Source organism: Streptomyces sp. NPDC048496 (assembly GCF_043200055.1).
GTDB lineage: Bacteria > Actinomycetota > Actinomycetes > Streptomycetales > Streptomycetaceae > Streptomyces.
Genome location: NZ_JBICXB010000007.1, coordinates 1 through 54,651 on the forward strand (window position 1 = coordinate 1; position 54,651 = coordinate 54,651).

Genomic DNA, 54,651 nt, shown 5'->3' on the forward strand with positions numbered 1-54,651 from the left:
GTTGATAGGCCAGATGTGGAAGCCCGGCAACGGGTGGAGCTGACTGGTACTAATAGGCCGAGGGCTTGTCCTCAGTTGCTCGCGTCCACTGTGTTAGTTCTGAAATAACGAACGGCCGTGTTGTTGCCCGGTGTTGGTTAATTTCATAGTGTTTCGGTGGTCATTGCGTTAGGGAAACGCCCGGTTACATTCCGAACCCGGAAGCTAAGCCTTTCAGCGCCGATGGTACTGCAGGGGGGACCCTGTGGGAGAGTAGGACGCCGCCGAACAATTATTCCGGGAAAGCCCCGCACCTCTGGTGCGGGGCTTTTCTGCGTTCACGGACCGAATTCGATTGCTCGCGGCGGAACGGTCGGAGAGGATCGGTGTATGGACTATGTGATTCGCTCTGTACGCGCCGAGGAATGGGCGCTGGTCAAGGACATACGGCTCGCTGCCCTGCAGGATCCTGTGGCGCCGGTGGCGTTCCTGGAGACGTACGAGCAGGGCGTGGCTCGGCCCGACGAGTTCTGGCAGGAGCGCGCGGCCGGTGGGGCGGAGCCCAGTGGCGACGAGGTACGCCAGTTCATCGCCGAGGCAACCGACGGGAGTTGGGCCGGCACGATCAGCGTGCTCATCGAGCGACCGGACGGGGACGTGCGGTTCGGTGAGCCCGCCAAGGTGCACCAGGCCCATGTGGTCGGGGTCTATGTGCGGTCCGAGGCGCGGGGCAGCGGGCTGGCCGAGCAGTTGTTCCGCGCCGGGACCGAATGGGCGTGGTCACTGGGCGAGCCGCGGATCGAGCGGGTGCGGCTTTACGTGCACGAGAACAATCCGCGGGCCTCTGCCTTCTACCGGCGGTTCGGTTTCGCACCGACCGGGGAGACCCTTGCCGTACCGGACGATCCGACGGCGCTGGAGGTGGAGTACGAGATCGTCCGCCCCGTCTGACGTCTTCCGTACCGATCCGGCCCGTTTCCGCCCCGGACCGGATTCGGCCGGTTCAGGGGCTGCTGCCTTGAAGTCCCGGTCCTGGCCACCGCTCCGGCCACCGAGTTACGGCTGGAGCGGGGACGACCAGCGGGCCCGGGCCTGTTCCTTCGAGCGGAGCAGGACGAGCGTCGGCAGGCCCTGGTCCTGGCCGGTCGACAGCAGGTCAGGGAGTTGGGGGAGTGGTGCCACAGCCGCGACGTCGTCGAGGACCAAGGCCATTGGTGGGTCGAGCCGACCGTCGGTTGACCGTGCGGCCATGCGGCGGCCGTGCTCGACCACGTGTGAGGCGAGGGCGGTGAGCAGGGGCATCGCACCGGGTGCGGAGCGAGGATCCTCGATGGGTTCACCGACCACATAGAGCGTGCCCCCTTCGCCCGTAAAAGATTCCAGCACCAGCGAATCGGCCCGGTTCGGTGTGCAGGCCTCGCGGATGTGGACCGAGGAGAGTGCGGCGAACGCCCGTACCGTCAGCTCCTGGGCCATCTCCCGGCGTTCGGGGTGACCGGTGAGCGCGGACTCCAGCAGGCCGGCGAGTCCGGAGGCCGCCTTGGGGTGGGTACGGAGCAGGCGCACGGGTTCATGGGCGTTGCCGCCGAGGGCCCAGCGGTGGACCTGGCGGAACGGGCGACCGTCTATGGCGGCGGCGTGCAGCCAGCACTGGAGCAGGGTCTCCGCGGTCTCGGCCGTCATCGCGTCGATACGGGCCTGCGGCCGGACCGGGGCGAGGAGCGCGGCGGCGCGGGCGGCTGCCGTATCGGGCTGTTCGCATCCGGCGGTCGGGGACCAGTGGAGGCGGGCCGGGGTGTCGCAGAGGTGGCCGGGGTCGTAGACGAGGACCGGGCCGAGCTTGGCGCGGGCGTCCTTCGTCTCCGCCCAGACGGTGGGGTCCGAGGTGATGACGAGGGCGGGCCCGTCCGCCTCCCGGATGGCCTGGACGACCGTGGGGCGGCGGGTGGCGGCCGGGCCGTAGACGACGAGAGGTGTGCGGGGGGAGGGGACGGCCGGGGCGAGGAGAGGGGGCGCGAGCTCCTCGACGGATTCGGCCGGTGCCGGGGTGGGCGTGGGCGTGGGCGTGGGCATGGGCGTAGGCATGGCTGCGGGAGCGGGTGCGGGTGCGGGGAGCGGTGCGGGGGCGGAGACGTCCACTTCGGTGGACTCCTCGCGCCGCAGGTGCGCCGTGTGTCTCGCGTAACGCTCCTCGGAGCGCTCCGTATAACGTTCCTCGCGATGGTCTTCCCGTCGACGTGCTCGTCCCGCGCGCCAGCGTGCCACCACGCCCATCACGAACACTGTCAGCACCATGAGCACCATGAGTTCGCCTATGAACAGGCCCCAGAACAGCCCGTACCCGGAGAGCTCGTCCGCCGGTGTGTCGGGCCAGGCCGCCGGGATGTCGTGCGGGGACGCCGCCAGCCGGCGCATGGCGAGCGGCGTCTCGGTGAAGGTGACGCCCGTCGGCCACGCGCCGTGCGCGAACAGCCCGGACAGACCGGTGGCCGTCCAGGCCAGGAGGGCCAGCCCGAGCAGGAAGCCCAGCAGGCCGACCAGCAGACCGTCCGGGATGCCGCCGGTGCTCGGACCGGTCTGCTGCTCTGTACGCCCCGCCATGTCATGCCACCGTTGACTCGGACGACTCGTTCAGCCGTTGTTGGTGCTCGATGCGTGCCGCGCGCTGTTCGGTCTCCAGTTCCGCGGCCCGTACGTCCTCCGGCAGCAGATCGGCCGCGGACGACTCGGTCATCGCACGGTCGGTGAAGACCAGTGGTCGTTCCGCCTCGGTGATCAGGTGTTTGACGACCTGTACGTTCCCGTTGACATCCCATACCGCGATGCCGGGGGTGAGGGTGGGGATGATCTCGACCGCCCAGCGGGGCAGGCCGAGGACGCGCCCGGTCGCTCTGGCCTCGTCGGCCTTCTGCGCGTAGATCGTCCGGGTCGACGCCATCTTGAGGATCGCCGCCGCCTCGCGTGCCGCGGCCCCGTCGACCACGTCGCTGAGGTGGTGGACGACCGCGACGAACGACAGGCCCAGCCGTCGGCCGAACTTCAGCAGCCGTTGGAAGAGCTGGGCGACGAACGGTGAATTGATGATGTGCCAGGCCTCTTCGACCAGGAAGATGCGCTTCTTCCGGTCGGGCCTGATCCAGGTGTGTTCCAGCCAGACGCCGACGATCGCCATCAGGATCGGCATCGCGATCGAGTTCCGGTCGATGTGCGAGAGGTCGAAGACGATCAGGGGCGCGTCCAGGTCGATGCCGGCGGAGGTCGGGCCGTCGAACATGCCGCGCAGGTCACCGTCGACGAGCCGGTCCAGGACGAGGGCGACGTCGAGGCCCCAGGCGCGCACGTCGTCTATGTCGACGTTCATCGCCTCGGCGGAGTCGGGTTCCGGGTGGCGCAGTTGCTCGACGATGTCGGTCAGTACGGGTTGCCGGTCGGTGATCGTCTGGTTGACGTAGGCGTGCGCGACCTTCAGCGCGAAGCCGGACCGTTCGTCGAGGCCGTGGCCCATCGCGACTTCGATGATCGTACGGAGCAGGGCGAGCTGGCCCGTCGTGGTGATCGACGGGTCCAGCGGGTTGAGCCGGATGCCGCCGTTCAGGGCTGCGGTCGGGTCGAGGCGGATGGGGGTGAGGCCGAGCTCCTGGGCGATGAGGTTCCACTCGCCGACGCCGTCCTCGCCCTGGGCGTCGAGGACGACGACCTGGCGGTCGCGGAAGCGGAGCTGGCGGAGCACGTACGTCTTCTCCAGCGCGGACTTGCCGTTGCCCGACTCGCCGAGCACCAGCCAGTGCGGGGCGGGGAGCTGCTGACCGTACAGCTGGAAGGGGTCGTAGATGTACCCCTTGCCGGAGTACACCTCGCGGCCGATGATCACGCCGGAGTCGCCGAGACCGGGCGCGGCGGTGGGCAGGTACACCGCCTGGGCCTGGCCGGTCGAGGTACGCACGGGCAGTCTGGTCGTCTCCACCTTCCCGAAGAGGAAGGAGGTGAAGGCATCCGACAACGCGGACAGCGGATCTCGCATGGCGTGACTGCCCTCTCGGTTAGCGACGGATGCCGGTGGCGAACGGCAGGGTGTTCACAAAGGCGCGGTGGTGCTCGCGGTCGCACCACTCCAGCTTCAGATACGACTTGCCGGCCGAGGCCCGGATCGTCCGCTTGTCACGGGCGAGGGACTCGGGTGATCGCGACGACACGGTGATGTACCCCACGAGGTTCACTCCGGCCGCGCCGCTCGCGAGATCTTCACCCCGCTGGTCGAGCCTGCCGTGGGCGGCGATGTCGCGCGGGTCGACGGTCCGGTTCATCTTGGCCTGGCGGCTCGCCTCGGCCTCGTCGTTCGTCTTCTCCGTGAGCATCCGCTCGATGGCGATCTCGGTCGGTTCGAGGTCCATGCAGACCGCGACCGTACGGATGACGTCCGGGGTGTGGACGAGGAGCGGGGCGAGGAAGTTGACGCCGACGGGCGTCATCGGCCATTCCTTCACCCACGCCGTGGCGTGGCACCAGGGCGCACGTGTCGTCGACTCGCGGGTCTTGGCCTGCAGGTACGTCGGCTCGACCGCATCCAGTTCGGCGGGCCAGGCGTTGCGCTTCGTCATCGCCTGGATGTGGTCGATGGGGTGGTCGGGGTCGTACATCGAGTGCACGAGGGAGGCGAGCCGGCTCTGGCCGAGCGGCTGGCGCACCCGGATGTCGGCCTCGGCGAGGCGGGCGCAGATGTCGGTCAGTTCGCGCGCCATGACGACGGCGAGCCCGGCGTCCCGGTCGAGCTTGCGGCCTGCCTGGGGGCGGGCGGCGCGGGCCATGGCGTTTGCCTCGGCGGCCAGTTCGCGGTTGTAGTGCATGCACGCGACGAGGTAGGCGCGGTGCTGTTCGCTGGAGGTGGAGACCATCGACTGGAGCTGGTCGTACGACTCCTGCAGCCAGCCCGGGGCCGCCTTGTCGCCGCGTTGGGCGACGTCCTTCGCGTGCGCGTCGGGGTCGGCGGGCAGGGTGCGGGCGAGCATCTGAATACGGGTCACGAAGCCGTCACCGTTGGCCACATGCTTCAGCAGGGTGCCGAACCGGTCGACCAGCGCCTCCTGGTCCTCGCTGTCGCGGAGTCCGACGCCGGGGCCCTCGATCTCGATCGCCGCGGTGACGGTGCGGCGGTCGGCGTGCAGCAGTACGGCGATCTCGTCCGGGCCGAAGGGGGCGGCGAGCCAGTTGATCCGGCCGATGCCCGGGGGCGGTCCGACCTCGACCTCACGGCCGTCGCCCCGCACGCCCGCTTCCATGGCGGTGGAACGGTAGGTGGCGCCACGGCGCACGGACCGCTTGAAGCTGCGGTTGATTTCGAACCATTTGTAGAAGGTGCGGTGCTTGTACGGGACGTACACGATCGCCAGTGCCAGCAGCGGGAAGCCCGTGAGCAGCACGATCCGCAGGGACAGGACGGGGACGATCAGCCCGCTCATCATGCCGAGGAACGCGCCGACGATGATCAGCGCGATCTCGCCGGTCTCGCGGTTCTTGCCGACGATCGCGTTCGGCCGGGCCCGGCCGATGAGATACGTACGGCGGGGCGCGACCGGATGGGACTGGGTCGTCAACGCCCTCCACCTCCTGTGCTGTTGTTACCTGAATTGCCTGTACCGCCGCCCCGGTTGATGCGGCTGCTGTGCGGGGTGCCGGACGTGGGTCCCGACCCGCTGCGGGGCGGAGGTGCGGCGGAGGGGACAGATCCGCCGCCGACCCCGCTCCCGCCGGTATTGCGGGAGCTGTGCGCGGCCACACCGCCGCTGACCGGGTTCGCGGGCCTGCCGCCGCCGCTGTTGCCGCCGCCCTGTCCGCCGTTGTCGCCGCCGCTCCGGCTGCTGTGGGTCTTGATGCCCTGGGAGACGAGGGCGGCAGGGGAACTGATCAGGGCTGCGGCCTGGGCGCCGTCGGTGGCCTGCTTGCGGTTGGTGCGGGCACCCTGGATCTCGTCGCCGAAGCCGGGGACGAAGCGGTAGATCATCGCCGAGGCGAAGATCGCCAGGAGGATGATGGCGAGCCCGGAGACGACGGCGGAGAACGCGTTCGGTCCCCCGTCGGAGGAGAGCGCGCCGGCCAGCCCGAGCACGATGACGATCACCGGCTTCACCATGATCACCGCGATCATGATGCCCGCCCAGCGGCGGACATGGCCCCACATGTTCTTGTCGACGAGCCCCGAGTAGACGACGACGCCGAGAAGCGCGCCGACGTAGAGCAGGGCGGCCCGGATCACGAGCTCCAGCCAGAGCACGCCCGCGGCGAGGATCGACACGAGCGAGACGACGATCAGCATGATCGGCCCGCCGCCGATGTCGGAGCCCTTGCTCAGCGCCTCGGCGAACGAACCGAAGAAGACATCGGTCTGCCCGCCGGAGGACGACGCGATGACGTCCGTGACCCCGTCGGTCGCCGACACGACCGTGTAGAGGATGAGCGGCGTGAACGCGGACGCGAGGACGGTCAGCCAGAGGAACCCGACAGCTTCGGAGATCGCGGTGGCCACCGGAACGCCACGGATGGCGCGCTTGGCGACGGCGAGCAGCCAAAGGACGAGAGTGAGCACGGTGGAGGCGGCGAAGATGACCGCGTACTGCTGGAGGAACTTGGGGTTGGTGAAGTCGACGTTCGCGGTGCCCTTGACTGCCTCGCTGAGCTTGCCGACGATCCAGGCCGCGGCGTCGGCGCAGCCGCGGGCGAGGGAGGAGAGGGGGTCTAGGGCGTTGGTGGCGGAGTCGGGCGAGGTGGTTTTGGGGTTCCCTGCGTCGCCGTTTTCGCAGTAGTCCTTGGCCGGGCCGACGATGAGGCTGCAGTTGTCCTTGGAGGGCGAGGCCGACGGCGTGGGCGAGGGGGAAGGTGCCGCGGCAACACGGGTTGCCAGGATCACCATCGTTGCCTGGACGCTCGCCAGGACCGCACCGATCTTGACTAGGTGGCGTGAACTAGCGGGCATAGGTGAACCCTCCGTACTCCTCGGCAGCCTTGGCGATCTCGTCGGCGTTGGAGGCCGTACGGTCGGTGTTGACCGGTGCCGGTCCCTCCTTCTGGGAGAAGCTGTCGACCTTCCAGTCGTTGGCTTCCCACTGGAGTTTCAGCGTCATGGTGAACCAGTCGTTGCTGACCGGGTTGGTCGAGCTGACACCGGCTGTGCCGAATACCCCTGTGCACCACACCTCCACGGTGGTGGAGGTAGCCGAAGACTGGGTCACTTTGGTTCCGACAGGAGCAGTCCGTGAAACGTAGGTCATGCCTGCGGCGGCGTTGCCGTTCTCGTCGAGGCCGACCTTGTCGAGGAAGTTCTTGTTGTACGCCTCATTGAACTTGGCTTCGAGTTCGTCGACTTTGCTCGCGACGAAGACCTGCCGCACGATCGCGGCACGCTGGACCGGCTTGAGGATGTCGGCGGAGACGAGCGCCACCGAGTAATTTGCCGCAGCGCTCTGCGCACCCTGAGCATCGTGCGCGAACCCCGACGCGATCGAGCCGTTCTTCCCCGTCACCGGCTTCGTGCCCGTCGCAGCGGTGGGCGCCGAGCGCGCCTTGTCGCCGTCGTTCCCGCCGGACGAGGTGCCGTTGTCGCCGCCCCCGCCCAGGTTCGCGAACGCGATAGCCGTGATGAGCAGGACGACCACGCCGACCACGATGATCAGGGACCGTGAACTGCGGGCCGGCCGACGGGATCCGCCGTAGCCGTCGCCGCCCTCGCCGTCGGGGAATCGTGTACGGGTCTGGCGCGTTCCGCCGATGGTGCTGTATCCATCGTCCGTACGGCCTGAGCCCGAGTCGCTGCCGTAGCCGTGGTCGTCGCCGGCACTCATGCTGCGTAGGCCCCCTCAACCGTGTGCGATTCCGCGTAGTACGACGGTAGCCGTGCTGGTTCCCGCGCGGGCGCGGTGTGGTGACTCGACATCAGAGAGACGCAACCTCTGCCGGTGGGCACGACGGACGGATGGGGTGGAAGGGGAACGGGGCGGCGCCAGCCTCCCCGAGCAGGCTGACAGGCAGTTAGATGGCCATCCCGTAGACGATGGTGAACAGGGTTCCCAGCGATCCGATGATGAACACACCGGTCAGGCCGGCGACGATCAAGCCCTTGCCCTGTTCTGCACTGAACGTGTCGCGCAACGCCGTCGCGCCGATACGCTGCTTGGCTGCTCCCCAGATGGCGATGCCGAAGCAGAGCAGGATGGCAACGGCCATGACGACCTCGATCATCACCTTGGCTTCGTTGCCCAGGGCTCCGAACGGCCCCCACTTGGGAGCGATGCCGTTGATGATGGTGCTGATACCGCCCTTATCAGTGTCAGCTGCCAGGACCATGTAAGTCACCGCCCCTGTTGGGTAGTTCACTGCCCCTTGCCACATGGCATGGGTCACCCTCTATCTTCGCTGATGAATGCGCCCCGATACGACGCCTTGGCGCCCTCTCTTTCATGGGATCTCGCACGTTTGACCGGTCCGACCGCCCTGACCTGCGGATCGAATCGGTGTGTGACCACATGCATATGATTACTCTGTGTATCACGTAGGGTGACTCTGGGCAATCATTGCCATTTCGCCGCCCTGGCCGAGACCCGCCTCCGGTCCCTCCTCGCACCCATCGGGACAGGCAGATTGAGGGGCAGTCAGAGGACGGGGCGGCGGGGGCCCGGCGGGCGGGGCGGTGTCGTCCAGGTTTTCGGCGGCCGGAAGTCGCACCAGGATCCGTCGAAGGGAAAGGTTCCGGCCTCGGCGAGCCGAGCGACTCTGGTGCCTTCGGCGCGAATGGCCGCCGCTTCCTCGGCCGACCAGTAGACGGGGTGGCCGGTCTTCTCGGCGAAGGACTCCTCGTCCTTCCACCGCCAGGACCGGTCCGGCGCGACGTTGATGTCGAGCTCGTGGTCGGCGATGTCGATGTCGTCGCCGTGGTGGACGCGACGCTCCAGATTCACGTACCAACCGCGGAACTTTCCCCTGCGGCCGAAGAGCCAGAGCACGGAGTGTGCGGCGTCGGTGGGCTGATAGAAGAGGGCGCTGCCCATCGGCCACCGGTCGGGGACCACCGGATATCCGGTGGCAGGTCGGTCGTCCGGGGCGATGTCGCGGAGGTGTGCGCCTCCGGGGAGCTCCGTGCGCCACATGGGCGCGCCTGTCTCCATCCATACCAGCTGGCCTTCGTCCGTGCGGTCGACGAGACGTACGGGCACCGAGGCGCTCAAGTGGCCGCCTATGAAGAAGTTCCAGTGCAGAATCCGGCCCGGTACGTCGTCCGTGGTGTTGATCACGTGGGCGAGTCGGTTCATGAATCACTCCCTGCGGTCGGAGTCAGTGGTGGGGATGTGCCCGGTTTAGCCTGATCAGGAACCCGTTCAGGTGCGGGTGCCGTCGCGGGGTCATCGCGCGCACCATGTCCCGTCTCGCCGGATGTCGTGACCTGCACCGTCGCTACGAGCCGGCTCAGCGGGCCGTATCGAACTCGCGCACCACCTGTGGCAGGGCCTTGAGGACCGTCGTCGAGTGGTCGACCTCCCCGACATCGCTGAGCTGTTGGTCCGCCCCGTGGGCAATCAGCTGACGTCGGCAGTGCAGGGAGTTCGCAAAGGACACGTCCTTGTCGCCCTTGGCGTGAAAGAGGTGCACCGGGACTTCGGGCCGCCAGTCGCAGGTGGTGTCCATCACCTGCAGTCTCCGTTGCAGATTCCCCGTGGGGTTGCGCACCTGCTGGAGGAACTCCTCGGTGAACAGTTCCTTCGAGGTCGCGGGCAGCGCGGCCGCGATCTCCGACGCCTGGTGGTCGCCGTCGAACAGCGTGTCCACCGTCTTGTCGTAAGGGGCACGGAACGCCTGGTCCGGCGTGTCGTACAAGCCGTACATCCGGTTCCACGCGGTGGCGAAATAGGCGAGGTAGAGCGATGACCGGGCGACCTTGTCGTCTGCTGAGGCGGCCTCGAAACCACTCAGATCGAACGGGCCGGCGATCGGGGCCAGGACACCCAGACGAAAGTACGGGTCGACGCCCTGTTGCAGGGCCCGCCCGACCATCATCGTGGCGGGTCCACCCTGGGAGAACCCACTGACCAGTACACGCCGGTCGAGGCTGCGACCGTCCCGGCGGGCGAGGGAACGAGCCGCCCGCAACGCGTCCACCGAAGCGCTGACTGTCGCCTCCGGGTTCCCGTACGGATGGGTCCCAGGGCCCTTTCCCAGGCCGAGGTAGTCCGGTGCGGACACCGCGCGGCCCGTGATCCTCGGCCGGGCTGAACGGCCCCGTTGGTACTGCTGAAGGAGGGCAGGCTCGGGCCCTGGCCTACCATCGCCTCCATGCCCTCCGCGCTGATCCTCATCGACCTGATGCCACGCATCATCGCCCTGCCCCTTGCTCCGCACTCCGGCGAAGAGGTACTGACGCGCTGCCGTCGGTTGGCTGAGGCATTCAGGGCGAGCGATCACCCAGTGGTGCTGGTTCGAGTGGAGAGGCCGAACACAACCGAGCAGCCGCCAGGCAGCGGCTTCGCTGACGGCCTGGTCCAGCCCAGCGATGTTGTGGTCGTCAAGCGCACCGTCGGGGCATTCCATGGCACCGACCTGCACGACCAGTTGCGCAATCTGGGCGTGGACACGCTGGTGCTCGCTGGGCTGGTTACCACGATGGGGGTCGAGTCCACTGCGCGGGCCGCGAGCGACCACGGCTATGAGTTGGAGTTCGTCGCCGACGCGATGTCCGGTTTCGCTGCCGACGAGCACGACTTCACCGTGGAAAAGATCTTTCCCCGGTTCGGTGAAGTGCGTAACACGGCGGCCTACACCTGAATCAGTGGTCGTAGGCGGGGCCCGATGGGTGGGTGATCAGTGCATGGCAACAAGTCGGCGCTGATAACGCGTACCGGGGCGCTCGCCGATGCGCACGTCCCCCACCGCAGTGAACCCGTTGCGTCTGAGCACGGCCATGGACGCCAGATTGTCGAGGGTGGTGACTGCGGTGAGCGCGGAGAGCCGGTATGCCGCGGCAGCCAGGCGGCACACTTCCTCGACCGCGGCCGTTGCCACGCCGCGTCCAGCGGCGCGCTCGCCGATCCGGTAGCCGAGTTCAGCGGCCCCTTCCTCGACGTCCACAAGATTGACGCGGCCGACCAGCTCTCCCCGGTCGTCCACGACGACATGGAACTGACACACACCGGCGTCCTGTTCGGCGAGCAGTGCACGGTGACGGGCGGCGAACTCAACGAAGTACAGGTCGCCGCGATCCGGTATGGACCGTGCGAAGTACTCGCGGTTCTCCCGCTCGAAAGCCAGCAAGGCGTGTGCATGGTCGGCCCGGAGCCGCTCCAACGTCAGCATGTTCGACAGCGTACGTACTGTCGATCGCGCCCGCCCCGCAGTTCGGGTGTGGAAGACAAAGATCAAGCTGAGCGGGCACCGCAGTGGCCGGGCTGGGTACCGGCACGGAATGGGCGGGGCCCCGGACCGTCATGCCCGGGCAGCCGGGCTGTCTTCGCCACCGCGCTCCGCGAAGTGGTCGAACTCGCCGGCCATGACGCCTTTGGTGAAGGCGTCCCATTTCGTCCTCGTGGTCGTGACGATGTTGGCGGGGTCGCTTGTCTCACGGAGGTGGACGAGTTCGCCCTCGCCGAAGGCGATCTCGATCCAGGGACCGGGGCCTTCTTCGCCCTCGGGAGCGGCGCGGACCCAGGTGAGGTCGGCCCGTGCGCGCTGGTCAGCCATGGTTGGTGCCGTCCTTGACACTTCGGAGGAGGGCGGCCCAGGCAGTGGGGGTGGTGCGGAGTATGGCTCCGGTGGGGTCGCTGCTTTCGGTGACGTTGACGGTGCGGTCGCGGGCGGCGACGTGTACGCAGGAGTTCCCCTGGGCGCAGTAGGAGGACTTCTGCCAGGCGAGATCGGCCATCTTGGGTTCCTTCACAGGCTGCGGGCGATGTTGTGGATGAAGTCTCGGGACTCGTCGCTGTCGAGCGCAGTGGTTTCCATGCGGCCGAGGAGTACGCGGTACTTCTCCAGTTGAGCCTCGGCATCGAGGAAGACGGGCCCGTGCGACTGGTCGAGATTTACGGTGTCGAGCTCTGGCACCGGCCCAAGGAAGTAATAGATCGACTGTCCGGACCCGGCGTAGGTTCCTGCGGAGAACGGGATCACCTGGAGGGTGATGTGCTCGCGCTCGCTCATGTCGAGCAGGTGCCGGAGCTGATGGCGGGTCACCCCTGGGCCGCCGAACTGCATCCGCAGCGCGGCCTCATGGACGACCGCTTGGTGCGGTGTCGGCGATTTCCGGAACAGGACTGTCTGCCGCTTGATGCGGAATGAGATGCGGTGCTCGATGTCGGGCGGCGACAGCTCCGGTACGTCCTGGCGGAAGACTTCGCGCGCGTATTCCGCGGTCTGCAGAAGGCCGGGGATGTGGACGGTAACGGCTGTACGGAGTCGATGAGCATGGTGCTCGATCTCGGCCAGATCGAGCAGTGGGGCAGGCAGGATCTCCCTGTACTCCTCCCACCAGCCGCGCGTACGGTCGCCGGTCATGTCGCTCAGAGCCGCGACGAGGTCCTTGTCCGGGCAGTCGTAGTGGCAGGCCAGGGTGCGAACCCGTTCCGGGCTCACGCCGACGCGGCCCGCTTCCATGTTGCTGATCTGGTTCTGCTTCACGCCCAGTAGCTGACCGGCCTGCGTAGCGGTGAGTCCTGCGCGCTCGCGGAGTTTGCGCAGCTCACCACCGAACCGGAGTTGACGACCCGTCGGCCTTGATCTCACGGGTGTGTTCGCCTCCTTGAGCGGCTGGTCACCCACACGGGTGTCAGTTTATGGATTCCCCGGGAATCGGTTAACACATTAGCCGTTGGTCGCTACGTTAGTGCTCAGGCCTCCGCCCGGAAGTACCCCGCTCGACGGAGCGGTCTCGTCACCGGGCAATCAGAAACGCGCGATCCAACGTCCCTCCGTGATCGGAGACTTCCATGGTCCTGGCCACCGTAACGCCGCCCTGGGCGTACACCCTCCAACTTCCGCAAGATCCCCGGGCCCCGGGCATCGCCCGCGCCACCCTCCGCTCCGTACTGCGCGTGCACGGCATGGGTGATCTCATCGACACCGCCGAGCTGTTGGCGAGCGAGCTCGTCACCAACGCGTACCGCTACTCCTCGGGGCCGTACTCACTCCGGCTGCGCGACGCAGGCCGGCACCGGATCAGGCTCAGCGTCTGGGACACCAACCCGGACATCCCGCCGCCGTTCCAGGGCGGCGCAAAGGCTCCGGCGCCGCTCGCCGAGTGCGGGCGTGGGCTGCATCTCGTCACCCTGTGGGCGGACAGCTGGGGCGCGTATCCGCTGCATGGCGGGCTGCCGGGGCACGGCGGGAAACTGCTCTGGGTGGAGTGCGTGTGGAAGCCGGACTGTCAGTGGAGTGACCTGTCGTGACCGTGTGCGGCGACGTTGCTGGAGCGGCCGAGAGGGAGCCGGTCGCCCCTCCATCACCGGACGGGCATGAGGGCGACCCCCGGGCCTCAGGCTGCAGACAGCGCCTGAGGCCCGGGGGCCGGGGTCGGTGTGGTTGCGGGCTTCCCGTTCAGGTTGCCCTGCGCGCGCACCGTGCGGATGCGTGCTTCACGTCCTTGCCTCGGGCTCCGAGGTCCACGTTCCGAGGGAGATCTCGGCGGTGATGCCCGGCCCGAAGCCGGCCATGATGCCGCGCTGGCCGTGGAGGGTGGACGCCTCGTCGAACATGCGGGCCAGGGCGTCGAGTACCACCGCGCTGGCTATGTTGCCGTACTCGGTGAGCGTGGCCCGGCTGAAGCGGAACGCTTCGGGCGGCACGTCGAGGAAGCGGCTCAGGTCGTCCAGGATGCGCGGACCGCCGGCGTGGATGATGTAGAAGTCCAGCTTGCTGGCGTTCCACTGGTGCTGTTCCGCGAGGGCGCTCAGGGCCGGGGCAAGTGGCTCCATGGTTCCGGGCACGCGCTTGTCGAGCTGGAAGTGGAAGCCCGTGGACCGGACCGCGTAGGAGATCCATTCCTCGGTGTCCGGGATGATGTACGACCCGTTGCGTTCCAGATGGACTCCGGTGCCGCCCTGGCCCCGTACCACGACGGCGGCGATCCCGTCGCCGAACAAGCCGTTGGACAGCAGGGACCCCACGCCCAGATCGGTGGGCTGGTAGCAGAGCGAGCAGAACTCGCAAGCGATGACAAGCACGTTGCGGTCGGGGTACGCCGTGCAGAAGTCGTGGGCCCGGTTGACGGCTGCGCCACCCGCCGCACAGCCCAGTTGGGCGATCGGCATCTGCCGTGTCTCCGGCCGGAAGCCCATCGTGTTGATGAGCCACGCGGTCGGCGGAGGCATCATGAAGCCGGTGCAGGAGACGTAGATGATCAAGTCGATCTGCGACGGTTCGAGTTTGGCATGGTCCAGTGCCTGGCGGACGACAGCCGGGACGCGGGCCTTGGTCTGTGCCTCGTAGATTTCGCTGCGCGCATCGAACCCCGGGTGTTGCAGCACCTTTTCGATCGGCTGGATCAGATGCCGTTTCTGAACCCCGGTGTGTTCGATCAGACGGAGGACCAGATCGAGCTGCGGATGGTCGCCGTGCAGCCGTTGTGCCAGTTCGAGGGTTTCGTCGTTGGTGATGACGTACTCGGGAACTGCGATTGCGGGCTTGCAGAGTACCGCCATGGATCTCCTCCTAGCGGACGATGAACCACACGGCCGAGCCTGACCGGATGCGGGGGCAGGTATCGGCCGACGGTAGCCACTGCGGCACCGTGCGTGGAGCGGCGCGGGACACACCTTTTGGTTGCGGCGCCGAATTCGATGCCCCTGGGATGGGCATGGACGAGCCGATCGACGAATGCGCTGAAATCTCACCGTATGGGCAGATGAATTTCGGCCACACCCTGATCGGCCCTGGAAATCACGCTACGGCAGGCGGGTGAGGGTCGCACGTCGGACGGAACGCACTGTCCGGGAGCCCCGGAATCTTCCGGGTTTCCGCCCTCCGAGGGCCGATGCGGCACCACTCTGACCATGTTGTTGTCCTTGGCCACGGCGGGCGGACCGCCCGTGCCCAGCGGGTGCACGGCCGGCCCGCCCGAGGGGCCGCCCCACGGTGGGAGACGCACCGCTGCGGGGCGGCGGTCACCCCTCCCGCGGACCGGTGATCACCGGCCGGAGCGGGCCGCCCCCGCTCCGGCCGGTGCGAGCCACGAAGCCGGACACGGGGGCCGCCCTGCCGCCGGTCATCGATTCACCTGCTCTGCGGCGCCCGGGCTGCGCGCGGCAGTCCGGGCGTTCCCGCGCCATGGCCGGACCCGGGCCGCAGCGCGGTGGGTCTTCACGGGTGTCGCCCCATCGGTGGCCCGGATCGCGTGCTGCGGTCGCACGAAGAGCCTGGTGCCCTGATGGGGTATCGGCCTCACCAGGCGACGGGCAGTGCGAGCGGATAACGCCAGATCGATGTCTTGTTCCAGGTCACTTCTTCGGCCGGCTTTGCCAGCCGGAGGTCAGGGAAGCGTTTCAGGAGGGTTCCGAGTGCGACGTGGAGCTCCGTGGCGGCGAGCGGGGCGCCAAGACAGTGGTGGCCACCCCAGCCGAAGGTCATGTGGGACGGACCGGTGCGTTCCAGGTCCAGCTCGTCGGGCCGGTCGAACTTCCGGCCGTCCCGGTTGGCCGTCAGGTAGGAGACGTGCACGATGTCTCCCGCTCGGATCTTCACCCCGCTCAGTTCCACGTCCTCGGTGGCGACGCGGGGAATGCCGACGCCCTTGCGGAAGGGGATGAAGCGCAGCAGTTCCTCGATGGCCTGCGGCAGCATCTCGGGGCGGGCACGCAGCATGGCCAGCTCCTTGGGCCGCGTGAGCAGGGTGTATGCGATGTTCCCGATCTCGTATGTGGTGGTGTCCTGGCCGGTGATGAGCAGGACCATGGCCATGACGGTCAGCTCTTGATCGTCGAGGAGCTCGTCTCCGTCACGGGCGGTGGCCAGCGCGCTGATCAGGTCGTCGCCCGGGTTCTCCCGCCGCTGCGCCGTCAGCTTGGCGAAGTAGGCGCGGAGCTCGGCCTTGGCGCGTACCGCGTTGTCCCGGTTGTCGATGCCGACGTCCATCATGGTGCGCGCGTGGGCGCGCAGCTGAGCGTGGTCGCCCTCGGGAATGTCGAGGACCTCGCAAATGGTGGTCAGGGGCAGGGGAGCCGCGAGGTGCTCGAAGAGGTCGGCGGGGGAACCGTGCTCCTCCATCCGGTCCAGCAGCTCATCCACGACATGCTGGGTACGGACCCGCATGCGCTCCATGTGGCGCGGCGCGAAACCCTTGGAGATCAGGCTGCGCAGGCGGCTGCTGGCCGGTGGGTCCATCACATTGATCGCCTCGTCCTGAACGATGGGTTCAGGGGTCATCCGCGGGAAGTTCCGGCCGATGATGGCGCTGCGGCTGAAACGCCGGTCGGTGGTCACCGTGCGTACGTCGTCGTAGCCGGTGACGAGCCATGCTTCCCCGTCGCCGTGGGGCAGCCGGATGCGGGAAACGGGCGCGTCGTTCTGTAGTTGCTTGAGCAGCGGATCGAATTCGAGGGCCTCGGCGTAGTCGAATGGACAGTTCCGCGGCGTGGGGGCTGGTTCCATACGGAGCTCCAGATATCGGATCTGACGGATGGTTCATTCCCTACCGGGATGAACGGGACATAAGTGCCCGTTCGTCTTCCGTGGCACGCACCGCGCCGGGGCAATTAGTCCATTGGAATTGACCATCCCGCTGATGTGGAAGGTTCTGGCCCGTGGAAGGGGCGGGGCAGGCCGGCGTCGCGTACGCACGCCTGCGAAACGTGCCGCGTCGGTGCCCGAGGGTGCCCAGGGGCCTGGGAGCGGGTACCCGAGAGCAACCCGCTCCTCATCCCTCTTTCTCAGCCGGCCGGCACGACGTTGGTGGCGTCCACCGCGGGGCGCAGCCCTCGGGCTAGTTCGACGGCGTCGCCCACGGCCCAGAAATGGGTGAAGAACAGGCGGGGGTTTTCCGTCAGGTGGTGGTTGTGCAGCTCGACGAGCTTGATCCCGCCGCGGCGCAGGGCCCCCAGTACGTTCTGGACCTCCTCGGCGAGCATGACGCAGTCGCCGCTGAGCGCGGCCCGGCCGCCCCCCAGCGGCTGGAAGATGAACGCGCTGGTCGATCCCAGGCCGGGAGGCAGTACCAGATGGCCGTCGCAGATCGTCTCCCGACGGGCGAAGACGACCTTGTAGACCACGCCATCGGGGGAACCCTTGGCGCCCAGCGCAGCCTCGATTCCGGCAATGTCCAGGTCGTTGGGGATCGGCGGGCCGGTCGGAACCGCCGGCGGGGTCCCTGTGAGGTCGAATCCCGCGCGCAAGCCGCGCGCCAGGGCCACTTCGTCGTAGCCGTGTCCGTGGACGTGGGTCCACCAGATGTCGGGTGTCTGGGCGAGCAGATGCTTGTGGAGCGCGGTCAGGGCGATTCCGTGCGACTGAAAGGCGTCGCTCACCTGCTGCAGTTCGTCCTCGGTGACCGCTACATCGCCCATCACCATCGTGCTGCCGTCGGCGTAACGGACGAAGGACACGTGCGTGCCCAGCGCGAGCGCCGGTGTGATGACGATGCCGTCAGAGACCACGTGAAGATCCCCGCGGGGGAAGGGCGTGTGGTAGATCGTTCCCCGCAGCATGTTGCCTCCGCGGCCCAGCGTGCGTGCGACGTCCGTCCAGTCCGACTCGGTGGTGGTCACCGGCTTGACCCGCCGGTGACTCCGGTCTCCGGGCATCCCGGGCATCCCGGGCGTTCCGGGGGGCAGGGGATGAGCGGCGGCCGCCTCTGCCCCAGCTCCGGCGAGGATCGGCGCCAGCGCCGCTGCGGCCAGCACGCGCCGTCGTGACGTAGTCGCCCGTGTGTACGTGTCCTGCTGTCGATCTTCAGCCATCATCTGATCGCCTCCATGGCGAGATGAAACCATGCGAAACCGGCTGAAAGTGGATGCTCCGTCATGAGGTGGGTCCGGATGGGCCAAGCGTGTGGCACACGCTCCGGCCAACGAGGCGCAGGAGCGTCCGAAGTGGGCGACCTGTGCGGGGCCGTCGTCGCCCTCGCGGCCAAGCCCCCGCCCGGCGCTACGGCCAGCACGCAGGTCAGCCGACAGTCGCTGCTGGCCGACGTCGCGAACCTCACGGCCCGCAACAGCCGCCTGTCCGCGCACATCACCCGGCTCGAACGACGACTCTCCGAGGCCCCTGGGCCAAGCGGCTTGGGAAGCCTCCGGCCTCGGCGCCCCGGCAGACGTCGAGACACTCACCCGCCGGGTCACCGAGCTGGAACAGCAAATCCTCGACCTCCGCGCGGAACTCGACGAACGGGACGAGGAGCTCAATGCGGCACTGGCGGCCAACCGAGAGCTGATGGCCCAGGTCAACCACTGACCGCGGAAACGGCAGACTCAACTCCCATTCGGCGACGGCGAGATCCCTCGCAGCCCCTTGTAAGGAACGGGTTGGCCAGTGCGCGCGTCGAGCAGGACGCGGTCGTGCAGGGGACGTTCCAGTTTCACCGTCAGCTGCTGCATCCTCGCCTGCTTGGTGCAGATGCTGCCGTCCTCGTGGTCTTTGACGGTGGCCGACAGCACGACGCTGCCGCTCGTTTCCAGCGCGTCCACCTTCGGGCCGTCGTCGCAGGCGCCATGGAGGGCGACCACGGTCACCGAGCGCCCGTCGGAGGCGATCCGGACGAGCCGGTCGAGCGGATAGCCGGGGATGTCGCGGGCCGCCTCGATCGGAGCCAGGGGAAGTTTCGGCGGGACGACCGCTGCCTGCTTAAGAGGGGTGGCATAGCCGTCCAGGGTGAAGAGCCAGGCCGGGACCGTCGCCGGTCCACGGCTGGTGGCCAGAGTCATCTCGCCCAGCTCCACCCTGGTCACCGTGAGGTGCGGTTCTCCGCCGACGTGGGTGCCGGCCAAGGTCTTGTACGACTCGTCCGCACCCACCAGCGGCCGGGTGAGCGAGTCGCCCCCGGCCCACGTCGCTTGGCCGTCCTTGGGCCCGGTGCCGGGCAACTCGCCCCTCAGGGCGAAGTTCTGGTTCTCGTAGGCCTGCTTGTCAGCCTGGCTGCGCAGGCCGCCCCGCGGCAGCTGGACCGTTTCCCCCATGGGGTAGTAGCCGGCACGCCATGCGGCAGCTGCGGTTGAGCCGTCCCAGGCCGCGGCGACCTGCCGGGCACGGTCTGTGAGTACCTCCGCGTCACCGCCTGCCGCCGCCTGCCGGCTGCCGCAACCGGAGACGGCCGCCAGGCCGACAGCGGACAAGATGACCCCAGCAAGCAGACTGGCGGAGCGCGATGCCCTGATGCGCATGTGTCCTCCCAGACGAACGGAGCAGCAGCAAGCTGTTCTGGCCTTGTGACGTGGCCGGGCCAAAACGGGTTTCACCGGTTGCGGCAGCGGGATGGGACAACGCCGTCAGAGTGTCTACGCGGCCTGGGCCGACAATGACGCGGACGCTTTCGCCGCGCTGTACACGCAGGACGCGACCTCGGTGCTGCCCGGTTCGTACAGCGACGTAAAAGAAGCGATCCGTGCCCGGATGGCAGCCGGATTCGCGGGACCGCTCAAGGGCTCGACCGTTGTCGACGAGGTGCGGAGCGTTCGGTTCATCGGCGAGGACGCCGCCGTGGTGATCAGCCGCAGCGGAATCCTGCCGACGGGCGAGTCCACGGTCCCCGCCGACCGCTTCGTACTCGCCACATGGGTCCTGGCAAGGGCGGCCGGGCAGGGGGCGGGGGAGGGCTGGCTGGTCGCCGGATACCACAACTGCCCGGCCGGCAACGCCTGATCGCACGCCCTCCGGCGGCCCACCGATCGGGTGAAATCCCGCTGGGGTCGGGGCGGGGCTTCGGCCTTGCAATTCAGGGCCGAACGCCCACCCCGAGGGCCGACGCGCATGGCATGTCGGGTGCGCCGCCTTTGGGACAGTGCCGCTCCACGATCAAGGAGCGGGGTGAGCGGCATGGCCGCGGTGGGCCGGCAGAGGCTGAGCGATCTGGGCGGGGCGGGCGGGGCTGGTGACGGTGCGGGTGGTGGTGGCAGGGATGTGCTGAAGCACAGCGACGGCCCCTGGCTGCGGGCCGCCGGGGGAGCCGAGTCGCTGCATACGCTGCTGGGGCCGGTGAAGACCGAGCTGGATCGCGCGCACGAGGGGGTCGTGGCGGGGACCGTCGGGTTGGAGGCGCTGGCCGAACTCGGCTCCGTACGCGAGTCGTGGCAGCGGCGGATCGAAGCCGCGCGCGGCGAGTGCGGGAGCCTTGCCGGGAAACTCCGCGCCGTCGTACGGGTCCAGGGCGTCACGGACGAGACCGTGAAGTCGTCCTTCGCGCGGGCTGCGTCGCGGACCGGTGGGCAATGACCTCGAAGATCACGTGGGCCCAACTGCGCGACGTGAACTGCGCCGAACTGGAAGGCGCGGCCGACGGGTGGGGCCGGGCCAGCAACCTGGCCGACGCCAGCCGGGACCGCATCGACAAGCAGATGCTGAACGAGTTGCGCGGGACGCAACGGGGCGAGGCGGCCGACGCTGCCGTCGGGCGGCTGAGACAACTCAGCCGGAACTTCCAGTACGTGTACACGGAGTGCGGTCTGCTCCGCACCACGCTGAACAGCATGGCCCACGAAATCAGGTGCCAGCAAAGGGCGTTGCAGGAAGCGCTGGACGACGCAGAAGCACTGAAGTTCACCGTGCACCCGGACGGGTCGGTGACCTACCCGGAGGCCGGCGAGGGGCTGATCGACGGCAAGCCGATGCCGGGCGGGACGGCGACCGGGGGAGGAGTACCGGGACTGCTGCCGCCCTCGGGTCTCGTCGCCCCCAACCCGAACGTGGCCAAGGCGCAGGACATCGCCGACCGGGTGGCCAAGGTCGTGCGGACAGCGGCCGACATCGACTGGCGGTACACCCGGATCCTGCGGAATCTGAAGGCCGAGGAGGGCCTGAAGGTCCCCGACTCGACCTGGACGGACGCGGCGACGGACGCGGCAGCGGTGAGGAACGCTGCGGGCGCCTACCTGAACGAAGCCATCCCGCACGACGCGAGCCCGGCCGAACGCAAGGCGTGGTGGGCCGGGCTGACACAGGAACAGCGGGAGGAGTACCTCGCGGTGTACCCGGACCAGATCGGCAACCTGGACGGAATCCCGGCGGTCGTACGGGACGCCGCCAACCGGGACAACCTGCAGCTGCTCATCGGGAAGCTGGAAGGGCAGGAGGGGGACAAGGCGGAGACGCAGTTGGCGGGGTTGCGGGAGATTGACCGGCAGCTGCACGACGGCCGGAAGCCGCCGATGTTCCTCCTTGGGATTGGCGACGAGGGGAATGGGCGGGCGATTGTTTCTTACGGGAATCCGGATACGGCTCGCAATGTGTCAGCTTATGTGCCGGGGCTGAGCACGGCGCTGGACGAGGAGTTCGCGAAAAGCGACCTCAAGCGTGCTCGTGATACCGCAATTGGGACTCAGCGTCACGATTCTTCCAGTGCTGCCATCGTCTGGCTTGGTTATGACGCACCACAAACGCCTATGGATGATCCCCTGGGAAGCCTGGCCGTCATGGGCGATGGCAGGGCTGAAAAAGGTGGTGCAGCGTTCAATGGTTTTATGGGTGGTCTGGCAGCCACGAATGAAAACGAGAACCCGCATCTTACGGCTATCGGGCACTCCTATGGCTCACGCACCGTGGGTGCTGCTACTCAGCAAGGTGGAGGGATTCCTGGTGTGGACGACATTGTGCTAGTCGGAAGTCCTGGGGTCGGTGTGGACCATGCGGAGGATCTCGGAGTTGGGAAGGAGCACGTCTTCGTCGGAGCGGCTGAGAACGACGTGGTGACCATGCTTCCCTCCAAGCAGCAGAGCGCTGTCGGTGTCCTGGGGCTGATTGCCGGAGGGCCCTCCACTGCGTATATGGCCGGGGGTCTCGCGGATCCTGGAGATGATGACCTCTGGTTCGGCAAGGATCCGGCGAGCAAGGAATTCGGTGCTAGGCGTTTTCGTGTAGAGGAGGGTCCACAGCTGATCAGTCGCGAGGGGATCTCCATCGATGCGCATTCCCAGTATTTCGACCCAGAACGAAACGCCGTATCGGCGGACAGTATTGCACTGGTTGCCGCAGGAAAGTCCCGTGAACTCAAGATGGAGGAGCCGCGGTGAGGTGCCAGTTCAGGATCGTGACAGCAGTGGTGCTGTCGTGTGTGCCACTGTTCGGCTGCATGGCTAGTGAGAAGAGGACCGACATGAATATGCAGGGAGCGGCAGAACACGCAGACAGAATGCTCGATGCCGTATTGAACGCTATCGAGCCTGAGGTCCAGTGGGCCCATGGGCCGACGACTACGGGGAGCTGTGATATCTCCCGTAGGCGCACAGTGATGACCATTGTGTCTGCAGAGCGGCGAGGAAGTTTTCTGGGTGTCGTGGACCGCTTCTGGCGTAAGAGTGGCTACCGAATCAAGGCGATTAACAATAGTACGGAAGTGCCAGCGATCTATGCGCAGACGAATGCTGGCTTTGGGATCAGTCTCGTCTTCGGCGGCAAGGGGCAGGCCTTCTTCGAAGTCGACAGTCCCTGCGTGAAGGAATCAGACGTGGCCGAGTCCACCACCCGGCCCAACGGTCCTGCGTACGAGGACGTCTATCCCCTTCCCCGCCCCAACGTGCACTCCGACTTCTGGTCCGCCGGAGCAATCTGACGCCACATCAGGACAACGTGACCCGAACCCCCAGATGTATCGCGCACTTTGAGTCTCGCATTGGGCCCTGGGGCCCATGCCCCGCCCGGTGCCCGTGTGGTCGCATACGTGGAGTGGCGGCTCTGTCACTGCTCACTGCACCCACTCACCAGGTAGGGGACTCGCCGTGTCTGGCATACGAGGATTAGCGGTTCCGGGTGGCGTCGACGCGGATGCTGTCGTGGCCCATCCGGGCAGGCAGCCCCTGCCGAGCGCGCTGCAAGCAGTGCTGATCCTCGTCCGGGTGCTCTTCGTGGTCACCGTCGTCGGAGCGATCGACGTGTTGTCGGTGGCGACTTCGGTCGATGCGGTGGACGGTCGGCTGCTGGGCATGCTGCTGTACGCGGCTTTACCGGGCGTCACCGGGTTCGTCCTCTCGCTGTATCTGTGGACCGGTGGCGTCCGGATCCGCCGCGGACTCGTTGCCGTACACGTCTGGCTCGTCCTCGGTGCGCTGGCCACCTTGAGTGGGGACGGCGGCGTCCAAGGTGTCTTCCAGTTGGTGATACCTGCCGCCGTCGTCGTTCTTTTGTTCCTGGGGAGTTCCCGCGCCTGGTTCAGGCTCAGTCCTGAACAGCGCGTCGCGCAGAGGCCGTTCGTTCTCACGCGGGTGATCAGGGCCCGTCGTGACCGTGGCCAGACCGCGATGGAGTACCTCGGTGCGGTCCTGGTGGTCGTGGCCCTTGTGGGTGCGCTCATGGCGACGCAGGTCGGCGGGCAGCTGACCGGTGAGATCCAGAGTGCGATCTGCCGGCTGACCGGTAGTGCCTGCCCGGCGGCGGGCAGTGGGGTGGTGGCCGGCCATGGCACCGATGGCGGTGGTGGTGCCTCTGGCGGTGGCGGTACGGAGTCCGACGGTGTGGACTCCGGGGGGTCGACCGTCGCCGGAGGGACTTCTTCGCCCGGTGGGTTGGGGGCATCCGGGGGTACGGACTCCGGAGGGTCCGCAGCATCCGGGGGTACGGACTCCGGGGGATCGGGAGCCGGCGGTTCAGCGGCGTCGGGTGGTGCGGACTCGGGTGGCACGGATGCCTCGGGCGGGTCCACCGCTTCCGGCGGAGACGGCGGCAGCGCCACCCAGGCCGCCAAGGGTGGCGGCGGTTCGAGCGCCGCCGGTCACGCATCGGACGGCGGCTTCTTCACCGGGCTCGTCGGCGACGGCCTCTGGGGCGATGTCAGCGGTGCCGCGGACGCCGTTTTCCACCCCGTCACGAACGGCAGGAACCTCGGCGACCAGGTCGCCCAGTACGCGCAGAGCGCGAGCGACAAGTGGTCTCAGGGCGACCGCGCCGGTGCGGCGGGGGAGCTGATCAAGGGGGTCACCGGGGTCGGTGGCGTCGGCGCCGGGCTGCCCGGTTCAGGCTCCCGTGTCGGGGCGGCCGTGCAGGCGGACCAGCGCGACTATCTGAACGCCCGCATCCCGCGCAACGGCACTGCTGCCGGGCGCAAGGCGTGGTGGGACGGGCTCACGCAGGACCAGCGTGACCAGTACCTCGCCCTTTCCCCGGATCAGATCGGCAACCTCGACGGGATCCCGGCGGCGACCAGGGACGCGGCCAACCGGAAGAATCTGACTCAGCTGATCGGGAAGCTGTCGGGGCAGAATGACGCGAAGTCGCAGAAGCAGCTCGCCGGACTGCGGGAGATCGAGCGGCAGTTGAAGGAGAACGGGAAGCAGCCGCCGATGTACCTGCTCGGCATATCGGACGAGGGAAACGGCCGGGCGATCGTCTCGTTCGGGAATCCGGACACGTCGAAGAACGTGTCGGCGTATGTGCCGGGGTTGAACACCTCTCTGGACGAGGAATTCGCGAAGAACGATCTCAAGCGGGCCCGCGACACGGCGATCGGTGCCCAGGGGTACGAACAGTCCGGTGCGGCGATCGTCTGGCTCGGCTATGACGCGCCGCAGACGCCGGACGGGCTGAGCAGCCTGGCGGTCATGGGTACGGGGCGGGCGGAGAAGGGCGGCGTGGCGTACAACGACTTCATGAGCGGTCTGGTCGCCACCAACCAGAACAAGGATCCGCATCTGACGGCCATCGGGCACTCGTACGGTTCGCGGACCGTGGGAGCCGCTGCGCAGCATGTCGGCGGAATCCCGGGGGTCGACGACATCATTCTGGTCGGCAGCCCGGGGGTGGGTGTGGATCAGGCCGTGGATCTCGGGGTCGGTGCCGGACACGTCTTCGTCGGCGCCGCGGCGAACGACCCGGTGACCAAGCTCCCGTCCAAGCTGCAGGCCGCCGTGGGCACGCTGGGGATGCTGGCATTCGGTCCCGCTGGTGCATACTTCGCCGGGGATCTGGCCGACCCGGGGGACGACGATCTCTGGTTCGGCAAGGACCCGGCGAGCAAGGCATTCGGCGCCAGGCGCTTCCCCGTGGGCGACGGACCACCGGTGGTCAGCGGCTCCGGCCTGAGCTTTGATGCCCACTCTCTCTACTTCGATCCGGTGAGGGACGCCGTCTCGTCGGACAGCATCGCTCTGATCGTGTCGGGACACGCCGACAGGCTCAAGATGGAGGCACAGCGATGAAGCGACGGTTCCGGATCGTTGCGGTGGCCCTGGCCCTCGGCTTCTCCCTGTCCGCGTGCGGGAGCGAACACCGGGAACAAGGGGACAGCGGAGGGAAGAAGGGGCGCATGGACATGCAGCAGGCCGCCGAGCGGTCCGACAGCATGCTGGACGCGGTGCTGAAGGCCATCGATCCCGAGGTGCAGTGGGCGCACGGGCCGACGACTGCGGGGACGTGCGATGTGACCCGCAGGCGCACCGTGATGACCATCGTGTCGGCGTCGCGCCGGGCGGATTTCCTGGATCAGGTGAAGGCGTTCTGGCGGAAGAGCGATTACCGGATCAAGGCGATCAACAACGACACGGAGTTCCCGGCCGTCTATGCCCAGACGGACGCCGGGTTCGGTATCAGTGTCAGCTTCCGCGGAAAGGGGCAGGCGTTCTTCGAGGCGGACAGTCCCTGCGTGAAGGAGTCGAAGGTCGCCGATTCCACATCCAGGCCGAACGGCCCGGCGTACGAGGGCGTCTACCCCCTGCCCCGTCCCAACGTGCACTCCGACTACTGGTCCGCCGAGGCGTCCTGAAGGCGCGTCAGTGACGGGAATCCGTGCTCGGCCGCCCCGGTCGGTGACCCCGGTGAGCCTGCCTGTGCTCCGAACAACTCGCACACACCCGCGAAACCGGCCTTGAACCCGCCCCCGATGGGGGATGGTTGAGGGGTGCGGAAATTCTGGGTGGTCGGTGGGATCGGCATCGGGGTCGCCATGAGCTTCGTGGCGCTGCTCGTCGTCGGTACGTACTCCGCTGCCGCCGGCCTCGGCAGCGCCGGCAGCATCGGGGCCGTCGGGCTGGCGAAGGGGGCCGTGCCGGCGAAGTTCCAGCCGCTCGTGGAGAAGTGGGGCAACCTCTGCTCGGCCATCAACCCCGCGCTCCTCGCCGCGCAGCTGTACCAGGAGAGCGGGTGGAACCCGCGGGCCCAGAGCAAGGCCGCCGCGCAGGGCATCGCGCAGTTCATCCCCGGGACCTGGTCCGGGCACGGGATCGACGGGGACGGGGACGGGGACCGGGACGTATGGGATCCGGCCGATGCCATCCCCTCCGCCGCCAGCTATGACTGCGAACTCGCGGGGTACGTCAAGAAGGTGCCGGGGGATCAGACGGACAACATGCTGGCCGCCTACAACGCCGGTGCGTACCGGGTCATCAGGTCGGGCGGCGTACCGAAGATCGCGGAGACGCAGAACTACGTCAAGATCATCCGTTCGCTGGAGAAGAGCTTCGCCCGGCCTGTCGGGCGGGTCGAGCCCTCGCGGCAGGCGGCCGGGGCAATCTACTTCGCGCAGAAGAAGCTCGGCACGAAGTACCTGTGGGGCGGGAACGGCACGGCTGAGCAGGGTGGACGGTTCGACTGTTCCGGGCTGACGCAGGCCGCGTACCGGACCGTGGACATCGAGCTGCCGCGAGTGGCGAACGACCAGTACAACGCCGGGCCGCACCCCTCACGGGACGAGCTGCTCCCCGGCGACCTGGTCTTCTTCTCGGACGACCTGACCAACTCCCGGGCAATCCACCACGTCGGGCTGTACGTCGGCGGCGGGTACATGATCAACGCGCCGTACACCGGGGCCGTGATCCGCTTCGACAAGATCGACACGCCCGACTACTTCGGTGCGACACGTGTGACGAAGGACGGCGCCGCGGCACTCCCGACCGCCCAGCCGGCGGCGTGACAAAGAGTCGGCCGTGGCCGGAACTCTCCGTGAAGCCTGGGCCCTGAGCTGCGACGACGAGTCTCTCTTCGATAACGTCATGGTGATCATTCGGTGGAGAGTGGAACGTACACGCGGAGTGCGTCGTTCCCTGGACGGGGACAGCATGCGCACTGACCATGCGGCGCTGGCCGGCACAGTCGCGTACTTCACGCAGCAGTGATCGAAGCAGTGGTCGAACCGAACACGGGGGTTCGTCAAATGCGGTGCACACGGGTGTGCGCCGCGGCAGCAGACAAGGCAAGGGGCCGCAGCAGATGGCTGGACTCGCACTCGATGCGTCGAACCCCGACGTCAGCCTGCTCTACGACATCAATGGGCTCGCGAAGTCCGCTCCGACCTGGTTCGACCGGGTCATGGAGTTCGTCGGCGAGTACGGGATCATGCTCGGCATGGTCCTCGTGGTCCTGTGGTGCTGGTGGAGCGTCCGCCGGCGCGGCACGGTCGAGGACTCGGTGACCGCGGTCGTCGGGATCGTCTGGGCACCGCTCGCCGCCGGGATCGCGCTGCTCGTCAACATTCCGATCCGGGACTTCGTGGAGCGGCCGCGCCCGTTCCGCGACCACCAGGGCCTGGATGTCCTGGTGTCGGGGAAGAACGACTTCTCGTTCGTGAGCGACCACGCCACGATGGCGATGGCCCTCGGCGTCGGGCTGTTCGTGGCCAACCGGAAATTCGGGCTCGCCGCGATCGCCCTCGCGTTGGTGGAAGGGTTCTGCCGGATCTACATGGGGGTCCACTATCCGACCGACGTCATCGGCGGATTCGCGCTCGGCACGGCTGCTGCACTGCTGCTCGCCCCGCTCGCGATGGCGCTGCTGACGCCGGTCGTCGCCGCCGTCTCGCGGTCGGAGCGGGTGGGATGGCTCGTGCGGTCGCGGCGGCCCGTGCCGGCCGCGGCCGAGGGGCGCCCGCTCGGGATCCCGGAGCCGCGCCCGCGGGCGGGCGGCGGTGGCGAGAAGGATCTGGCTGCCTGAAGGCGGTGCGGCCGAGGGAGAACCGGGGGGCGTTCGCGCCCCCCGGTTCTGCTTTACAGCGCCTGCGGGAAAGTGAAGAGGCGCTCGGGGTCGTACTGCTTCTTCACCCGGGTGAGCCGGTCGGCCGCCGTTCCGTAGTACGCCTGCCGCCAGTTGGTCAGCGTCGGGTCCGTGTAGTTCTGGTACGCCGCCCCGGACGCGTATCGGCGCAGCGCCCCGTGGGTGTTTTTCAGCCACTCCTGTTGGGCCGTGCCCGCCGTGCCGGGTCGCCAGGCGGCGATGTACTGGGCGAGCATCCGTGAGCGGCGGTGGACGAACGCCGTCGCCCGCGGGTCGACCCGGTTGATCGCCCCGCCGAGCGCGGTGAGCGCGATCGATCCGCCGCCGCCGCTCGGGGTCACGCCGATCCGGGTGAACGCCTCGGTCCGGTCGAGCAGGGCCCGTATGCCCGCCGGGGACAGGGAGTGGTCGAAGAAGCCGGACGCGGCGGCGTAGGTCTCGCGCTGGAGCGCGCCCTGCGGGGTACGGCCGGGTGTCGTACCCGGCAGCCGGCACTGCGCGTCACTGATGCCGGAGCAGCCCGCGTACACCAGCATCGCCTCCTCGTAGCTGCGACGGCGCAGCGACACCGAGGACGCCGGTGCGCCGATCCGGTCGGCGAGACGGTCGACGGTGTTCTGGAGGTCGCCGTAGGTCCCGAGGCTGAACGCGGCGACCGACACGGTCGGGTGGCCGCCGCCCGGTCCCGCCGCGAGATGTGCGGAGGACCAGATCTCGTCCGGCTGGTCCGGGCCCCACTTCTGCCAGGCGGCGATGACGGACCGGGCGCGCGACCACGGCCACGACATGTACGCGGTGACGGTCTGCGGGGCCGGGCGGGTGCGGAACGTCAGCTCGGTGACCACGCCGAAGTTGCCGTTGCCCGCGCCGCGCAGCGCCCAGAAGAGGTCGGGGTGGTGCTTGGCGTCGGCGGTCACTGTCTTGCCGTCAGCGGTGACGAGCGTTGCCGCGGTGAGGCTGTCGCAGGTCAGGCCGTACGCGCGGGACGCGACGCCGTGGCCGCCGCCGAGTGTGAGACCGGAGATGCCGACCGTGGGGCAGGAGCCTCCGGGGATCGTCAGCCCGTGCCGGGCAAGACCCCGGTAGACGTCGATGAGTTTGGCGCCCGCGCCGACGGTGCCGTCCCGGCCGACCCGGGAGAGTGACGAGACGTCAATGACCAGGCGCCCATTGCCGCTCGACCAGCCCGCGTAGGAATGGCCGCCGCTGCGGATCGAGACGGGGGTGGAGCTGCGGCGGGCGAAGGCCAGGCACTCACGGATGTCCGCCTCGTGCCGGACGTACGCGACGGCTGCCGGTTTCTGGCCGTCGAAACGGGTGTTGTAGAGCTGGCGGGCCGTCCGGTACGCCGCGTCCTCGGGGCGCACGAGGGTGCCGTCGAGGCTCTTGGCCAGGGCGGGCCAGTTCGCCTTGCCGGTGGTGGCTGACGGTGAGCCGGCTGATGCGGGCGACGTGCGGGTGACGGTGGCCGTGGTGGCGTCCGAGGAACCCGTGCCGGTGCCTTGGCAGGCGGTGGCCGTGGCGCCGGCCAGGGCTGTTGCCGCGCCCGCGGTGAGCAGGGTGCGGCGGTTCGGCAGGTTCATCGGGCCTCCGGGTCATGGCCTCGCGGGTCGATCGGTCGGGCGACCGTCGGGTGGATCGGTTGTCGGTGATCTGTGATCTGTGATCAGCGGGCGGTGCGGTGTTGCTCGGCGTCGGTGCGGGCGCGGTCGCGGGAGCGACGGGCCGGGCCGGTCCATCCGCATCCGCAGCGGGCGATGCAGAACGAGCCGCGTTCGATGGTGAAGGGCTCGTGGGCGGGGGGCGTCAGCGGGGTGGCGGGAGCGGTCGGCGTGACCTCCGCGGTGTGTTGGTCGTACACGCGTCCACGGTACTGGGGACGGGCACCCGTCCGTGCGACCCACGAGGACGGCGTGACGGGGGACACGGGTGGTCGTTATGCGGGGCGGGTGGGGGGGCTCGGGCAAGCGGTACGTCGTTGAGGGTTGGCAGGCGATGGTGGTGCGGCAGCACAGGTCCGGAGGCGGGGCGCGCGCTGTCTGCGCCCTCGCCGTGGTGGGCGTGATGGCGGCGGCCGCCGGATGCTCGGACAGCGGTGGCCGGGGCGGGACCGACGCCGGCGGCCGGAGCGTGGTGGACGAGCGGGGTGGGGGCGATTCCCTCGATGTGATCCACCGGGCGGCCGCGGTGCTCGCCGGGGCAGGGGGCGGGAATCGGCCAGGGAGCCGGGACGTCGCCGGGAGCGCCGAGGTGCGTACGTCGATGGAGACCGCGGCAGGCGGGACGCGGGTGACGATCACCGGCCGGGGGACGTACGACTTCCGCAGGCAGCTCGGCCGGCTCACCGTGGTGCTGCCGAAGGACGCCGCGGGCGAGTACGAACACCGCCCCATCACCGAACTCCTCACCCCCGGTGCGCTCTACATGAAGAACCGTGGTGCCGGAGTCCCCGCCGGCAAGTGGGTCAGGGTCGACACGACGGCCCTGGCGGACGGCAATCTCGTCACGGGCGGGGTCACCGATCCCATGGCGGCCGCCGAACTGCTGCGCGGGGCGGACAAAGTGACGTACGTGGGGGAGAGCGAGCTCGCCGGGGTCATGGTCCGGCACTACCGGGGGACCACGGACCTCGGACGCGCGGCGCGGACCGCTTCGCAGCGATCGCGTGGCGCACTGGCCGCGGCGGCGAAAGGGTTCCGCACGGACGCGGTGCGGTTCGACGCGTATCTGGACGAGGCGGGGCGGCTGCGGAAGGTGCGGCACCGGTTCAGTTTCGCCAACGAGGGACCGGCGGTGCAGGTGGTGTCGACGACGCTGCTGTTCGGGTTCGGGGCGCCCGTGGATGTGCGGCTTCCGGACGATCGCGACATCTACACCGGGCAGATCGAACAGGGGCAGCGGTAGCGGCGGGGGAGGCGGCGGGCCGGGTGCGTAGGCATCCGGCGGGGCCGAAATGGTCCGTCCGTGCCATGCGCGGCGCGTGGTCCGCTCCCTACGCTAGGAAGTCGGCGACGGCAGTGAGAGGTGACGTACGTGGTGACGCTCAGCACTCGGACCGTTCAGGACCATGTGGCCCTCGCCGAGATCGAGCTATGCGGTGAGCTGATGATCGCGGCGTCGGCCGCGATCGGGGAACGGCTCAGTGCGGACCGTATCGACGAGGTGCTCAACGTCGGGGCGGGCACCGAACGCACCGCCGTCCCCCGGCAGGGTGACCACCGGGGATGACGGACGAAAGCGCACGTCAGGCGGCGCCTCGGACGGTGCCCCACGAAGTGCGACCGCACACCGTGCGACCTCCCGCGGTGCTGCCTCAGGTGCGGAGCAGGCGGGCGATGGCCTTCGTGGCTTCCTCGACCTTCGCGTCGATCTCCTCGCCGCCCTTGACCGCCGCGTCCGCGACGCAGTGGCGCAGATGCTCCTCGAGAAGCTGGAGCGCGAACGACTGGAGCGCCTTGGTGGACGCCGAGACCTGCGTGAGTATGTCGATGCAGTAGACATCCTCGTCGACCATGCGCTGCAGACCACGGATCTGGCCCTCGATCCGGCGCAGCCGCTTGACGTGGTCGGCCTTCTGGTGGTGGTAGCCGTGTACGCCGCGGTCGTGGTCGGTGAGGATCTCCGCCGTTTCCTCGGTGGGTTCCGTTGCCTCTGTGGTCTCGGTGGTGGTCATTGCTGCCTCCCGTTTTCCCTTTACCCTGCGCTTTACATACCCCTGGTGGGTATATCTTAACGAATTCGGCTGAACCGTGACCGGGGGCCCGTGCTGATCACACTGTTCGATGCGCGACACTGAAGAATGCCGGTTAGCCGTGGCCGGATGATGCGCCTAGCATCAGCCTGACCGAAACCAAAGCATCCCGAGGACCCCACGTGCGCTTTCGTCTGACCCCCAGGGAGACGAGCTTCTATGACATGTTCTCCGCATCCGCGGACAACATCGTCACGGGCTCGAAACTCCTCATGGAACTGCTCGGGGCGGACTCTGCCTCCCGAGTCGAGATCGCGGAACGTATGCGGGCAGCGGAGCACGCAGGGGACGATGCGACCCACGCGATCTTCCACCAGCTGAACTCCTCTTTCATCACGCCGTTCGACCGCGAGGACATTTACAACCTCGCATCGTCGCTCGACGACATCATGGACTTCATGGAGGAGGCCGTCGACCTGGTCGTGCTGTACCAGATCGAAGAACTCCCCAAGGGTGTCGAGCAGCAGATCGAGGTGCTGGCGCGGGCGGCCGAGCTGACCGCCGAGGCGATGCCCAACCTGCGCACGATGGACAACCTCACCGAGTACTGGATCGAGGTCAACCGCCTGGAGAACCAGGCCGACCAGATCCACCGCAAGCTGCTCGCCCATCTCTTCAACGGCAAGTACGACGCCATTGAGGTGCTGAAGCTCAAGCAGATAGTGGATGTGCTGGAAGAGGCGGCCGATGCGTTCGAGCACGTCGCCAACACGGTGGAGACCATCGCGGTCAAGGAGTCCTGAACCACGTGGACACCTTTGCGCTGATCGTGACCATCGGTGTCGCGCTCGGCTTCACCTATACGAACGGCTTTCACGACTCGGCGAACGCCATCGCCACCTCGGTCTCCACCCGGGCGCTGACCCCGCGGGCGGCCCTGGCGATGGCCGCGGTGATGAACCTCGCCGGTGCCTTCCTGGGACAGGGAGTCGCCAAGACCGTCAGTGAGGGCCTGATCGCGACGCCCGAGGGGCAGAAGGGGATGGGAATCCTCTTCGCCGCCCTTGTCGGCGCGATCATCTGGAACCTCGTCACCTGGTATTTCGGTCTGCCCTCGTCGTCCTCGCACGCGCTGTTCGGCGGCATGGTCGGTGCGGCGCTGGCCGGCGGAACGCTGGTGCACTGGGACGGGGTGCTCGACAAGGTCGTCATCCCGATGTTCGTCTCGCCGGTCGTCGGTCTGGTCGTGGGCTATCTGGTGATGGTCACGATCATGTGGCTGTTCCGGAAGACCAACCCGCACAAGGCCAAGCGTGGATTCCGCATAGCGCAGACGGTCTCGGCGGCAGGCATGGCGCTCGGGCACGGTCTGCAGGACGCGCAGAAGACGATGGGCATCGTGGTGATGGCGCTGGTCATCGCCGGTGTCGAGAGTCCGAGCGACCCGATCCCGGTCTGGGTGAAGATCGTCTGCGCGCTGATGCTCTCGCTGGGCACGTACGCGGGTGGCTGGCGGATCATGCGGACGCTCGGCCGGAAGATCATCGAGCTGGACCCGCCGCAGGGATTCGCCGCGGAGACGACCGGGGCGTCGATCATGTTCGGCTCGGCCTACCTGTTCCACGCGCCCATCTCCACGACGCATGTGATCACCTCGGCGATCATGGGTGTGGGGGCCACGAAGCGGGTCAACGCGGTGCGGTGGGGGGTCGCGAAGAACATCATCCTCGGGTGGTTCATCACGATGCCGGCCGCGGCACTGGTCGCCGCCGCGAGTTACGGGGTCGTCGTTCTGCTGTTCGGGTGAGTGACGCCCCCACGGGCTTGAAGTGAAAGGGGTCCGCCCCCGCTCCCTTGTGAGGAGCGGGGGCGGACCCTTCGCCTTGGGGGTGGCACCGCCATGCAGCACCCCAAAGGCTGTCTGTGAACGGGGCCGGTTCGCCGGAGGGGTGTGGTGGGTTCGCCGGTGGAAACCCACCACCGGCAGTTACCATCCACGCCCCCGGCCCGGGCCGACCCCGTACCCGGGTGACCTGGTCACCCGAAGCGGCCGGAGATGTAGTCCTCCGTCGCCCGGACCGACGGGTTGGAGAAGATCCGTTCCGTCTCGTCTATCTCCACGAGCTTGCCGGGCTTGCCGACCGCAGCGAGGTTGAAGAACGCCGTGCGGTCCGAGACACGGGCCGCCTGCTGCATGTTGTGCGTCACGATGACGATCGTGAAGCGCTCCTTCAGCTCGCCGATCAGGTCCTCGATGGCGAGGGTGGAGATCGGGTCCAGGGCGGAGCACGGTTCGTCCATCAGCAGCACATCCGGCTCGACCGCGATCGCGCGGGCGATGCACAGGCGCTGCTGCTGGCCGCCGGACAGGCCGGAGCCGGGCTTGTTCAGGCGGTCCTTGACCTCGTTCCAGAGGTTGGCGCCACGGAGAGACTTCTCGACGACGTCCGCCAGCCGGCTCTTCTTGTACGAACCGTTCAGCTTCAGGCCCGCCGCGACATTGTCGAAGATCGACATGGTCGGGAAGGGGTTCGGCCGCTGGAAGACCATGCCGACCGTGCGGCGCACGGTGACCGGGTCGACGTTGGACCCGTACAGGTCCTCGTTGTCCAGCAGGACCTTGCCCTCGACGCGGCCACCGGGGGTGACCTCGTGCATCCGGTTCAGAGTGCGCAGGAAGGTGGACTTGCCACAGCCGGACGGGCCGATGAAAGCCGTCACGGAACGGGGCTCCACGGTCATCGAGATGTCCTCGATGGCGAGGTGTGAGCCGTAATAGGCGGACAGGCCGCTGACGTCGATGCGCTTGGCCATCTGAATCACTGCTTCTTTCTGTTGGCCGCGTCAGCGGCCGGCCACGCGGCGGAGCCGCATATTCAGTGCTGTGGGGCTTTCCAGCGGGCGATACCGCGGGCCACCAGGTTGAGGATCATGACGAAGGCGATCAGGACCAGAGCGGCCGCCCAGGCGCGGTCGTACGACGCCTCGCTGCCGATCTTGTACTGCTCCCAGATGTAGAAGGGGAGCGACGACTGCGCGCCTTGGAAGGGATTGGTGTTGATCAGCTGGCTACCGAAGACCAGCAGCATGATCGGTGCGGTCTCGCCGGCGATCCGGGCGATCGCGAGCATCACACCCGTGGTGATACCGCCGATCGCGGTGGGCAGGACCACCTTCAGGATGGTGCGCCACTTCGGGATGCCGAGGGCGAGTGATGCCTCGCGGAGCTCGTTCGGGACGAGCTTGAGCATCTCCTCGGTGGAGCGGACCACGACCGGGATCATCAGGATCGTGAGCGCCAGCGAACCCATCAGGCCGGACGGCTGGAGCTTCGCCATCAGCATGATCGACAGGATGAAGAGACCGGCGACGATGGACGGGATACCGGTCATCACGTCGACGAAGAACGTCACGGCCTTGGCGAGCGCGCCCTTGCCGTACTCCACCAGGTAGACGGCGGTCAGCAGGCCGATCGGGGCGGAGATCAGGGTGGCGAGGCCGACCTGCTCCAGGGTGCCGATCAGCGCGTGGTAGACGCCGCCGCCCGGCTCCATGCCGAGCACACCCGCCATGGAGTGGGTGAGGAAGTAGCCGTTCAGGACCTTCGAGCCGCGGCTGACCGTCGTCCAGACCAGCGAGGCCAGCGGCACGACGGCGAGGAGGAAGCACACCCAGACGATGCTGGTGGCGAGCCGGTCCTTGGCCTGGCGCTGGTTCTCGACGACCGACGTCGTGACGTACGAGATGACGACGAAGAGCACTGCGGAGAACAGGCCCCACTGGATGTGGCTCTGCCAGCCCGCGGCCGCGCCGATGCCGACGCCGAGCACGAGCGCGGCGCCCGCGAAGGCGGCCGGGGCCCAGCGGGGGAGCGCCCGGCTGCTGAGGCTGTTCCGGGAAGCGGCCGCCGTGGGGGTGGGGCGTTCCTGTATGCCGGTGTTGGCTGCCTGGCTCATGCGTTGGCCCCCGAGTACTCCTTGCGGCGGGCGATGATGAGCCGGGCCGCGCCGTTGACCAGCAGGGTGAGGATGAAGAGGACGAGGCCGGAGGCGATCAGGGCGTCGCGCCCGAACTGGTCGGCCTCGTCGAACTTCGCGGCGATGTTCTGGGCGAACGTTCCGCCGCCGGGGTTGAGCACATGCGCCGAGATGACGAAGCTCGGCGACAGGACCGTGGCGACGGCCATCGTCTCGCCGAGTGCGCGGCCCAGGCCCAGCATCGACGCGGAGATCACGCCGGAGCGGCCGAAGGGCAGCACCGAGAGGCGGATGACTTCCCAGCGGGTGGCGCCGAGAGCGAGGGCGGCTTCCTCGTTCATCTTCGGGACCTGGAGGAAGACCTCGCGGCTGACGCTCGTCACGATCGGCAGGATCATGATCGCGAGCAGGATGCCGACGGTGAAGAGCGAGCGGGCGACGCCGACCTCGGTCTTCTCCAGGACGTACGTCCAGCCGAAGAACTGGTCGAGCCAGAGGTTGAGCCCCTCCAGGTACGGGACCAGGAAGAGGGCGCCCCAGATGCCGTACACGATGCTCGGCACTGCCGCGAGCAGATCGACGACGTACGCGAGGGGTGCGGCCAGCTTGCGCGGCGCGTAGTGCGAGATGAAGAGGGCGATACCGACAGCGATCGGAACCGCGATGGCCATCGCGATGATCGAGCTGACGATCGTGCCGAAGAGCAGGACCGCGATACCGAAGACCGGCTTGTCGCCGACCGGGTTCCAGTCCAGCGTGGTGAAGAAGTTGCCCTCGTCCTGGGAGACGGCGAGGGTCGCGCGGTACGTGAGAAACACGGCGATCGACGCCATGATCACGAGCAGCAGAATGCCTGAGCCCCGCGAGAGGCCCAGGAAGATTTTGTCGCCCGCGCGTCCGGGGGCCTTGGGCCTGGCGCGCTTGCGCTGCACCGGGAGCACCGGTGGCGTGTCTATCGGTGTGGTGGAAGCCATGGTCTTTCCGGTCTGTGTGGGGGAGCGACGTGCTCCCCTGGCGGCGGTGCACCGGATGGGGGTGGTGCCGACGGGCCGGTCCGGAGGGGTGCACCGGGCCGGCCTGTCGGGTGTTGCTGGTGGAGCTGGGTTTCAGCTGGCGTTACTGCTGTTGCTTCTGGTTACTTGAGGGACGCGATGGTGTCGCGGACCTTGGCGTTGATCTCGGTCGGGATCGGCGCGTAACCGGCCTCGGTGAGGACCTTCTGGCCCTCGTCACTCGCGGTGTAGTTCAGGAAGGACTTGACCGTGGGGAGCGTCTCGGCCTTGTTGCCCGTGTCGCAGACGACCTCGTAGGTCACCAGGACGATCGGGTACGCACCCTCGGCCTTGGTGGTGTAGTCGAGGCTGAGCGCCAGGTCCTTGCCGGTGCCCTTGATCTTGGCGGCGGCGATGGCCTTGGAGGCGTTCTCCGAAGAGGCCTTGACCGGGGCGGAGCCACCGGTGTTGATGTCGACCGTGGAGATGGACTGCGACGAGGCGTACGAGAGCTCGAAGTAACCGATCGAGCCGTCGACCTGCTTCACCTGGGCGGCGACACCGGCCGAGCCGGACGCGGCCTGGCCACCGGGGGCCGGCCACTTCTTCTCGGGCTCGTACTTCCAGTCGTTCGGCGCGGTGGCGGCGAGGTACTTGCCGAGGTTCTGCGTGGTGCCGGAGTCCTCGGAGCGGTGGAAGGCCTGGATCGCCTTGTCCGGCAGCTTCGCGCCCTTGTTGAGCTTGGCGATCGCCGGGTCGTTCCACTTCTTGATCTTGCCGTCGAAGATCTTGGCGAGCGTGGGGGCGTCCAGCGTCAGGCTGTCGACACCCTCGAGGTGGAAGCCGATCGCGATGGGGCCGCCGACCATCGGGAGGTTGATGCCCTGGCCGGTCTTGCAGACCTTCTTCGAGTCCGCGACCTCTTCGGGCTTCAGCGCCGAGTCGGAGCCGGCGAAGCCGACCGTGCCCTGGTTGAAGGCGATGATGCCTTCACCGGAGGACGACGACTTGTAGTTGACCTCCACGCCCTTGCAGCCGGCCATGTAGTTCTTGACCCAGAGGTCCATGGCGTTCTTCTGCGCGCTGGAGCCGGAGGCGAGGAGCTGGCCCTTGGCGTCGTCGCACTTGACGTTCGACGCGGCGCTCGTCTTCTCGCCGCTGCCGCCGGTGGCGCTGCCGCTGTTGTTGTCCGAACCGCACGCCGTGAGGACCAGGGCGCTGGAGACGGCGAGGGCACCGAGCGCGGTGGCACGAAGCCGGTTCTTGCGCTGAAGCTTCACTTTCGGGTTTTTCCTTCCAGGAGCCGCCGAGGTCTTGTTCGTTCTACGACGGCGTGCGATGTGATGGGTGGTGCGGCGTCTCGCCGCGCACCGTGCATTGCCGAAGTTAGGCAGAACAGGTGAAGTGGCTTGCGGGGGAGAGTGAACAGAAGGTGAACCGTGGCGGGCGGCCTGGTTCTCGCCGCGGGGCCCCTGGGCGGGGCGGGGCCCCTGGGCGGGGCGTTGCGTGGTGCCCCGGTCCGGGGCGGGGGTTCTGTCCTCAAGCGCCGGACGGGCTGGATGTGCGGGCTTGCCGCGTCCGGCGGGTTCGGGCCCACGGGGGTGGGCGGTTCCGTCCTCAAGCGCCGGACGGGCTGGAGGTGTGCGTCTGGCCCCGTGGTGGTGCCGTCGCCTGCCCGGTGGGTGGTGGTCCGGGGCCCCTCCGGGGTGTCTCCTCGGGCGACGAACGTTCGGCGGGTACGCGAGGGGAGCCCAGGTCTTTGTTCGTCGCCCTGCGGGGACTCCCCTGCACGGCCCCGGACCGGCCGTCCCGCGGGTGCGGCCCGGTACGCCCCGTTGCCGGGCAGCACACTCAAGCCCGTCCGGCGCTTGAGGACGGAACCCCGCCCCCCGGACCCGGGGACGAGAACCACACCGCCCGCCGGGGCGTTACGGCTGCTCGCCCGCCGCGCGAAGAGCGTCGAGGAGGACTGTGACCAGTTCCCTGTCTCTCTCGTGCGTGAGGCGCCCCCGTGCCGCTGGGGGAGGCAGCCAAAGCATCCGGTCCACTTCCCTGCTTGGCGCGAACGCTCCGCCGGTGGCTTGAGCGGCCCAGTAACGGACTTCCTTGGGGCGGCCCTCGACCAGGTATCGGGCAGTCGGTAGGGCGGCTCCCAAGTCGCACGTCATACCGGTTTCCTCGCGGACCTCGCGTATCGCGGCATCCCGGAACGCCTCGCCAGGCTTGAGCTTGCCTTTTGGGTGGGACCAATCTGACCACTTAGGCCGATGGATTAGGGCAAGCTCGATTCCGTCGGTGAAAGGGGACCGGCGCCACAGCACGCACCCCGCGGCCTGCACGGTCCCGCCGCTCATGGCGCGGTCACAGCCGCCGTCGTGTACGGCCAGGCCTCCCGGAACACCCCGCGGGCGGCCTCCACCTCGTGCCGCTGGTCGGCGTGGAGCACCCCCAGGGCGTACGCGGTGGCCGGCGCGATCCTCGGCGTACGGGCCGCCGATGCCGCCGCCGCGGCGGCCTCCGCCGCGTCCCGGTGCAGGTCGAGCGCGTGTCCGGGGGCGGCCAGGACCGGGTCGGGGGCGCCGCGTACCACCTCGTGGGCGTACCGGTGCAGTCGTAGTAGAAGGCGGGCCTGGTGCCAGGGCGCGTCGTGCGCCTCGTTGTACGGCTCGACCGTCTCGTCGGACGGGAGCGTGGCCACCGCACCGAGCAGCCGCTGCTCGGCCCGGTCCGCGGGCCCGTGCAGCATCTCGGCCGCCGGGGCCGTGGCCGCGGTGGAGAGCGGGACCTCGGAGGCGAGCAGGGCGACCGCGTCGGCGACCGCGTGGAACCGGGACGAGCCGAGCGCCTGGAGGGCCGCCGAGTGGGCGCGGGTCCTGGCGAGGGTGAGCTGCCGTTCCAGAAGCGCTCCGGCCCGGGCCGCACCGACGCCGAGTGCGGCCCGTTCCTTGGCCTGCGCGGCGTCGTGCTGGATGAGATCGAGATCGGTGCCGGAGGCGGCCCGCTGGGTGCGGGGCGGCGGCAGCGACGTGCCGGACAGGACGTGCAGCGCTTCGAGGAGCCGGGTCAGCCGGGTCGCGTACGCGTGCTCGCGGGCCAGCGTGCCGGAGAGCCAGGCCAGTTCCGTACGGAGCTGCTCGGCCCAGCCGGGTTCGAGTGCCGACCGGAAGGTGTGCAGGGTACCGCTGATGCGGCGGGCCGAGCGGCGCAGTGCACCGGCGGCCTGCTCGGCGGCGAGTGTCCCGGCGTCCGTGGGGGCGCTGTTCTCGCGGTGCAGGCGCAGGCTGCGAAGGAAGTTCGCGGCCTGTTCCTGCAGGTAGGGGGCGAGGACCGCGCCCGCGGACAGGTCCGTCCGGGTCGTCGTCTGGTGGTCAGGGCGTCGCACGCCGGCGCCTCCGGGCGTCAATGAGCATTTCCTGTACGTTCCGCAGCGGCTGGCCGTCCCCGTCCGTGGCGTGCCGGTTCCAGTTCCCGTCGGGACCGAGGTGCCAGGAGGAGGTGGTGTCGGCCATGCCGGTCTCCAGGAGCCGGCTGAGCGCGGCACGGTGAGCGGGGTCGGTGACCCGGACCAGTGCTTCGATCCGGCGGTCGAGGTTGCGGTGCATCATGTCGGCGCTGCCGAACCACACTTCGGGTTCGCCGCCGTTGCCGAACGAGAAGATCCGGGAGTGTTCGAGGAAGCGGCCCAGTATCGAGCGGACCCGGATGTTCTCGGAGAGGCCGGTGACGCCGGGGCGGATCGCGCAGATGCCGCGTACCCAGATGTCCACCGGAACGCCCGCCTGGGCCGCCCGGTAGCAGGCGTCGATGATCGCTTCGTCGACCATCGAATTGACCTTGAACCGTACGTAGGCGGGGCGGCCGGCCCGCTGGTGCGCGATCTCCTTGTTTATCCGGGAGATCAGCCCGTCGCGCAGGGACCTGGGGGCGACGAGGAGGCGGCGGTACGTCTCGCGGCGGGAGTAGCCGGAGAGCCGGTTGAAGAGGTCGGAGAGGTCCGCCCCGACCTGCGGGTCGGCGGTCAGCAGGCCGAGGTCCTCGTACAGCCGTGCGGTCTTGGGGTGGTAGTTGCCGGTGCCGACGTGCGAGTAGCGGCGCAGCGTGTCGCCCTCCTGGCGGACGACGAGGGAGAGCTTGCAGTGTGTCTTCAACCCGACGAGGCCGTAGACCACATGGCAGCCCGCCTCCTCCAGCTTGCGCGCCCACTTGATGTTGGCCTGCTCGTCGAAGCGGGCCTTGATCTCGACGAGTACGAGGACCTGCTTGCCGGACTCGGCGGCGTCGATCAGGGCGTCGACTATCGGCGAGTCGCCCGAGGTCCGGTACAGCGTCTGCTTGATCGCGAGCACGTCCGGGTCGCTCGCCGCCTGCTCCAGGAACGCCTGGACGGAGGTGGAGAACGAGTCGTACGGGTGGTGCAGCAGCACATCGCGTTCGCGCAGCCCGGCGAAGACGTCGGGCGCCGAGGCGGACTCGACCTCGGCGAGATCACGGTGGGTGCCCGCGATGAACCTGGGGTACTTCAGCTCCGGGCGGTCCAGTGACGCTATGCCGAACAGCCCGGTGAGGTCGAGCGGTCCGGGCAGCGGGTAGACCTCGGCGTCGGACACCTTCAGCTCGCGGACCAGCAGGTCGAGCACGTACGGGTCGATGGACTCCTCGACCTCCAGGCGCACCGGCGGGCCGAAGCGACGCCGCATGAGCTCCTTCTCCAGGGCCTTGAGCAGGTTCTCGGCGTCGTCCTCCTCGACTTCGAGGTCCTCGTTCCGGGTGACCCGGAACATGTGGTGGGCGAGGACCTCCATGCCCGGGAAGAGCTCTTCGAGGTGGGCGGCGATGACGTCCTCGATGGGCACGTAACGCTGCGGCGACGCCTCCAGGAACCGGGTCAGCAGCGGCGGCACCTTGACGCGGGCGAAGTGGCGGTGGCCGCTGACGGGGTTGCGTACGACGACCGCGAGGTTGAGCGAGAGGCCCGAGATGTACGGGAACGGGTGCGCCGGGTCGACGGCCAGTGGTGTCAGCACGGGGAAGACCCGCTGCCGGAAGAAGGTGAACAGGCGGGCCTGTTCCTTCTCGGTCAGTTCCGGCCAGCGGATCAGCTGGATGCCCTCGTCGGACAGTGCGGGCGCGATGTCCTGCTGGTAGCAGGCGGCGTGCCGGGCCATGAGTTCGCGGGACCGTGTCCAGATCAGGTCGAGGACCTCGCGGGGCTGCAGACCGGACGCGGAGCGGGTGGCGACGCCGGTGGCGATACGGCGCTTGAGGCCGGCCACCCGGACCATGAAGAACTCGTCCAGGTTAGAGGCGAAGATCGCGAGGAAATTCGCTCGTTCGAGGAGGGGTGTCGCCGGGTCCTCGGCGAGCTCCAGCACTCGTTCGTTGAATGCGAGCCAACTGCGCTCCCGGTCCAGGAAGCGGCCCTGCGGCAGCTCGCTGCCGTCGACGTCGGGTTCGTACACGTCCACGTCGGCGTCGAGATCGGGATCGAGGTCGGCGGCCATGGAAAGACCGGCTCCCGCGTAATTCGGGGATGCGACGGCATGGGGCCGGTGCGCGGCGAGAGAGCCGACCGACGGCTGCACGATGGGCTGGACCGGGACCTCGGAGCTGGGCAACTTGCTCATGGCCCTATTGTTCCGCGCAGAAGGCTTCTGGGGCGCGTCGGAAGGGGCGGAGATCGCGGAAAACCCGGGGTTTCTGCCGGAATTTCTCCCGTTGTGGGGGGTCGGCACAGCTGGCTGCATCCTGAGAGGGTCGCAAGCGCGTCTGAATGGGCGGTAACGGCGACATGACGTGCAGGAAGCGGTGTGCGGTGCGGGTTGCGGTGTCGCGCTGCGTGTGCGGGGTCCGGGCCGCCCCCCTCCGCGGCCCGGACCCCGCCGATCGGGGCGGGTCAGCCGTGGCGTCGGCGCAGCACGCGGAAGGCGAGGGCGACGGCAGCGGCGGCGAGGACGAGCAGGATGCCGGTCTCGACCAGCTGGAGCGGCCAGAAGTGCGAGGCGGGGTGGTAGTCGAGGTAGCGGAACGCGACGTCGTGGCCGGCCAGGCAGTCCTTCAGATCGTCGGCCGAGTTCAGGCACAGGTCGGCGGGCAGCCGCTTGCCTCCGGTGGTGATCCACCCCTGGCCGGTGTCGACAGCCGCATCGGGGAACCGGTAGGCGCTCCCGAGCCGGAAGGTGTCCGTACGGACCGGCCACAGTCCGTTGCGTACGGTGTTCAGGGCCACGACCAGTGCGCCGTACGCGAGCACCGTCACGATCATCGCGGCGACCGTGCGCCGCAGCAGAAGCGCGGCGAGCGCGCCGAAGGCGAGCATGCACAGGGCGTAGCCCACGGGGACGGTGCCCATCGCGCCGTACGTGACCCGCTCGTGCCACTCCCCCGGGTAGTGCGTTTCGTTCCGCTGCGCCCAGGCCCAGGCGGAGGCGGCGGACAGGACGGAGACTCCGGCAAGGGTCAGGACGGCGGGCACGGCGAGCTGTGCGGCGAGCCAGCGCGCGGGTGACACGGACTGGGTCCAGGACAGCTTGTACGTGCCGCTCTCCAGCTCCCGGCCGATCACCGGACCTGCGACGAAGATGCCGATGAAGCCGGGCAGCAGCATCATCACCAGGTCGGCGTACGCGAGCACTTGGCGGAAGCGGAGTTCGGTGTCGAGGAAGTGACGGACGGTGTCGCCGCAGCCCAGGGTGGTGTTCTGGGCCGAGCAGCCGGTGCCCGCGAACGTGTCGGAGACGGAGCTCATCCACAGGTAGGTGCCGACCACGGCGGCGATCCCGGCGAGCGCGAGGGCGCCGACGGTCCACAGGGTCCAGCGGTGCCGACGTACGACGACCCGGGCCGGGCCGCGCAGGCTGAGGGTGCTCATCGCGCCGCCACCGCCTCACGGGCCACGGTCTCGCTGTGCGCCGCGCTCGGCGTCAGCAGCGCGGGCGCGTCCGGTGACCGCAGGTGTGCCAGCAGCAGCTCCTCCAGTGACGGTGTCGCGATCTCCCAGGCCGCGTCGTCCACCGGGCCCTCCTTCCGTACCAGTGCGGTCAGCCCGCGCCCCGTCGTGCGGGACTCGACGACGGTGTGCGGTGCCAGGTCCCGTACCGGACCCGTGAGCAGGGCGTGTGCGGCGAGGATGTTCTCCGTCTCGCCGCCGAGACGGACCCGGCCGCCGTCGACGAGGAGGAGGTAGTCGCAGGCGCCCTCCAGCTCGGTGAGGATGTGCGAGGACATCACGATGGTGGTGGCGTGCTCGGCGGCCTCCGCCATCAGGACGCCCATCAGCTGGTGCCGGACGAGCGGGTCGAGGTCGGCCATCGGCTCGTCGAGCAGCAGCAGTTCGGCGCGCTTGCCGAGCGCGAGGGCGAGCGCGAGGCGGGTGCGCTGGCCGCCGGAGAGCGTACGGACCCTGTCGTCCCTCGGGAGGTCCCCGATGACGCGTTCGGCGGTGGCCCGGTCCCAGGTGGCGGGGTTCAGCTCGGCGCCCGCCCAGAGCGTTTCGGCGACCGTCAACTGCGGGTACAGCGGCTTGTCCTGGGCCACGAAGGCCATCCGGGTCCGCGCCTCGGCGGGCGTGGCGCCCAGGATCCGCAGGGTTCCCTCGGCCGGCCGCAGGAACCCGGCGGCGAGGGAGAGCAGGGTGGACTTGCCGGCGCCGTTGGGCCCGACGAGCGCGCACACGCGCCCCGCGGGCAGCCGGAACGAGCAGTCGCGCAGCGCCCAGCCACCGCTTTTGCGCCGGTACTTCATGCCGAGGCCGGTCGCCTCGATCGCAGCGCCTGTCATGTGCGGTCGTCCCCCTTGTACGTGCTGTCCAGTACGGCGGTGAAGAGCGCGGCCATGTCGTCGCGCTCCAGCCCCGCCGTGCGGGCCCGGCGGGCCCAGTCGGTGAGTTCTCCCCGCAGGGGTGTGTCCGTGGTGGCCGTGGTCCCGAGGGTCCGGCGCACGAATGTGCCCATCCCGCGCCGGGCCTCGACGAGGCCCTCGCGCTCCAGTTCGCGGTAGGCCTTGAGCACGGTGTTCGGGTTGATGGCGGTGGCCTCGACGACCTCGCGTGCGGTGGGCAGCCGGTCGCCGGGCTCCAGCAGTCCGAGGCGGAGGGCCTGTTTGGTCTGCTGGACGATCTGGAGGTACGTGGCCACGCCGCTGCGCCGGTCGATGCGGAACTCGACCGCTGCGGACTCTGCCATGTTCATCCCTTTCACTAATGGAGTAGTGAAAGGGTGTCGGAAAGAGGGGGCGGCGTCAAGCGACGCCGCCCCGGGGGACGTTCTGCGGGCTCAGGACTCCGCGCGGTACATCAGGTCCACCTCATGGGTGGCGAAGCCCATCCGCTCGTACACGGCCAGGGCCGCCGGGTTGTCCGCGTCGACGTAGAGCATCGCGGTCGGCAGCCCCTCGGCGGCGAGGTGGCGCAGCCCGATCGCGGTGAGCGCCTTGCCGAGGCCGCCGCCCTGCGCGTCGGGCCGGATGCCGACGACGTACACCTCGCCGAGTTGCTCCCCGGCGTGCACCTTCGTCCAGTGGAAGCCGACCAGCTCGGTCCCGCCCTCGGTCTCGCGCTCGGCCAGGAAGAACCCCTTCGGGTCGAACCAGGGCTCGCCCTTGCGGTCGTCCAGGTCGCGCTGGGTGAGCGATCCCTGCTCGGGGTGATGGGCGAACGCGGCACTGTTCACGGCGAGCCAGGCGGCGTCGTCCTGGCCGGGCACGAAGGTACGGACGGTGACGCCCGGCGGCAGTACGGGCTCGGGGATGTCCAGCGGGCTCAGCGGGCGGCGCAGCTGGCGCAGCTCGCGGAAGAGGGAGAGGCCCAGGACCTGGGCGAGATGGCGGGCGGCGGACTTCCCGCCGTGCGCCCATACGCGCAGCCGCTTCCCGGTCGCGGCGAGCAGCGCGGCGCCCAGCGCACGGCCGTGCCCCTGCCCGCGGTACGCGGGATGCACGACGAGCTCGGCGGCGGGCGCCTCGACGGGGTCGGTGTCCTCGAGCTGCGCGTACCCGACGAGGGTTCCCGAGCTGGTGAGCAGAAGGTGCCGTACGCCCTCCCGGCGCCCGCCCCGCAGTTGCAGTCGCCCCTGCTCGGAGACCGCGGGCCTGCCGTCGGCGCGGGCCGCGTCGCCGAGCAGGTCGAGGACGGCTCCGGCCTGGTCGGGAGAGAGCACGTCGAGCGTCTGGATCTCGCGTCCCGGAGCGGGGAGGGGTACATCAGTCGTCATGCGTACGAGCGTACGGCGGGGCGGGGTGCTGGTGGGGCTGAGCGAGGCGTTGCGGCCTCGATCGGCGGTGTGCGGTGCGGGTCGGACCGCCTTCGCGGGGTGAGCGCGGCCGTCGGCCGGTCCCGGCCCGTCGGCCCCGGCGTACCGGACTGCGGTGACCTGTATGCCGTGACGTTCCTGTCTGCGTATGGGTGCCATAGGGGTGAAGTGCGGTGATAGGCACCCTTACTGACCACAAGGCAACCAGTTCGTAACTCGAAACACCTGTCGCGCTACGCGCGTTGACTCTAGGCTCCGAGCCGAACCCTCCCGCTGAATTCATTAGGGGACCCATGTCAGCGACACCGCACAAGAACCGTGCGTCGAGGCGAGTGCTCGCCGCCGCGGCCGGGCTGGCCACCGTCGGCGCGCTCGTCGCCGCGATGCCGGCCGATGCCCAGAGCCTCGGTAACGGCCAGGCACACCACGAGCCGGCCAACACCGTCGACGTCCAGCTGCTCTCCTTCAACGACCTGCACGGCAACCTGGAGCCGCCGGCCGGTTCGGCCGGCACGGTCACCGAGAAGCAGGCCGACGGCACGACGAAGACGATTCCGGCCGGCGGTGTCGAATACCTCGCCTCCTCGCTGCGCGCCGCACGCCAGGGCCACCCCTTCTCCATCACTGCGGCCGGTGGCGACATGGTGGGCGCGAGCCCGCTGCTGTCCGGCCTCTTCCACGACGAGCCGACCATCGAGGCGCTCAACAAGATCAAACTCGATGTGACGACCGTCGGCAACCACGAGTTCGACGAGGGCGCCACCGAGCTGGCCCGCCTCCAGAACGGCGGCTGCCACCCGGTCGAGGGGTGCTACGAGAAGGGCACGAAGTTCCAGGGCGCCGACTTCCCGTACCTCGCCGCCAACGTGACGGACGAGAAGACCGGCAAGCCGATCCTCAAGCCGTACACGGTGTGGAAGAAGAACGGCGTCAAGATCGGCTTCATCGGGGTGACCCTGGAGGGCACGCCGAACATCGTCACCGCCAACGGCGTCAAGGGCCTGAAGTTCCACGACGAGATCGAGACGGTCAACAAGTACGCCAAGGAGCTCGACCAGCAGGGCGTGAAGTCCATCGTCGCCCTCATCCACGAGGGCGGGGCCCCGGCCTCCACCTCGTACAACTACGGCTGCGACAGCCCCGGCGCCGGCGACGGCATCTCCGGGCCGATCGTGGACATCGCCAAGGGCATCAGCCCGAAGGTCGACGCGCTGATCACGGGCCACACGCACCAGGCGTACGTGTGCACCGTGCCGGACCCGGCGGGCAACCCGCGCCTGGTCACCTCGGCGTCGTCGTTCGGCAAGCTGTACACGGACACGACCCTCACGTACGACCGCCGCACCAAGGACATCGTGCGTACGTCGGTGAAGTCGTCGAGCTCCTCGAACCCGACCTCGGCGAACCACGTCGTCACCCGGGACCAGCCCAAGGCCACCGACATGACGGCCCTGATCGCCCGCTGGAACACCCTCGCCGCGCCCATCGCGAACAGGCCGCAGGGCTACATCTCCGCCGACATCAACGGCCGCGGTTCCACGGCCCCCGAGAAGCCGCTCGGCAACCTGATCGCCGACGCGCAGCTCGAGGGCCTGGCCCCGGCGGACAAGGGCGGGGCGGTCGTCGCCTTCATGAACCCGGGCGGTATCCGCGCGGACCTGGTGTACAAGTCGACCGGCAATGAGGGCGACGGGGTGGTGACGTACGGGGAGTCCTTCACCGTGCAGCCCTTCACCAACATGATGAACGTCGTCGACCTGACCGGCGCCCAGCTGATCGCCGCACTCCAGCAGCAGGTCAGCGGCTCCAACGAGGCCAGCCCGAAGATCCTCCAGGTGTCCAAGGGGCTCACCTACACGCTGGACATGACGAAGACCGGCGCGGCTCGCGTCGTCGTCGACACGATCAAGCTGAACGGTGCGGCGATCGACCCGGCCAAGACGTACCGCGTCGCGATGAACGAGTTCCTCGCGGGCGGCGGCGACGGCTTCGCGGCACTCGGCCAGGGCACCAACAAGCTGGTCGGCCCCTCCGACCTGGACCTGTTCAACGCGTACCTGTCGGCCCACTCGTCGGCAGCGGCACCGCTGGCCCCGCCGGCCACGGACCGGATCACGGTCGTTCAGTAGGTCCTGCGGGACACGCAGTGCCCGTACGCGGGTGAGTGAGCGGGGCGGTGGGCCGGATGGTCCACCGCCCCGCCCGTGCCGGGCTGGAACTCCGTACGACCGAACTGCTCATCTTCGGCAAGCCCGAGGGCGGCACGCGCCTGGTGCAGGACAAGCAGACCGCCTGCATCGACCTTCCGGTGAAGGCGCTGGCCTGGCAGGACGCCGTCGGGGTCACCTGGGTGACCTGCAACGACGCCTCATGGCTCGCCGCACGCCACGGGCTGGGGCCGGAGAGCCAAGCCGGTGTCGCGGCACTGGAGGTGAGCACGGTGGCCGCGTCAGCCGACCGACATTCGTGAAGATTCTTGACGAGGGAAACATCCCCTTCGCCCGTCCCGGGCGTCATCGCAGAGTGCTGCTCGCGGATGTTCTCGACTACCAGGAGCAACGTCGCTCCCAGCGGCGTCGCGGCCTCGACGAGCTGACCGAGGAATCCGGCCTCTACGGCAACTGACTCACTGGAGCACCGTGCAGCGCGTAGTCCTGGACACCTGCGTTCTTTTTGGCCCCCGCGGACGTGCTTCATGTGCTCCGGCGGCAGGTCGCTGGCTACCGGAGCGAACCCCGCGACCTGCACGGGCTCCTCGACAGAGCCGGACGCCGGGGGCGCACCGCAGTTCGCGGCAGAGGTGCGCAGGAGGCTCTGACCGCCGACTGCTGTCTCGTCCCAGGATCTGACCGGACGCCGGGGGCGGCTCAGAAGTTCTCCGGCGGCGGCTGCGGTGCGCCCGGCAGGCGGATCGAGGCCTCCGTGCCGCCGCCCGGCGACGGGTTCAGCGCGACCTCGCCGCCCGCCTGCTGGACCGTGCGTGCCACGATCGACAGGCCCAGTCCCGAGCCCGGCAGCTGGCGGGCGGAGGGGGAGCGCCAGAAGCGTTCGAAGACGTACGGGAGCTCCTCGGCCGGGATGCCGGGACCCTGGTCCACCACGGTCAGCTCGCCGCCGCGCAGGGCCACGGCGACCGTGCCGTGCTGCGGGCTGAACTTCACCGCGTTGTCGAGGACATTGACGACCGCCCGCTCCAGCGCCGCCGGCTCGGCCCTGACGTACCACGGTTCGAGGTCCGCGGTGATGGTCAGCTCGGGGCCGCGGAGCCGTGCCCGCTCCAGCGCGGCGGAGGCGATGTCGTGCAGGCCGACGACCTGGAGCGGGCCGGGCTGGGCCGCGTCCGGGCGGGCCAGTTCCTGGAGGTCGCCGATGAGCGACGCCAGCTCCGTCATCTGCGCGGTGACCGACTTCATCAGCGCCCTGCGGTCGTCGGGCGGGATGGGCCGGCCTGTCTCGTCGCTGCGGGCGAGGAGTTCGATGTTGGTGCGCAGGGACGTCAGCGGCGTCCGCAGCTCGTGGCCGGCGTCCGCGATCAGCTGGGCCTGACGGTCGCGGGAGCTGGCGAGGGAGGCGGTCATCGAGTTGAAGGAGCGGGACAGCCGGGCGATCTCGTCCTCGCCCTCGACCGGGATGCGGAGCGAGAGGTCCTCGGTGCGGGCGACATGCTCGACGGCCTCGGTGAGCTCGTCGACGGGGCGCAGGCCGGTACGGGCGACCCAGAGACCGGCGGCGCCCGCGCCGATGACGCCGATGCCGGACACGATGAGGAGGACGACGGCGAGCTGGTTGAGGGGGTCGGTGACCTGATCCATGGGCACCGCCACGGAGACGGCGAGGCCGGGCCTGATGTTAACGGCCGGGCCGATGTTAACGACCGAGGTGTAGACGCGCATCTTCGTCCCGTTCTCGGTCCTCGCCGAGTGCAGGGCGTAGTCCTGCTGCCCCTCGGCCACCGCGATGTCGGCGGGGCTCACGGGGAGTGCCGTCTTCTTGGGGGCGATGCACACCGCGCCCTGGGAGTCGACGAGCTGAACGGTGTACCCGCTGGTGAACGGCCGCGGCGGCAGCAGGGTGGCGCCGCCGCAGTACTTGTACAGGTCTGTCAGGTATCTGTCGTCGACCTTGGAACTGCGCAGCGAGTTGTCCATCTGCTGGTCAAGTTGCGCCTTCGTCACGAACCAGCAGGCCGCCGCGACCGCCGCCACCGCGACCGCCACCGCCGTCGCCACCAGCAGCGCGAGCCGGGAGCGCAGCGGCAGGGCACGGAACCGCCGCACGAGGCCTATCACGCGTCGCCCCCGCCGGCCCGCAGCGCGTACCCCACGCCCCGCACCGTGTGCACGAGCCGCGGTTCGCCGCCCGCTTCCGTCTTGCGGCGCAGGTACATCACGTACACGTCCAGGGAGTTGGAGCTCGGTTCGAAGTCGAAGCCCCAGACCGCCTTCAGGATCTGCTCGCGGGTCAGTACCTGGCGCGGGTGGGCCAGGAACATCTCCAGGAGCGTGAATTCGGTCCGGGTCAGCTCGACACGGCGCGAGCCGCGGGTGACCTCGCGGGTGGCGAGGTCCATCCGCAGATCGGCGAAGGACAGCACATTGTCGTCGGGGACATCGCCGCCCGCCGCGGCCGCGTACGAGCTGCGGCGCAGCAGGGCCCGGATGCGGGCGAAGAGCTCGTCCAGTTCGAAGGGCTTGACCAGATAGTCGTCGGCCCCGGCGTCGAGTCCGGTGACGCGGTCGCCGACGGTGTCGCGGGCGGTGAGCATCAGGATGGGCGTGGTGGTGCCGGTGGCACGGAGGCGGCGGGCGGCGGTCAGACCGTCCATCCGCGGCATCTGGATGTCGAGCACGATCAGATCGGGGGCGTACGACTCCGCCCTGGCGAGGGCGTCGAGACCGTCGACGGCGACCTCGGTGCCGTACCCCTCGAACGCGAGACTGCGCTGCAGGGCCTCGCGCACGGCGGGCTCGTCGTCGACGATCAGGATGCGCTGCGGATCGTCTTCGGCGGGGCTCATTGCTCGTCGTCCTTTTCTCTCTGCTGCCGTGGTGCTGTCTTCTCAGCCTCGCACGACCGTCGCGTCAGCCTCGCACGACCGTCGCGTCAGCCTCGCACGACCGTCGCGCTGCGGCGGGCGGCGCGGCGTTTCCGGCCGGTGGTGCGGGTGGTCGCACGGACCTCCGGCGAGCGCCGCGCCACGGCGGCGAACTCCGCCGCGAGCATCAGCGGCAGCGCGAGGGCGGCCGGGCCGGTGGGGGTGTCGGAAGGGTGGTTCATGGCTGATCTCCTCAGGAGCTGTTGCCGGACCGCAGGGTGTCCAGGTCGGCCTTGAGCGTGTTTACCGGGATGGCGAAGCCGAGGCCGACGCTGCCCGCGCCGGCGCTGTTCGAGCCGTCGGACGAACTCGCGGAGTACATCGCGGAGTTGATGCCGATGATCTCGCCGTTCATATTGATGAGCGCACCGCCGGAGTTGCCGGGGTTGAGCGAGGCGTCGGTCTGGATGGCCTTGTAGGTGGTGGTGGAGTTGCCGGTGTCGCCGTTGAACTGCTGCCCGCCGAACTCGAACGGCCAGACGCCGCGGCCCCCGCCCTGCTGTCCCTGGCCGCTGTCGCTGTCCTTGGCGACGGTGACATCGCGATCCAGCGCGGAGACGATGCCGCTGGTGACGGTGCCGGTGAGGCCCTCGGGCGAGCCGATCGCGACGACCTGGTCACCGACCTTGAGCGAGGAGGAGTCGCCGAGCGTGGCCGTCTTCAGCCCGCGCGCCCCCTCCAGCTTGATGAGCGCGAGGTCCTTGTCGGCGTCCGTACCGACGACCTTCGCGGTGTACGTCCTGCCGGTGCTGAGCGTCACCTTGATCGCCCCGGTGCCCGCGATGACATGGTTGTTGGTGACGATCTCGCCGTCGGAGGTGATGATGACGCCGGACCCGGTGGACTGGCCCGCGTTCGAGCTCGCGACGATCTCGACGATCGTCGGCGACACCGCCTGCGCCACCCCGGCGACGGTGCCTGCGCTGCTCTGCGAGACGGTCGTGCCGCTGACCGCACTGCTGCTGCCACTGCCGCTGGAACCGGAGTCGGTGAACTGACCGATGACGGTGGCGGTGGCACCACCGACGACCGCCGCCGCGACGGCCACGGCCGTCAGGAGGGCGACCGGCCGTCCGACCCGGCGCCTGCCGCGCGCGGGCGGCTGGGGTGCGGGCTGCGGCAGCCCGTGGAAGTCGCCGTAGCCGTCGTCACCGCCGCCACTGTGACCGTCGGCGCCGCCGCTGCCGGGCCACACGGTCGTCCCGGGACCCGCGGCGACCGGCTGCGTCGGCCGGTACGAGGGCGGCGGCGGGTAGGCCGCGTCGCCGTTGCCGTACGAGGGGTGCATCGGGTACTCGCCGCTCGGGCGCTGGCTCTCAGTCATGTCTACGACTGTGTCCAGCGAACATGAGAGAACCCTGAGCGTGCCCTGAGAAGCCCGACAGAACCGTGTATGCCCCATGTAAGAGCCACCGGGAACGTCGTACGGGTGGGCGGAAGGCGAGCGCCCCGGGCCGGGGAAGTGCCCCGTCTACCGGCCCTGGGCCGTCGGCTCCCCGCTCCCGCACGAGCGCCGCACCCCCGGCGCCGACGGGAACTGCTTCAGCCGCACCCGCACGAGCGCCGCACCCCCGGCGCCGACGGGAACTGCTTCAGCCGCACCCGCACGAGCGCCGCACCACCAGCGCCGACGGGAACTGCTTCAGCCGCACCCGCACGAGCGCCGCACCACCAGCGCCGACGGGAACTGCTTCAGCCGCTCCCGTCGTGAGCCCGAGACCCGCAGGGAGTCGTCGAGCACCAGATCCACCGCGGCCCGGGCCATCGCCGGGCGGTCCGAGAAGACCGTCGTCAGCGGCGGATCGGTCAGCCCCGCTTCCTTCACGTCGTCGAAGCCCGCCACCGCGAGCTCCCCGGGCACATCGATCCGCAGTTCGCGCGCGGCCCGGAGCACCCCGAAGGCCTGGTCGTCCGTCGAGCAGAAGATCGCCGGGGGCCGGTCGGGACCGGCGAGCAGTCCGAGCGCCACCCGGTAGGCGTCGTAGCGGTTGTACGGGGCCTGGAAGAGCCGGCCCTCCGTGGAGCGTCCGGACTCGTGCATCGCCCGTCGCCAGCCCTCGACGTGGTCTGCGACCGGGTCGCCGACCGCCGGGGTGGATTCCATGCCGCCGAGGCACGCCACGTACGCGTTGCCGTGTTCGAGGAGGTGCCGGGTGGCGAGCTGAGCGCCGCCGATGTCGTCGGTGACGACCGCGACGTCGTCGATCGCCTCGGGCCGCTCGTGCAGCAGCACGACCCGGGCGTCCCATGCCTCCACCTCGGCCGCGGCCCGCTCGCTGGGGCCCTGGCTGACCAGGATCAGTCCGGAGACGCGCATACCGAGGAAGGCGCGGAGATAGTGGACCTCGCGCTCGTCGCGGTAGTCGGAGTTGCCGACGAGAACCATTTTCCCGCGCTCGGCGGCAGCCTGTTCGACCGCGTGCGCCATTTCCGCGAAGAAGGGCTGGCGGGCGTCCGGAACGATCATCCCTATGAGGTCGGTCCGCCGCGAGGCCATCGCCTGGGCGACACGGTCGGGCCGGTAGCCCAGGTTCTTGATCGCGGCGAGTACCCGCTCGCGCGTGGCCGGGGCAACCGGCCGGGGTCCGTTGTTGATGACGTAGCTGACGACCGCGGTCGACGTCCCCGCCAGTCTCGCCACATCGTCCCGCGTCACCTTGGCCACGCGCGGCAGTCTACGCGGATGGACCTACCTGCCGGCAGGCCGGATCCGGGCATCTTCCACGACCTCGGCCACGGAGGGCCGCCCCGAACGGGTGGGTGGTTCGGCGGCCGCCTTCGCCGCCTGGGACTTCGCCCCCCCGGCGGCGCGCTCCACCTTCTCCGGTGCGACGAAGCGGTAGCCGACGTTGCGGACCGTGCCGATCAGCGACTCGTGCTCGGGGCCGAACTTGGCGCGCAGCCGCCGGACATGGACGTCGACCGTCCGGGTACCGCCGAAGTAGTCGTAGCCCCAGACCTCCTGCAGCAGCTGGGCGCGGGTGAAGACGCGGCCCGGGTGCTGTGCGAGGTACTTGAGCAGTTCGAATTCCTTGAAGGTCAGGTCGAGGACCCGGCCCTTCAGTTTTGCGCTGTAGGTCGCCTCGTCGACCGAGAGATCACCGCTGCGGATCTCCATCGGGGAGTCGTCCGAGGTGAGCTGCTGCCGGCCGGTGGCCAGCCGCAGCCGGGCCTCGACCTCGGCCGGTCCCGCGGTGTCCAGCAGCACGTCGTCGATGCCCCAGTCCGCGGTGACGGCTGCGAGACCGCCCTCCGTCACGACGAGTATCAGCGGACAGCCAGGTCCGGTGGACTTCAGCAGCCGGCACAGCGACCGCACCTGCGGCAGGTCGCAGCGGCCGTCGACCAGGATGACGTCGGCACCCGGCGTGTCGACGAGAGCGGGTCCCTCCGCAGGGGCGACCCGCACGCTGTGCAGCAGGAGGCCGAGAGCGGGAAGCACCTCCGTCGACGGCTGAAGAGCGTTGGTCAGAAGCAGCAGTGAACTCATCGGCGCCCACCTGCCCGGGTCGTCGGTCGATGATCGTGCACGATGTGCTTGCCTTGCTCGCCCATTACGTCGGTCCTCCTCGTTCCCTGCGAGAGGGGCACTCCC

General features: G+C 69.0%; 55 protein-coding genes and 2 rRNA genes. 21 read left to right on the forward strand and 36 right to left on the reverse strand.

Translation table 11 applies throughout. From position 1 onward, the window contains the following. From ACGFSA_RS09755 to ACGFSA_RS09765, 3 genes are all read left to right on the forward strand, one after another. Positions 1 to 73, forward strand: a 23S ribosomal RNA gene (locus ACGFSA_RS09755); the annotation flags it as partial. 79 nt (positions 74 to 152) lie between these two features. Further along, positions 153 to 269 (forward strand): 5S ribosomal RNA (gene rrf, locus ACGFSA_RS09760). A 100-nt stretch (positions 270 to 369) separates the two neighbouring features. Then, positions 370 to 930, forward strand: coding sequence for a GNAT family N-acetyltransferase (locus ACGFSA_RS09765; RefSeq protein WP_393302241.1), 561 nt, complete (start codon positions 370 to 372; stop codon positions 928 to 930). 105 nt (positions 931 to 1,035) lie between these two features. On the opposite strand, the gene ACGFSA_RS09770 is transcribed toward ACGFSA_RS09765, so the two are convergent. The 8 genes from ACGFSA_RS09770 to ACGFSA_RS09805 form a co-directional block, all read right to left on the reverse strand. Next, positions 1,036 to 2,580 carry a type IV secretory system conjugative DNA transfer family protein gene (locus ACGFSA_RS09770; RefSeq protein ID WP_393302244.1) on the reverse strand — a complete coding sequence of 515 codons (1,545 nt, stop codon included), beginning with the start codon at positions 2,578 to 2,580 and terminating at the stop codon, positions 1,036 to 1,038. Position 2,581: 1 nt separating this feature from the next. Next, positions 2,582 to 4,000 carry an ATP-binding protein gene (locus ACGFSA_RS09775; protein ID WP_393302247.1) on the reverse strand — a complete coding sequence of 473 codons (1,419 nt, stop codon included), beginning with the start codon at positions 3,998 to 4,000 and terminating at the stop codon, positions 2,582 to 2,584. A gap of 19 nt (positions 4,001 to 4,019) precedes the next feature. Next, positions 4,020 to 5,570: an SCO6880 family protein gene (locus tag ACGFSA_RS09780; protein WP_393302250.1), complete on the reverse strand. Its 1,551-nt coding sequence runs from the start codon at positions 5,568 to 5,570 to the stop codon at positions 4,020 to 4,022. Further along, on the reverse strand, positions 5,567 to 6,883 hold the full coding sequence (locus ACGFSA_RS09785; RefSeq protein ID WP_393302815.1) for a hypothetical protein: 1,317 nt from the start codon (positions 6,881 to 6,883) through the stop codon (positions 5,567 to 5,569). Before ACGFSA_RS09785 ends, ACGFSA_RS09780 begins: the two co-directional genes overlap by 4 nt. 52 nt (positions 6,884 to 6,935) lie before the next feature. Beyond that, complete coding sequence (locus ACGFSA_RS09790; RefSeq protein WP_393302253.1) at positions 6,936 to 7,811, reverse strand: hypothetical protein; 876 nt, start codon at positions 7,809 to 7,811, stop codon at positions 6,936 to 6,938. Between the two features lie 187 nt (positions 7,812 to 7,998). Beyond that, positions 7,999 to 8,313 carry a hypothetical protein gene (locus tag ACGFSA_RS09795; RefSeq protein WP_037695745.1) on the reverse strand — a complete coding sequence of 105 codons (315 nt, stop codon included), beginning with the start codon at positions 8,311 to 8,313 and terminating at the stop codon, positions 7,999 to 8,001. Between the two features lie 305 nt (positions 8,314 to 8,618). Beyond that, on the reverse strand, positions 8,619 to 9,275 hold the full coding sequence (locus tag ACGFSA_RS09800; RefSeq protein ID WP_393302256.1) for a DUF402 domain-containing protein: 657 nt from the start codon (positions 9,273 to 9,275) through the stop codon (positions 8,619 to 8,621). A gap of 154 nt (positions 9,276 to 9,429) precedes the next feature. Then, entirely contained in the window at positions 9,430 to 10,203 is a 774-nt protein-coding gene (locus tag ACGFSA_RS09805; protein WP_393302259.1) for a hypothetical protein, read from the reverse strand. A gap of 90 nt (positions 10,204 to 10,293) precedes the next feature. On the opposite strand from ACGFSA_RS09805, the gene ACGFSA_RS09810 reads away from it, so the two are divergent. Next, the gene (locus tag ACGFSA_RS09810; RefSeq protein ID WP_393302261.1) at positions 10,294 to 10,782 is read left to right on the forward strand and encodes an isochorismatase family protein; all 489 of its coding nucleotides are present in this window, start codon (positions 10,294 to 10,296) and stop codon (positions 10,780 to 10,782) included. Positions 10,783 to 10,818: 36 nt separating this feature from the next. Here ACGFSA_RS09810 and ACGFSA_RS09815 read toward each other — a convergent pair whose 3' ends face one another. The 4 genes from ACGFSA_RS09815 to ACGFSA_RS09830 all read right to left on the reverse strand — a co-directional run bounded on the left by ACGFSA_RS09815 (position 10,819) and on the right by ACGFSA_RS09830 (position 12,732). After that, the gene (locus tag ACGFSA_RS09815; protein WP_393302264.1) at positions 10,819 to 11,310 is read right to left on the reverse strand and encodes a GNAT family N-acetyltransferase; all 492 of its coding nucleotides are present in this window, start codon (positions 11,308 to 11,310) and stop codon (positions 10,819 to 10,821) included. A 129-nt stretch (positions 11,311 to 11,439) separates the two neighbouring features. Further along, positions 11,440 to 11,694 carry a DUF397 domain-containing protein gene (locus tag ACGFSA_RS09820; protein WP_393302267.1) on the reverse strand — a complete coding sequence of 85 codons (255 nt, stop codon included), beginning with the start codon at positions 11,692 to 11,694 and terminating at the stop codon, positions 11,440 to 11,442. Next, the gene (locus tag ACGFSA_RS09825; RefSeq protein ID WP_393302271.1) at positions 11,687 to 11,875 is read right to left on the reverse strand and encodes a DUF397 domain-containing protein; all 189 of its coding nucleotides are present in this window, start codon (positions 11,873 to 11,875) and stop codon (positions 11,687 to 11,689) included. Before ACGFSA_RS09825 ends, ACGFSA_RS09820 begins: the two co-directional genes overlap by 8 nt. Positions 11,876 to 11,886: 11 nt before the next feature. Next, the gene (locus tag ACGFSA_RS09830; protein WP_393302274.1) at positions 11,887 to 12,732 is read right to left on the reverse strand and encodes a helix-turn-helix domain-containing protein; all 846 of its coding nucleotides are present in this window, start codon (positions 12,730 to 12,732) and stop codon (positions 11,887 to 11,889) included. A 203-nt stretch (positions 12,733 to 12,935) separates the two neighbouring features. On the opposite strand from ACGFSA_RS09830, the gene ACGFSA_RS09835 reads away from it, so the two are divergent. After that, entirely contained in the window at positions 12,936 to 13,394 is a 459-nt protein-coding gene (locus ACGFSA_RS09835) for an ATP-binding protein (protein ID WP_393302277.1), read from the forward strand. Between the two features lie 186 nt (positions 13,395 to 13,580). Here ACGFSA_RS09835 and ACGFSA_RS09840 read toward each other — a convergent pair whose 3' ends face one another. Further along, a complete protein-coding gene (locus tag ACGFSA_RS09840; RefSeq protein ID WP_393302280.1) occupies positions 13,581 to 14,645 on the reverse strand; it encodes a type III polyketide synthase in 1,065 nt (354 codons plus the stop codon). A gap of 20 nt (positions 14,646 to 14,665) precedes the next feature. On the opposite strand from ACGFSA_RS09840, the gene ACGFSA_RS09845 reads away from it, so the two are divergent. Further along, entirely contained in the window at positions 14,666 to 14,905 is a 240-nt protein-coding gene (locus ACGFSA_RS09845; RefSeq protein ID WP_393302283.1) for a hypothetical protein, read from the forward strand. Positions 14,906 to 15,384: 479 nt separating this feature from the next. On the opposite strand, the gene ACGFSA_RS09850 is transcribed toward ACGFSA_RS09845, so the two are convergent. The 3 genes from ACGFSA_RS09850 to ACGFSA_RS09860 all read right to left on the reverse strand — a co-directional run bounded on the left by ACGFSA_RS09850 (position 15,385) and on the right by ACGFSA_RS09860 (position 19,313). After that, positions 15,385 to 16,590 (reverse strand): cytochrome P450, encoded by a 1,206-nt coding sequence (locus ACGFSA_RS09850; RefSeq protein WP_393302285.1) that lies wholly within the window; start codon positions 16,588 to 16,590, stop codon positions 15,385 to 15,387. A 278-nt stretch (positions 16,591 to 16,868) separates the two neighbouring features. Then, positions 16,869 to 17,927, reverse strand: a complete 1,059-nt coding sequence (locus tag ACGFSA_RS09855; RefSeq protein ID WP_393302817.1) for a DUF1259 domain-containing protein — start codon at positions 17,925 to 17,927, stop codon at positions 16,869 to 16,871. A gap of 477 nt (positions 17,928 to 18,404) precedes the next feature. Beyond that, positions 18,405 to 19,313, reverse strand: a complete 909-nt coding sequence (locus ACGFSA_RS09860; RefSeq protein WP_393302288.1) for a hypothetical protein — start codon at positions 19,311 to 19,313, stop codon at positions 18,405 to 18,407. Positions 19,314 to 19,404: 91 nt separating this feature from the next. Here ACGFSA_RS09860 and ACGFSA_RS09865 point away from each other — a divergent pair, with 91 nt between their 5' ends. The 8 genes from ACGFSA_RS09865 to ACGFSA_RS09900 all read left to right on the forward strand — a co-directional run bounded on the left by ACGFSA_RS09865 (position 19,405) and on the right by ACGFSA_RS09900 (position 27,996). Then, positions 19,405 to 19,791, forward strand: a complete 387-nt coding sequence (locus tag ACGFSA_RS09865; RefSeq protein WP_393302291.1) for an SgcJ/EcaC family oxidoreductase — start codon at positions 19,405 to 19,407, stop codon at positions 19,789 to 19,791. A gap of 174 nt (positions 19,792 to 19,965) precedes the next feature. After that, the gene (locus tag ACGFSA_RS09870; RefSeq protein ID WP_393302819.1) at positions 19,966 to 20,361 is read left to right on the forward strand and encodes a hypothetical protein; all 396 of its coding nucleotides are present in this window, start codon (positions 19,966 to 19,968) and stop codon (positions 20,359 to 20,361) included. Beyond that, positions 20,358 to 22,154, forward strand: a complete 1,797-nt coding sequence (locus ACGFSA_RS09875) for an alpha/beta hydrolase (RefSeq protein WP_393302294.1) — start codon at positions 20,358 to 20,360, stop codon at positions 22,152 to 22,154. Before ACGFSA_RS09870 ends, ACGFSA_RS09875 begins: the two co-directional genes overlap by 4 nt. A gap of 59 nt (positions 22,155 to 22,213) precedes the next feature. Next, positions 22,214 to 22,693, forward strand: coding sequence for a hypothetical protein (locus ACGFSA_RS09880; RefSeq protein ID WP_393302821.1), 480 nt, complete (start codon positions 22,214 to 22,216; stop codon positions 22,691 to 22,693). A gap of 244 nt (positions 22,694 to 22,937) precedes the next feature. Further along, complete coding sequence (locus tag ACGFSA_RS09885; RefSeq protein ID WP_393302823.1) at positions 22,938 to 25,271, forward strand: alpha/beta hydrolase; 2,334 nt, start codon at positions 22,938 to 22,940, stop codon at positions 25,269 to 25,271. Then, complete coding sequence (locus ACGFSA_RS09890; protein WP_393302297.1) at positions 25,268 to 25,834, forward strand: hypothetical protein; 567 nt, start codon at positions 25,268 to 25,270, stop codon at positions 25,832 to 25,834. Before ACGFSA_RS09885 ends, ACGFSA_RS09890 begins: the two co-directional genes overlap by 4 nt. Positions 25,835 to 25,969: 135 nt before the next feature. Beyond that, positions 25,970 to 26,980, forward strand: coding sequence for an NlpC/P60 family protein (locus ACGFSA_RS09895; RefSeq protein WP_393302300.1), 1,011 nt, complete (start codon positions 25,970 to 25,972; stop codon positions 26,978 to 26,980). 296 nt (positions 26,981 to 27,276) lie between these two features. Continuing rightward, on the forward strand, positions 27,277 to 27,996 hold the full coding sequence (locus ACGFSA_RS09900) for a phosphatase PAP2 family protein (RefSeq protein WP_393302303.1): 720 nt from the start codon (positions 27,277 to 27,279) through the stop codon (positions 27,994 to 27,996). A 53-nt stretch (positions 27,997 to 28,049) separates the two neighbouring features. Here the strand turns inward: ACGFSA_RS09900 and ACGFSA_RS09905 are convergent, their stop codons facing one another. Further along, entirely contained in the window at positions 28,050 to 29,639 is a 1,590-nt protein-coding gene (locus tag ACGFSA_RS09905; protein ID WP_393302306.1) for an FAD-binding oxidoreductase, read from the reverse strand. Between the two features lie 83 nt (positions 29,640 to 29,722). Then, positions 29,723 to 29,917 (reverse strand): hypothetical protein, encoded by a 195-nt coding sequence (locus tag ACGFSA_RS09910; RefSeq protein WP_393302309.1) that lies wholly within the window; start codon positions 29,915 to 29,917, stop codon positions 29,723 to 29,725. Between the two features lie 134 nt (positions 29,918 to 30,051). Here ACGFSA_RS09910 and ACGFSA_RS09915 point away from each other — a divergent pair, with 134 nt between their 5' ends. Beyond that, a complete protein-coding gene (locus ACGFSA_RS09915; protein WP_393302312.1) occupies positions 30,052 to 30,960 on the forward strand; it encodes a hypothetical protein in 909 nt (302 codons plus the stop codon). Positions 30,961 to 31,080: 120 nt separating this feature from the next. Beyond that, entirely contained in the window at positions 31,081 to 31,284 is a 204-nt protein-coding gene (locus ACGFSA_RS09920) for a hypothetical protein (RefSeq protein WP_384362925.1), read from the forward strand. An 85-nt stretch (positions 31,285 to 31,369) separates the two neighbouring features. Here ACGFSA_RS09920 and ACGFSA_RS09925 read toward each other — a convergent pair whose 3' ends face one another. Next, on the reverse strand, positions 31,370 to 31,729 hold the full coding sequence (locus ACGFSA_RS09925; protein ID WP_393302315.1) for a metal-sensitive transcriptional regulator: 360 nt from the start codon (positions 31,727 to 31,729) through the stop codon (positions 31,370 to 31,372). 200 nt (positions 31,730 to 31,929) lie between these two features. On the opposite strand from ACGFSA_RS09925, the gene ACGFSA_RS09930 reads away from it, so the two are divergent. Both ACGFSA_RS09930 and ACGFSA_RS09935 read left to right on the forward strand, forming a co-directional pair. Then, positions 31,930 to 32,550: a DUF47 domain-containing protein gene (locus tag ACGFSA_RS09930; protein WP_266983291.1), complete on the forward strand. Its 621-nt coding sequence runs from the start codon at positions 31,930 to 31,932 to the stop codon at positions 32,548 to 32,550. Positions 32,551 to 32,555: 5 nt separating this feature from the next. After that, complete coding sequence (locus ACGFSA_RS09935) at positions 32,556 to 33,554, forward strand: anion permease (protein ID WP_393302318.1); 999 nt, start codon at positions 32,556 to 32,558, stop codon at positions 33,552 to 33,554. Positions 33,555 to 33,784: 230 nt separating this feature from the next. On the opposite strand, the gene pstB is transcribed toward ACGFSA_RS09935, so the two are convergent. The 11 genes from pstB to mshD form a co-directional block, all read right to left on the reverse strand. Continuing rightward, positions 33,785 to 34,561, reverse strand: a complete 777-nt coding sequence (gene pstB / locus ACGFSA_RS09940; protein WP_393302321.1) for a phosphate ABC transporter ATP-binding protein PstB — start codon at positions 34,559 to 34,561, stop codon at positions 33,785 to 33,787. Positions 34,562 to 34,623: 62 nt separating this feature from the next. Then, complete coding sequence (gene pstA, locus ACGFSA_RS09945) at positions 34,624 to 35,703, reverse strand: phosphate ABC transporter permease PstA (RefSeq protein WP_393302324.1); 1,080 nt, start codon at positions 35,701 to 35,703, stop codon at positions 34,624 to 34,626. Continuing rightward, positions 35,700 to 36,698, reverse strand: a complete 999-nt coding sequence (gene pstC, locus ACGFSA_RS09950) for a phosphate ABC transporter permease subunit PstC (protein WP_393302327.1) — start codon at positions 36,696 to 36,698, stop codon at positions 35,700 to 35,702. Before pstC ends, pstA begins: the two co-directional genes overlap by 4 nt. 161 nt (positions 36,699 to 36,859) lie before the next feature. Further along, positions 36,860 to 37,996 carry a phosphate ABC transporter substrate-binding protein PstS gene (pstS, locus tag ACGFSA_RS09955; RefSeq protein WP_393302330.1) on the reverse strand — a complete coding sequence of 379 codons (1,137 nt, stop codon included), beginning with the start codon at positions 37,994 to 37,996 and terminating at the stop codon, positions 36,860 to 36,862. A 648-nt stretch (positions 37,997 to 38,644) separates the two neighbouring features. Further along, positions 38,645 to 39,070: an NUDIX hydrolase gene (locus ACGFSA_RS09960; protein ID WP_393302333.1), complete on the reverse strand. Its 426-nt coding sequence runs from the start codon at positions 39,068 to 39,070 to the stop codon at positions 38,645 to 38,647. Further along, positions 39,067 to 40,098 carry a CHAD domain-containing protein gene (locus tag ACGFSA_RS09965; protein ID WP_393302336.1) on the reverse strand — a complete coding sequence of 344 codons (1,032 nt, stop codon included), beginning with the start codon at positions 40,096 to 40,098 and terminating at the stop codon, positions 39,067 to 39,069. Before ACGFSA_RS09965 ends, ACGFSA_RS09960 begins: the two co-directional genes overlap by 4 nt. After that, the gene (locus ACGFSA_RS09970; protein WP_393302339.1) at positions 40,085 to 42,340 is read right to left on the reverse strand and encodes an RNA degradosome polyphosphate kinase; all 2,256 of its coding nucleotides are present in this window, start codon (positions 42,338 to 42,340) and stop codon (positions 40,085 to 40,087) included. The genes ACGFSA_RS09965 and ACGFSA_RS09970 overlap by 14 nt, the downstream gene beginning before the upstream one ends. Positions 42,341 to 42,609: 269 nt before the next feature. Next, positions 42,610 to 43,584: a hypothetical protein gene (locus tag ACGFSA_RS09975; RefSeq protein WP_393302342.1), complete on the reverse strand. Its 975-nt coding sequence runs from the start codon at positions 43,582 to 43,584 to the stop codon at positions 42,610 to 42,612. Beyond that, complete coding sequence (locus ACGFSA_RS09980) at positions 43,581 to 44,492, reverse strand: ABC transporter ATP-binding protein (RefSeq protein WP_393302345.1); 912 nt, start codon at positions 44,490 to 44,492, stop codon at positions 43,581 to 43,583. Before ACGFSA_RS09980 ends, ACGFSA_RS09975 begins: the two co-directional genes overlap by 4 nt. Next, a complete protein-coding gene (locus tag ACGFSA_RS09985) occupies positions 44,489 to 44,902 on the reverse strand; it encodes a GntR family transcriptional regulator (RefSeq protein WP_393302349.1) in 414 nt (137 codons plus the stop codon). Before ACGFSA_RS09985 ends, ACGFSA_RS09980 begins: the two co-directional genes overlap by 4 nt. 84 nt (positions 44,903 to 44,986) lie before the next feature. Beyond that, entirely contained in the window at positions 44,987 to 45,922 is a 936-nt protein-coding gene (mshD, locus tag ACGFSA_RS09990; protein WP_393302352.1) for a mycothiol synthase, read from the reverse strand. A gap of 332 nt (positions 45,923 to 46,254) precedes the next feature. Between mshD and ACGFSA_RS09995 the strand changes: the two genes are divergently transcribed. From ACGFSA_RS09995 to ACGFSA_RS10005, 3 genes are read left to right on the forward strand one after another with little or no spacing between them, the layout of a single operon-like run. After that, the gene (locus tag ACGFSA_RS09995) at positions 46,255 to 48,090 is read left to right on the forward strand and encodes a bifunctional metallophosphatase/5'-nucleotidase (protein WP_393302355.1); all 1,836 of its coding nucleotides are present in this window, start codon (positions 46,255 to 46,257) and stop codon (positions 48,088 to 48,090) included. Positions 48,091 to 48,146: 56 nt separating this feature from the next. Next, on the forward strand, positions 48,147 to 48,431 hold the full coding sequence (locus tag ACGFSA_RS10000) for a DUF302 domain-containing protein (protein WP_393302358.1): 285 nt from the start codon (positions 48,147 to 48,149) through the stop codon (positions 48,429 to 48,431). Continuing rightward, positions 48,428 to 48,586, forward strand: a complete 159-nt coding sequence (locus ACGFSA_RS10005; RefSeq protein ID WP_393302361.1) for a hypothetical protein — start codon at positions 48,428 to 48,430, stop codon at positions 48,584 to 48,586. Before ACGFSA_RS10000 ends, ACGFSA_RS10005 begins: the two co-directional genes overlap by 4 nt. A 242-nt stretch (positions 48,587 to 48,828) precedes the next feature. Here ACGFSA_RS10005 and ACGFSA_RS10010 read toward each other — a convergent pair whose 3' ends face one another. The 6 genes from ACGFSA_RS10010 to ACGFSA_RS10035 all read right to left on the reverse strand — a co-directional run bounded on the left by ACGFSA_RS10010 (position 48,829) and on the right by ACGFSA_RS10035 (position 54,546). Next, positions 48,829 to 50,250, reverse strand: coding sequence for a sensor histidine kinase (locus ACGFSA_RS10010; RefSeq protein WP_393302364.1), 1,422 nt, complete (start codon positions 50,248 to 50,250; stop codon positions 48,829 to 48,831). Then, positions 50,247 to 50,978: a response regulator transcription factor gene (locus ACGFSA_RS10015; protein ID WP_393302367.1), complete on the reverse strand. Its 732-nt coding sequence runs from the start codon at positions 50,976 to 50,978 to the stop codon at positions 50,247 to 50,249. Before ACGFSA_RS10015 ends, ACGFSA_RS10010 begins: the two co-directional genes overlap by 4 nt. 86 nt (positions 50,979 to 51,064) lie before the next feature. Beyond that, complete coding sequence (locus ACGFSA_RS10020) at positions 51,065 to 51,238, reverse strand: hypothetical protein (RefSeq protein WP_393302370.1); 174 nt, start codon at positions 51,236 to 51,238, stop codon at positions 51,065 to 51,067. A gap of 11 nt (positions 51,239 to 51,249) precedes the next feature. Further along, positions 51,250 to 52,380, reverse strand: a complete 1,131-nt coding sequence (locus ACGFSA_RS10025; RefSeq protein WP_393302373.1) for a S1C family serine protease — start codon at positions 52,378 to 52,380, stop codon at positions 51,250 to 51,252. Positions 52,381 to 52,698: 318 nt separating this feature from the next. Beyond that, the gene (locus ACGFSA_RS10030) at positions 52,699 to 53,721 is read right to left on the reverse strand and encodes a LacI family DNA-binding transcriptional regulator (protein ID WP_393302376.1); all 1,023 of its coding nucleotides are present in this window, start codon (positions 53,719 to 53,721) and stop codon (positions 52,699 to 52,701) included. Between the two features lie 24 nt (positions 53,722 to 53,745). After that, a complete protein-coding gene (locus ACGFSA_RS10035) occupies positions 53,746 to 54,546 on the reverse strand; it encodes a winged-helix domain-containing protein (protein ID WP_393302380.1) in 801 nt (266 codons plus the stop codon). Between the last annotated feature and the right edge of the window lie 105 nt (positions 54,547 to 54,651).

Excerpts from the sequence above, each read along its gene's own strand:
- ACGFSA_RS09855 (WP_393302817.1), bottom strand. The coding sequence starts at position 17,927 with ATGGTTTCATCTCGCCATGGAGGCGATCAGATGATGGCTGAAGATCGA.
- ACGFSA_RS10000 (WP_393302358.1), top strand. The coding sequence starts at position 48,147 with ATGGTCCACCGCCCCGCCCGTGCCGGGCTGGAACTCCGTACGACCGAA.
- ACGFSA_RS09800 (WP_393302256.1), bottom strand. The coding sequence starts at position 9,275 with ATGAACCGACTCGCCCACGTGATCAACACCACGGACGACGTACCGGGC.
- ACGFSA_RS09995 (WP_393302355.1), top strand. The coding sequence starts at position 46,255 with ATGTCAGCGACACCGCACAAGAACCGTGCGTCGAGGCGAGTGCTCGCC.
- ACGFSA_RS09820 (WP_393302267.1), bottom strand. The coding sequence starts at position 11,694 with ATGGCTGACCAGCGCGCACGGGCCGACCTCACCTGGGTCCGCGCCGCT.
- ACGFSA_RS09850 (WP_393302285.1), bottom strand. The coding sequence starts at position 16,590 with ATGGAACCAGCCCCCACGCCGCGGAACTGTCCATTCGACTACGCCGAG.
- ACGFSA_RS09795 (WP_037695745.1), bottom strand. The coding sequence starts at position 8,313 with ATGGTCCTGGCAGCTGACACTGATAAGGGCGGTATCAGCACCATCATC.
- ACGFSA_RS10020 (WP_393302370.1), bottom strand. The coding sequence starts at position 51,238 with ATGAACCACCCTTCCGACACCCCCACCGGCCCGGCCGCCCTCGCGCTG.
- ACGFSA_RS09975 (WP_393302342.1), bottom strand. The coding sequence starts at position 43,584 with ATGAGCACCCTCAGCCTGCGCGGCCCGGCCCGGGTCGTCGTACGTCGG.
- ACGFSA_RS09810 (WP_393302261.1), top strand. The coding sequence starts at position 10,294 with ATGCCCTCCGCGCTGATCCTCATCGACCTGATGCCACGCATCATCGCC.
- ACGFSA_RS09865 (WP_393302291.1), top strand. The coding sequence starts at position 19,405 with ATGGGACAACGCCGTCAGAGTGTCTACGCGGCCTGGGCCGACAATGAC.
- ACGFSA_RS09790 (WP_393302253.1), bottom strand. The coding sequence starts at position 7,811 with ATGAGTGCCGGCGACGACCACGGCTACGGCAGCGACTCGGGCTCAGGC.
- ACGFSA_RS09985 (WP_393302349.1), bottom strand. The coding sequence starts at position 44,902 with ATGAACATGGCAGAGTCCGCAGCGGTCGAGTTCCGCATCGACCGGCGC.
- ACGFSA_RS10035 (WP_393302380.1), bottom strand. The coding sequence starts at position 54,546 with ATGAGTTCACTGCTGCTTCTGACCAACGCTCTTCAGCCGTCGACGGAG.
- ACGFSA_RS09825 (WP_393302271.1), bottom strand. The coding sequence starts at position 11,875 with ATGGCCGATCTCGCCTGGCAGAAGTCCTCCTACTGCGCCCAGGGGAAC.
- ACGFSA_RS09775 (WP_393302247.1), bottom strand. The coding sequence starts at position 4,000 with ATGCGAGATCCGCTGTCCGCGTTGTCGGATGCCTTCACCTCCTTCCTC.
- ACGFSA_RS09900 (WP_393302303.1), top strand. The coding sequence starts at position 27,277 with ATGGCTGGACTCGCACTCGATGCGTCGAACCCCGACGTCAGCCTGCTC.
- ACGFSA_RS09875 (WP_393302294.1), top strand. The coding sequence starts at position 20,358 with ATGACCTCGAAGATCACGTGGGCCCAACTGCGCGACGTGAACTGCGCC.
- pstC (WP_393302327.1), bottom strand. The coding sequence starts at position 36,698 with ATGGCTTCCACCACACCGATAGACACGCCACCGGTGCTCCCGGTGCAG.
- ACGFSA_RS09815 (WP_393302264.1), bottom strand. The coding sequence starts at position 11,310 with ATGCTGACGTTGGAGCGGCTCCGGGCCGACCATGCACACGCCTTGCTG.
- pstA (WP_393302324.1), bottom strand. The coding sequence starts at position 35,703 with ATGAGCCAGGCAGCCAACACCGGCATACAGGAACGCCCCACCCCCACG.
- ACGFSA_RS09835 (WP_393302277.1), top strand. The coding sequence starts at position 12,936 with ATGGTCCTGGCCACCGTAACGCCGCCCTGGGCGTACACCCTCCAACTT.
- mshD (WP_393302352.1), bottom strand. The coding sequence starts at position 45,922 with ATGACGACTGATGTACCCCTCCCCGCTCCGGGACGCGAGATCCAGACG.
- ACGFSA_RS10015 (WP_393302367.1), bottom strand. The coding sequence starts at position 50,978 with ATGAGCCCCGCCGAAGACGATCCGCAGCGCATCCTGATCGTCGACGAC.
- ACGFSA_RS09915 (WP_393302312.1), top strand. The coding sequence starts at position 30,052 with ATGGTGGTGCGGCAGCACAGGTCCGGAGGCGGGGCGCGCGCTGTCTGC.
- ACGFSA_RS09960 (WP_393302333.1), bottom strand. The coding sequence starts at position 39,070 with ATGAGCGGCGGGACCGTGCAGGCCGCGGGGTGCGTGCTGTGGCGCCGG.
- ACGFSA_RS09860 (WP_393302288.1), bottom strand. The coding sequence starts at position 19,313 with ATGCGCATCAGGGCATCGCGCTCCGCCAGTCTGCTTGCTGGGGTCATC.
- ACGFSA_RS09765 (WP_393302241.1), top strand. The coding sequence starts at position 370 with ATGGACTATGTGATTCGCTCTGTACGCGCCGAGGAATGGGCGCTGGTC.
- ACGFSA_RS09890 (WP_393302297.1), top strand. The coding sequence starts at position 25,268 with ATGAAGCGACGGTTCCGGATCGTTGCGGTGGCCCTGGCCCTCGGCTTC.
- ACGFSA_RS09905 (WP_393302306.1), bottom strand. The coding sequence starts at position 29,639 with ATGAACCTGCCGAACCGCCGCACCCTGCTCACCGCGGGCGCGGCAACA.
- ACGFSA_RS10025 (WP_393302373.1), bottom strand. The coding sequence starts at position 52,380 with ATGACTGAGAGCCAGCGCCCGAGCGGCGAGTACCCGATGCACCCCTCG.
- pstB (WP_393302321.1), bottom strand. The coding sequence starts at position 34,561 with ATGGCCAAGCGCATCGACGTCAGCGGCCTGTCCGCCTATTACGGCTCA.
- ACGFSA_RS09770 (WP_393302244.1), bottom strand. The coding sequence starts at position 2,580 with ATGGCGGGGCGTACAGAGCAGCAGACCGGTCCGAGCACCGGCGGCATC.
- ACGFSA_RS09880 (WP_393302821.1), top strand. The coding sequence starts at position 22,214 with ATGGCTAGTGAGAAGAGGACCGACATGAATATGCAGGGAGCGGCAGAA.
- ACGFSA_RS09980 (WP_393302345.1), bottom strand. The coding sequence starts at position 44,492 with ATGACAGGCGCTGCGATCGAGGCGACCGGCCTCGGCATGAAGTACCGG.
- ACGFSA_RS09870 (WP_393302819.1), top strand. The coding sequence starts at position 19,966 with ATGGCCGCGGTGGGCCGGCAGAGGCTGAGCGATCTGGGCGGGGCGGGC.
- ACGFSA_RS09845 (WP_393302283.1), top strand. The coding sequence starts at position 14,666 with ATGAACCACACGGCCGAGCCTGACCGGATGCGGGGGCAGGTATCGGCC.
- ACGFSA_RS09925 (WP_393302315.1), bottom strand. The coding sequence starts at position 31,729 with ATGACCACCACCGAGACCACAGAGGCAACGGAACCCACCGAGGAAACG.
- ACGFSA_RS09970 (WP_393302339.1), bottom strand. The coding sequence starts at position 42,340 with ATGAGCAAGTTGCCCAGCTCCGAGGTCCCGGTCCAGCCCATCGTGCAG.
- ACGFSA_RS09840 (WP_393302280.1), bottom strand. The coding sequence starts at position 14,645 with ATGGCGGTACTCTGCAAGCCCGCAATCGCAGTTCCCGAGTACGTCATC.
- ACGFSA_RS09785 (WP_393302815.1), bottom strand. The coding sequence starts at position 6,883 with ATGGTGATCCTGGCAACCCGTGTTGCCGCGGCACCTTCCCCCTCGCCC.